Genomic DNA, 56,604 nt, shown 5'->3' on the forward strand with positions numbered 1-56,604 from the left:
ATCGAGGAGCGGGTCGACGAGATGATCGAGCGGAAGAAGGCGCTGGCACAGAGCGTCGTCGGCACCGGCGAGGAGTGGCTCACCGAGCTGTCCACCGAGGAGCTGCGCGACCTGTTCGCGCTCGATCCGAAGGCGGTGGGCTGATGCCGATCGGTCCGGACGGCTGGTTCGAGGGCGGCAAGGCGATCAAGGTCGAGGGCGGCATCAAGGCCCGCTCCAAGCGCGGCACGATCGGCGAGCAGTGGTGGTCACGCCGGTTCATCGACATCCTGGAAGGCATCTGCGACAAGGGCCGGCTCGACCGCGGTCGCCGCTACGCGCGCGCCGGCCAGGTGCTCAACCTCGACCTCGAGCCGGGTCAGGTGCGCGCGCGGGTGCAGGGCTCGCGCACGGAGCCCTACGAGATCGAGATCAAAATTCCGCCGTACGACGAGGAAGCCTGGACCCGGGTCGAACGAGCGCTCGCCGACCAGGCGGTGTTCCGGGCCAAGCTGCTCGCCGGCGAGATGCCGACCCAGATCGTGGCCGTCTTCGACGAACTCGGCCTGCCGCTGTTCCCGGCCGAGTTCGACATGCGCTGCTCCTGCCCCGACTGGGGCTTCCCGTGCAAGCACCTGTCGGCGGTGCTCTACCTGCTCGCCGAGGCGTTCGACGACGACCCGTTCCTGGTGCTGGCCTGGCGCGGCCGCGAGCGCGACGACCTGCTCGGCGCACTGCGCGGCCCGGTCGTCGACGACCAGCCGGTGGACCCGCTCGACGTGCCGGACGCACCGCTGACGGTGGCCGACTTCTACACCGCGGGCACCTCGCTGGCGCGGCTCAAGGAGCTGCCGGGCGGGACGGCCGCGCCGCCGGAACTGCTGTTGCGGGTGCTCGACCCGCCGCCGGTGCGGGTGCGGCATATCCCGCTGGTCGACCTGCTCCGGCCGGTCTACCGGCAACTGGCCGAGCCGGCGAACGACGAGCCGGCCGGCGAACCCGGCGATCAGCCGTCGTAGTCGACGACCAGCTTGTCGGTGACCGGGCTCGACTGGCAGGTCAACACGTAGCCGCGGGCGACCTCGTCGGGCTCGAGCGCGTAGTTGCGGGCCATCGTGACCTCACCCTCGACGATCCGGGCCCGGCAGGTCGAGCAGACCCCGCCCTTGCAGGCGAACGGCAGCTCGGAGCGGACCCGCAGCGCGGCGTCGAGGACCCGTTCGTCACGGCGCATCCGCAGCGTGGACACCCGGCCGTCGAGCAGCACCGAGACCTCGACCGGGGCGGCGTCGTCGGCCGTGCTGGCGCGGCGCGGCGGTTCGGGCACGTCGTCGACGTGGAACAGCTCGGTGTGCACGGTCGTGACACCGCGGCCGGCGAGCACGTTGCGGGCGTCGGTGACCAGGCCGTAGGGGCCGCAGAGAAACCACTCGTCGACCTGCTCGGCCGGAACGAGCGAGTCGAGCAGCCGGGCCAGCCGGTCGGCGTCGATCCGACCGGAGAGCAGCTCGGACTCGCCGGGCTCCTGGGAGAGCACGTGCACCACGTGCAGCCGCGCGGCGTATCGGTCCTTGAGGTCGCCGAGCTCGTCGACGAACATCACGCTGCGCGCGAAGCGGTTGCTGTACACCAGGGTGAACTGGCTCTGTTCCTCGACGGCGAGGGCGGTGGCGATCAGCGACAGCACCGGGGTGATGCCCGAGCCGGCGGCGATCGCGCCGTAGTGCCGGCGCCGGCCGGGCTCGAACGGCGAGGTGAACTTGCCGAGCGGCGGCATCACGTCGATGGCGTCGCCGCTGCGCAGCGCGCTCGCCGCGTAGCTGGAGAAGACGCCGCCGGGTATCTCCTTGACACCGATCCGGAGCAGCCCGTCGCGTTCCAGGGCCGACGGCGTCGAGCAGATGGAGTACGAGCGGCGGGCGTCGTCGTCGACCTTGCGCACGGTCAGGTGCTGGCCGGCCCGGAAGGCGAACTGGTCGCGCAGCTCGGCCGGCACAGCGAAGGTGATCGCGACGGCGTCGTCGGTCAGCCGGTCGATCGCCGCCACGGGCAGCGGGTGGAACACCGGGCGCCGGCGGGTCGGCCGGCTGATCGTCACGCTCATCGTCAGTAGGCCTTCATCGCGTCGAACGGCTCGCCGCAGGCCCGGCACCGCCACAGCGCCTTGCAGGCGGTCGAGCCGAAGCGGCTGAGCTGCTCGGTCTCGGGCGAGCCGCAGTGCGTGCAGCGCACGGCGATGGTCAGGGCCACCGGCGGAGCCGGTGCGGTCGGCCCGGCGGCTCGGGTCGGGGCGGGTGGTGCGATGCCGGCGGCGGCCAGCTTGGCCCGCCCGTCCGGCGAGATCCAGTCGGTCGACCAGGCTGGCGCGAAGACTGTGCGCACGTCGTGGTCGGCGTGCCCGGCGGCGCGCAGCGCGGCGCCGATGTCGGCCCGGATCACCTCCATCGCCGGGCAGCCGGTGTAGGTCGGCGTGATCGTCACGGTGACGTGCCCGCTGTCGTCGGTCTCGACGTCGCGCAGGATGCCCAGCTCGGCGATGGTGACGACGCGCAGCTCCGGGTCGACGACCGTGGCCACCGCCTCGCGCGCCGTCACCAGCGGGCTCCCGGATGGGCCCGGTGCAGCTCCTGCATCTCGGCCAGCAGCTCGACCAGGTGCTTGCGCTCGCCGGTCGGCTCGGCGACGGTGGCGGGCACGGTCAGCGTGGCCCGGCCGAGCACGTCTTCCACGGTGGACGACCAGGGTGCCCGCAGGTCGGCGAACGCGACCGGGCCGCCCTCGCCGGCGAACAGGCCGGGTGTGTAGGGCCACAGGCCGTCGATGGCGGCCTGCATGCGCTGGTGCGACTCGTCGGTGCCGTCGCCCAACCGCAGTGTCCACAGGGTGCTGTGGTCGAGGTGGTAGGCCGACTCCTTGCGGGCCTTGCCGGCGATCGCGGCCAGCCGCTCGTCACCGGCGCCGGCCAGGGCGTCGTAGAGCGGCAGCTGGAACGCGGAGAGCAGCAGCAGCTTGGCGATCACCACGCCGAAGTCGGGCTCGGGCTGCTCGACCAGCCGGCAGTTGCGGAACGCGGCGGCATCGCGGGTGTAGGCCAGCGCGTCTTCGTCGCGGCCCGCGCCCTCCAGCTCGCCTGCGTAGGTGAGCAGCAGCCGCGCGGCGCCGAGCTGGTCGAGCGCGATGTTGGCCAGCGCGACGTCTTCTTCCATCTCCGGGCCGGCGGCATACCAGGCACCGAAGCGCTGGGCGGTGACGAGTGCGTCATCGCCGAGTCGGAGGACGTAGTCGACCGTGGTCACAGGTGCTTCGCTCCGTCGGGGACGTCGTAGAAGGTGGGGTGCCGGTAGACCTTGTCGGCGGCCGGGTCGAAGAACGCGTCCTTCTCGTCGGGGCTGGACGCGGTGATCGCGGTGGCCGGGACCACCCAGATCGACACGCCCTCTTCCCGCCGGGTGTAGAGGTCGCGGGCGTTGCGCAGGGCCAACTCGGCGTCGGGCGCATGCAGGCTGCCCACGTGGGTGTGTGACAACCCGCGCCGGGGACGCACGAACACCTCGAACAACGGTTCACCGGTCATACCGCCACCGCCTCCTGTCGCTTGGCGGCGTAGGCCGCGGCCGCCTCGCGTACCCAGGCGCCTTCGGAATGGGCCCGGCGGCGATGGGCCATCCGTTCGGTGTTGCAGGGGCCGTCGCCCTTGATCACCCGCATCAGCTCGTCGAAGTCGGGCGCGCTGAAGTCGTGTGCCTGCCGCTCGTCGTTCCAGCGCAGGTCGGGGTCGGGAATCCGCAGGCCGAGCACGCCGGCCTGCTGGACGCACATGTCGACGAAGCGTTGCCGCAACTCGTCGTTGGAGAACCGCTTGATCTTCCAGGCCATCGACTGCTCGGAGTGGGTCGAGTCGGTGTCGGGCGGCCCGAACATGGCCAGCGACGGGTACCACCAGCGGTCGATCGCGTCCTGGGCCATCTCGTGCTGGGCCGGGGTGCCGTGCGAGAGCGTGTGCAGGATCTCGTAGCCCTGCCGCTGGTGGAAGGACTCCTCCTTGCAGATCCTGATCATCGCGCGCGCGTAGGGCCCGTAGGAGCAGCGGCACAGCGGCACCTGGTTGACGATCGCGGCGCCGTCGACGAGCCAGCCGATCGCGCCGATGTCGGCCCAGGTCAGCGTCGGGTAGTTGAAGATCGAGCTGTATTTCTGGCGGCCGTCGAGAAGCAGGCCGACCAGTTCTTCGCGGGTGACTCCGAGGGTCTCGGCGGCCGCGTAGAGGTAAAGGCCGTGGCCGGCCTCGTCTTGCACCTTGGCCAGCAGGATCGCCTTGCGCTTGAGCGAGGGCGCCCGGGTGATCCAGCTGCCCTCGGGCTGCATTCCGATGATCTCGGAGTGGGCGTGCTGGGCGATCTGCCGGACCAGGCCGCGCCGGTAGGCGTCGGGCATCCAGTCGCGGGGCTCGATCTTCTGGTCGGCCGCGATCACCGCGTCGAAGTAGTCCTGAAGTGCCGCCGGGTCGCCTTCGACCCGACCATGGTGCGCGGCGGCGCGCAGCGCCGCTTCGGCGGCCTCGACCTGCCCGAGGAGACCACCGTCGGACCCGGCATCCGGGCCGGCGAAGTCATTCCCGTACACCCCACCAGTGTTACAGCTTCCCGACACACAAGCCAGCATCTGTAACAAACCCGTGGCGTGCACTAACGCTGGGTAACTGAATCTATGCCGTCCGCGCATAAAGACATCCACTTTGGACAATGAGCTGCGTCACCCGCAGACTAAGATTTCCTTAACTGGAAGGCTGAATGCCACCAAAACCGGGCGATCTCGGGCCGCTTACGGAAATTCCACCCGTGCCATCGCGTTACCGAGCGCCGTAGACTTCACCGCGGTAGATCGCCACCCCCGCGATCAATTACCGAGAGCCACCCCCGGCCTGAAAACAACCGGAGATCACCCCTCATGCGTCCTCGCGTGGTTATGGTGCTCGCTCTCGCCGCTATGTTGCTCGGCGGCGTGCTCCTGGTGCCCGCGGCAGTTGCCCAGATCAAAGACGACGGCGGCAGCAGCACCGCGGCGGCAACCGCACCTCCGCCCACGATCGCCCCAAAGGTGGTCGAGCCACCCCAACCGACGCTGGCCCCCGGCCCGGTCTCGGTGAAGGTCGACGGCTTTTACTCCTGGGCGCTGATGGACCTCAAGACCGGCAAGATCTCCGGCTCGAAGAACAGCGCGACGCAGACCAGTTCCACCGAGTCGATGATCAAGACGTGGATCGTCTCCGACTATCTGCGCCAGCTCGACACGAAGGGCGGCACGCTCACCAAGGGCGTCCAGGCCGCGATCCAGGGTGCGATCCGGGACAGCAACGACGACGACGCCGGCCTCATCAACAAACTCGGCGGTGGCACGGCCCAGACCAGGCGGATGATCAGCTGGTGCGGCCTGAAGAACACCCACCTCGGCACCGTCCCCGGATATGTCGGCTGGTGGAGCTTCACCGAGATGTCGGCGCAAGACGTGACCCGGCTCGGCAACTGCATCCAGTCCGGCAAGGCGGCCGGCAAGAAATACACCCCCATGGTGCTCAGCGAGATGAGCAAGGTCCGCGGCAACGTCGCCGACCAGCAGAAATCGCAAGGCGGCGGCCGCTGGGGGATCATCGACGGCCTGCCCAAGGAGATCGTCGCCAAGCAGGGCCCGATCAGCATCAAGAACGGCTGGACCCAGCTCGTCTACGACGGCAACTGGCACATCAGCTGCATGGCCATCAGCAAGTCGTGGGTGCTCGCCGTGCAGACCCGCTACCCGGCCTCGCAGCCGCTGTCCGTCGGCGCCAAGGTGTGCCAGGACACGGCCACGCAGTTGGTCACCCCCAAGGTCGGCGCAGCGCTGCGCGTCCCCTCCTCCAGCAGCACCCAAGGCTGAGCGTTGACTAAATCCTCCAAGCCGCGCCGGGCCCGGCGCGCCACCACCCTCATCGCATTTGTCGTCGTACTCGCCGCCCTTGGCGTCGCCGGGTTGCGGCTCTGGCCCGGGTCGCCGCTGGCCGCCAAGGCGGCCGCGCGCTGGGAGAGTCAGCCCGGCTTCGCCGGCGCCACCGGCGATGCCGAGCCCGACGACGCGTCGCCGACCACCGCGCCGCCGGTCAAGCCGACGCCCGAACTCGAACCGCTGCCGGTCGCGGCGACCGACGTCAAGATCGACCACACCGGCTGGTACTCGTGGGCCCTGCTGGACACCCGTACCGGCAAGATGTCCGGCCCGGCCGACCGCAGCGACCTGAGCACCACCGCGTCGCTGATCAAGTCGTGGATCGGCGCCGACTACCTGCGCCGCTCGGCCGAGCAGGGCACCACGCCCAGCGCCTCGCGGATGGCCCAGGTCGAGACGATGATCAGGGACAGCAACAACGAGGCCGCGCAGTCGCTCTACGAGGCCGACGGCGGCGCTCCGGCGATCAAGCGGTTGATCTCCATGTGCAAGCTGAAGGACAGCAAGGTCGCGGCCGACGGCGGATGGAGCCGCACGCTGCTCTCCCCCGCCGACATCACCCGGCTCGGCGCCTGCATCGCCAACGGCACGGCGGCCGGCCCGAAGTGGACCGACTACCTGCTCGACCAGATGCGCGCGGTGCGCGGCACCGGCGACTTCGGCATGCGCAAGGCGTTCCCGGCGGCCGAGCAGAAGCAGATCGCGATCAAGAACGGCTGGGTCGACCGGACGGCCGAGCAGGAATACCACGTGAGCTGCATGGCGATCGGCGACGGCTGGGTGATCGGCGTGATGGCCAAATACGAGATCAACAAGGGCTACGAGTACGGCGCGAACATCTGCAAGCAGGTCGGCGTGCAACTCCGCGCCGCGGCGTCGAAGGGCTAGATCGAGAAGTCTCGGGCGCTCGGCGTATCGGGTCGATAACCTAGCGTGGTTGATCCTTTGACCGGCGGGGCTGACCTTGAGCACGAGTCACAAGCGCCGCCGGAGCGGCCGCGCCACGACAGTGATTGCCATAGTTGTCGTTCTCGCCGCCTTGTGCGTCGCGGGGCTGCGACTGTGGCCCGGATCGTCGTTCGCCGTGCGGGTCACGGCCCGCTGGCGGAGCGCGCCGGTGGTCGGGGGTGCGCTGGAGAAATCCGGCCTCCTGCCGGCCAGGCCGCAGCCGGAACGTGGGCCGCTGCCGCTGAAGGCGACCGACATCAAGATCATTCAGAGCGGCTGGTTCTCCTGGGCGCTGCTGGACACCCGTACCGGCGCGCTCTCCGGTCCGGACGACCGCGATGTGGTGAGCACCACCGCGTCACTGATCAAGCCGTGGATCGCGGCCGACTTCCTGCGCCGCACGGCCGACCGGGGCCTGACGCCGAGCGAGGAGGATCTGGAGCAGATCGAGTCGATGATCCGCGACAGCGACAACGAGGCAGCCGACGCGCTCTACATCGAAGACGGCCGCGACGATTCCATCCGGCGGTTGATCTCGACGTGCGGGCTGGTGGACAGCCGAGTCGCCGACGACCTCGGCTGGAGCCGCACGCTGATCTCGGCGGCCGACATCACCCGGCTCGGGGCCTGCATCGCGGACGGGCGGGCGGCCGGTCCGAGATGGACCAGCTATCTGCTCGACCAGATGCGCGCGGTCACCGGCACCGGCGACTTCGGCGTCCGCAAGGCGTTCCCGGCGGACCAGCAATCGAAGATCGCCATCAAGAACGGCTGGGTCGACCGCGACGAGGAGCAGGAGTACCACGTCAGTTGCCTGGCGATCGGCGACGGCTGGGTGGTCGGCGTGGTGACCAGATATCAGATCGACAAAGGCTACGAGTACGGCGCCAGGATCTGTGAGCTGGTCGGCCAGCAGCTACGCCAGGCCGCCGGCGGATAAATCGATTCTCGGCCGGGCGCGCGCGGTGGTAGACAGCCGCCGTGAACTTTTCCGACCACTTGCGCTTGATCGACGAGCGATCGGTCGCGTTCTGCGCCGCCGTCGCCGCCGCACCGAGCCTTGACGTGTGGGTGCCGACCTGTCCCGAGTGGACGCTGTTCGATCTCGCCCGGCACATCGGCGAGGGGCGTTGGGCCTGGGCGGCCACCGTCGCCGCCGGGCCGGACGCGACGGGCAAGGCCACCGCGTCGGACGCTCCGGCCGCGCCCGACGATCGAGCGGCCCTGCTCGACTGGCTGGCCGCGGCGACGCACGCCCTCGTTTCCGCGCTTTCGGAAGCTGGCCCGGACCGGGGTTGCTGGACCTGGTGGGGCACCTCCCAGTCGCCGCAGAACTGTGCCGCCGTGGCCCGGCACCAGCTGCAGCAGATGGCGGTGCACACCTACGACGCCCAGCTCGCCATCGGGGCAGTTGCGTCGATTCCGGACGATGTGGCTCTCGACGGCGTCGAGGAGTTCGTCTTCACCTGCTGCACCGGGGATTCCTGGCCGCACAAGCCCGCGACGATCGACTATCACGTCACCGACGGGGGCTCCTGGCGCCTCTGGCTGCTGGCCGAGGGCGCGCGGGCGGCCCGCCTCCCCGCATCCGGCGCCACGGTCACCGACCCGGCCGACGCGTCCGCCGCTGGCACAGCGACTGAGCTGGTGCTGTTCCTGCATGGCCGCGCCCCGCTCGACTCGCTCGAGGTCGAGGGCGACCGGGGTGTGTTCGACCTGCTGGTGGCCTGGGAACCGGCTTAGGTCGGGTCCTGTCGATCATCGTGAGCCGAGACGGAGTCCAGATGTCGTGTGGTGGCGGCTCGGGATTGCCGGGATACCAGTGTTGTATCTCGGTGATCCCGAGACGCCGCCAGGCGGCATCTGGGCCCGTCGCAGGCCGCGAGGATCGACCGGACCCGGCCTAGTCGGTGTAGAAGACCGGGCCGTTCGGTGGCAGTTCGGGCGCCTCGCCGGTCGCGGCGGCGCGGCGGGCGAACTCGCGCAGCCCGGCGATCTGGCGCTCGCCGAGGGAGAAGTCGAGCACCCGGAAATACGAGGCGAGGGTTTCGGCGTCGAACGGCTCCCAGCGGGCGGCCGCGGCGGCCGCCTCGTCGAGTTCCGACAGGCACAGTTCGCGCGACCGCAGGAATGCCTCGTGCACCTCTTTGAGCTGCCCGGGGTGGTTGTCGGCGAACTCCCGGCGGGCGGCCCAGACGGCGAAGACCATCGGCAGCCCGGTCCACTCGCGCCAGGCCTGGCCGAGGTCGGTCACGGTCAGGCCGCGCCGCGGCGCCTCGTAGAGCGAGCGGAGCGCGACGTCGCCGATCAGCACCGCCGCGTCTGCCTCCAGCAGCATCTGGGTCAGGTCGGGCGGGCAACGGAAATAGTCGGGTGTGACGCCGTAACGCTGGGCGAGCAGCATCTGGGCCAGCAGCACGCCCGTCCGCGAGGTCGAGCCCAGCGCCACCCGAGCGCCGTCGAGGTCGGCGAGCGGCTTGGTGGAGACGATGTTGACCGACAGCACCGGCCCGTCGCTGCCGACCGCGAGGTCGGGCAGGAGCACCAACTCGTCGGCGTGCCGCAGGTATTCGAGCAGGGAGATCGGGCCGACGTCGAGGTCACCGGCGACCAGGGCGGCGTTGAGCCGCTCCGGCGAGTCCTTGTGCAGGTCGACGTCGAGGAGGGCGCCCGAGCGCATCAGGCCCCAGTAGATCGGAAGACAGTTCAGGAACTGGATGTGACCGACTCGGGGTCTGCGGATCTCGCTCATGGTGTCTTCACCGTATCCCGAGCAGTGGGACGGCGCTCATGCGACGGCCACGGATGTGACGCGTTCCAGCCGGATGGCGCGTGCGACCGGAACCGCGGTCGCGAGCACGACCAGCACCCCGGCCAGGCCGAAGGTGAAGACGAGCGTGCGCGCCGAGAACGGGCCGAGCATGGCACCGGCCAGCACGTATCCGAACATCGCGCCGCCGTTGGCGGCCGCGTTGAGCACCGAGAACGCCCGGCCCCGGTCGGCCTCGCGCACCCGGCGGGCGACCAGGATCGTGCTGAACACGCCGAGACCGCCGTTGAGCAGGCCGCCGACCAGCCAGAGGGCCGCGACCAGCCAGGCACTGGGCACCGCGGCGCTGAGCACGACCGGCACGCAGGTGGCACCGAGCAGGGTGAGCATGCCCCGGACCAGACCGCCGTCGTCGTCGAACCGCCGGACGACCCGGGCGAACACCCAGGCACCGACCGCCATGCCGGCCGTCCAGGCCGCGGTGACCAGGCCGAACGCCGAGGTGGAGGCGCCGAGCGTGTCGCGGATGTAGAAGACCTCGATGACGTTGACGCCGCCGACGCCGGCGACCACCGCGCCGAACGCGAGGAACGTCGTGAGCAGCAGTCCGTCGGTGCGCAGCCGCCACGGTCCGGCCGCCGCCCCGGTGGTCGACGCGGCCGCCTGCGCGCCGCCGCGCCGGGTGCGCAGCAGCAACCCGGCGACCGCGACCGCGAGATACGTGACCGCCGCGATGACCAGCGGCGGGCGGGTGCCGAAGCCCGCGACCAGGAAACCGGCGGCGGCGGGACCGAGCAACGCGCCGATCATCGACGCGGTCTGGCCGATGGCGCTGGCCTTCGGAAGTTCGTCGCGGTCGACCATCGACGGCACCAGCGCGGCGAACGTCGGGTTGGTGATCGCGACCCCGGACGCGAGCACCGCCACCATGGCGACCAGCGCGACCGGCAGAGCGACGAAGGCCATGGCGACGCAGACCGCGGCCTGGGCCAGACCGGTGGTGACCAGCAGCGTCCGGCTGTCGTAGCGGTCGACCAGCCGACCGGTGAGCGGGGCGAGCGCGACCAGCGGCAGGGTGGCGGCGAGCCAGAGCCCGGAGACGGCCAGGCCGCCGGCCCCCCGGTCCTGCAGCGCGAGGGCGAGCGTGGTGGCGACCAGGGCCTCGCCGGCCATCGAGATCGCCCGGGTACCGGCGGTGACGTAGACGTCGCTCCAGCGCGAAGGAGCCGAAGATGTGAAGGACATGCTTCGAAAATAATCCTTCACATCTTCGGTACGCAACCCCTGGCGTCGTCAGTCGTCGGGGAAAGCGGCAAGTTGGACACGCACCGCCCGCGCTCCCTCCAGCGACGCCTCCTTGCGGTTCCGCTGTTTCAGCGAGTCGATCAATGCGTGCACGGTCTCGAAGAAGCTCTTCAACTCGTCGGCGGTCACGAAGATCGTCGACGTCGTCAGCCCGGCGACGTCGTGCCATTCCTTCGGCTCTTCCCGGGCCCGCGCGAGGTAGGCCCGCAGCCGCGCCTGGTCACGCTCGAGGTAGGTGGCGAGCAGGGCCTCCTCGGCGGCCCGGGTCTCCGGGTCGGCGTCGGCCTCCATGTCGAGGCCCCACGAGTGCGCCGGGCTCTGCCAGACCCGTTCCCGCCCGTCGCCCCGGCTCGGCGCCTCTTCGATCATGCCGGCCTTGGCCAACTCGCGAAGGTGGTAGCTGGTCGCACTCGGCGACAACCCGACGATCTCCGCGAACTCGGTGGCCGTCGTCGGTTCCCCGGTCGTGTTGAGATGCTCGAGGATCGCCAGCCGTGCCGGATGCGCCAACGCCCGCATCATCTTCGGATCGGTGATCCGACGCCGCTCCTGCCCGAGATCCGCCATCCACACATCGTCGCACCGGCGGGTGCCGGCGATATTCAGTGGAGTCCCGGACGAACCGGGCGTAGCCTGGAGCGCCGCCGCGCTGATGCGTGGTTACCGGGCACTGCCGGCACCGGCTGGGGCTTCGACCCCGCGGAGTTCCGGGCGGCCCAGGTCTCCCGAGCCACACTCTCGACCGCCGGAAGGCTTCTCGGATGACCCTGCCCGCCGATCATGTCGTCAACACCGACGCCACCGAGCCCGCCACCGATCTGGAAACCGACCTCGGCGCCGAACGCAGCCACCTGACCGCGTCGCGCGCCGCCCTCGGCCGGATGCGCGAACGCGCCGAGTCACTGTTCAGCGCCGGCGGCAATGTCGCCGGTGACTCCTACACCGCCGAAACGCTCGGGCGTACGCTCGCCCGCCGGGTCGCGGAACTGGCCGACGATCCGGACACCCCGCTGTTCTTCGGGCGGCTCGACTTCGGCGCCTCCGCGGAGGCCGAAGACCACGCCGGGCACCGCTACCACGTCGGGCGCCGGCACGTGACCGACGACGCCGGCGAGCCGATGGTGCTCGACTGGCGGGCGCCGGTGTCCCGGGCGTTCTACCGGGCCAGCGCCAAAGAGCCGCAGGGCATCGCCGTCCGCCGCCGGTTCGGGTTCAACGGCGGGCTGCTGACCAGCTTCGAAGACGAGCACCTCGACCGCGGCGAGGAACTCGGCACCGCCAGCCGGATCCTGACCGCCGAGATCGAGCGGCCGCGCGTCGGGCCGATGCGCGACATCGTCGCCACCATCCAGCCGGAGCAGGACGAGTTGGTCCGAGCCGACCTGGAGACCTCGATCTGTGTGCAGGGCGCGCCCGGCACCGGCAAGACCGCCGTCGGCCTGCACCGCGCCGCCTTCCTGCTCTACCTGCACCGCGAGCGGCTGCGCCGGTCCGGCGTGCTGGTGGTCGGCCCCAACCGGGCGTTCCTGTCCTACATCTCGGCGGTGCTGCCCGCGCTCGGCGAGATCGAGGTCGAGCAGGCCACGGTCGACGACCTGATCGCGCGCGCCCCGGTCCGGGCCGAGGAAGACCCGGCGGTCGCGGTGATCAAGCACGACGCCCGGATGGCCGCGGTGCTCGCCGCCGCCCTCGACGCGCACATCGGCACGCCCGAGGAGCCGATGACCGTGCCCGACGCCTCCTACCGGTGGCGGATCGGCGCCGAGGTGCTGCGCCGGATGGTCGACGACGTGCGCCAGGAGAACCTCCCCTACGGCACCGCCCGCGAACGGGTCCGGGCCCGGGTGGTCAGCCTGCTGCAACGCCAGTCCGAGGCGCGCCGGGGCGACTCGCCGAACGACGCCTGGCTGCGCCGGATGGGCAAGGCCAAGCCCGTCACCGACTTCCTCGACCAGGTCTGGCCGGCGATGACGCCGGAGGCGCTGGTCGCGGAGATCCTCACCGACCCGCCGGCGGGCGTGCTCACCGATGCCGAGCGCGAGCTGATCAGGTGGCCGAGCCAGCCGCGGTCGCTCAAGTCGGCCAAGTGGACGGCCGCCGACCTGGTGCTGCTCGACGAGGCCGCCGGCCTGATCGAGCGCGCGGCCAGCTTTGGCCACGTGGTCGTCGACGAGGCCCAGGACCTGTCGGCGATGCAGGCCCGCGCGATCGCCCGACGCAGCGAGCACGGCTCGATCACCCTGCTCGGCGACCTCGCCCAGGGCACCGCGCCGTGGGCCGCCGCCGACTGGCGCGAGACCCTGCGCCACCTGGGCAAGCCCGACGCGGCGGTGGTGCCGCTGACGATCGGCTTCCGGGTGCCGGCCGCGGTGGTCGCGTTCGCCAACCGGCTGCTCCCGGCGCTGGCGGTCGACGTGCCGCCGGCCCGATCGCTGCGCAACGACGGCTGGCTGACCATCGACGAGGTGATCGACCTCGACGCCGCGACGGTGGCCGAGGTCCGCGCCGCGCTCGAGCACGACGGCTCGGTCGGCGTGATCGCCGCCGACCGAGCCGTCGAGCGGATCCGCGCGGCACTGACGGCGGCCGGCATCAAGAGCGCGACCGCCGACGACGTCGAGTCCGCGGAGCGGGTCACGGTCGTGCCGGCGTCGGTCGTCAAGGGCCTCGAGTACGACCACGTGGTGGTCGTCGAGCCGGCCGCGATCGTGGCCGCCGAACCCCGTGGCCTGCACCGCCTCTACGTCGTGCTGACCCGGGCCGTCAGCCGCCTGGCCGTGCTGCACACGACCCCGCTCCCGGAGCCGCTAGGCAGCTAGAGCGTGCCGCCCCGGGCCGATTCGGCCGCGGCTCCGGGGAGGGTCTCGGCGGTGCGGACGGTCACCAGCGCAATCTCGCGATGCGGCCCTGCTCGCCCGACGCGTAGCAGACCGCGAGGCCGGCGCACTCGACCGCGTCGAAGCTGCCCGAGTCGAAGAGCGACCAGTGCCGCCCGCCGTCGTAGCTGATGTCGCTGCCGGTCGGCCCGACGGCGAGCACCGGCCCGAGGCGGGTCATCCAGGCCGCGCCGGAGCGGTATTCGCCGGGCTCGCGGGCGGCCGCCCGCCAGGTGCGGCCGCCGTCGCCGGTGACCGCGGCGCCGGACGGTGCCGCATCGGGGACTTCGTAGTCGCCGCCGACTGCCACGCCATGGTCGCGGTCGCGGAACGCCAGCGAATAGATGCCCGCCGACGGGCCGCTCGGGATCGGGGCGTCAGTGACCGTCCAGCTGCGGCCGAGGTCGTCGCTGCGGAACACCCGCGCCGCGGACCCACCGCCGGTGGCGAAGTAGGCCCGGCCACCGGCGCCGACCAAGCAGGTGCCGCTGGCCGCGAACGCGAACTCACCCGGCAGCGCGGCCGGCATGCCGGCGGGCGACACGACCGACCAGGAGCGGCCGGCGTCGCTGGTGGCCAGGATGCGGAATTTGCCGTCGACCGGGTCGGAGAGGGCCAGGCCGTGCCGTTCGTCGAGGAACGTCAGGCAGTCGTAGAACGCGGCCGGGTCGGTGTTGCGGAACGCCTCTGTCCAGGTGCGACCGCCGTCGGCGGTGCGGTAGACGCGGGAGTCTTCGCCGGTGCCGATGGACAGCGCCACCGCGCGGCGGGCGTCGAACGCCTCGATGTCGCGGAACTCCAGGGTCGCCGTGTCGGGCGGGCCGACCGACTGCCACGTGCGGCCGCCGTTGACGGTGCGCAGCACGGTGCCCTGGCTGCCGCTGGCCCAGACCGTGCCGGCGCTGACCACCGACAGGCCGCGCAAGCGGGCCGTGCTGCCGGTGGGTGACAGATCCCAGGACGGCGAGGGGGTGGCGGTGAAGCCGGCCGAGACGGCGAGCACGCCGATCGAGACCGCGGCCATCGACGCTTTTCGCATCCACATGTCGATCGAACTTACTCCGGATCAGCGATGCTGGATATCCCGAACCGGCACCACCAGCGGCCCGTCGACGCCGTCGACGACGCGAACCCGGGCCTTGTAGAAGCGCGACAGGGTCTCCTCGGTCAGTACTTCGCGGGCGGTGCCGGCGGCGACCACCACACCGTCGGCCAGCAGCACCAACCGGTCGGCGTAGCCGCCCGCGATCGACAGGTCGTGCATCGTGGCCAGCACGGTGAGCCCCTGGTCACGGCGCAGCGTGTCGACCAACTCCAGCACCTCCTGCTGGTGACCGATGTCCAGGGCGCTGGTCGGCTCGTCGAGCAGCAGCAACGAGGGCTCCTGCGCGAGCGCCCGGGCCAGGAACACCCGCTGCCGCTCACCGCCCGAGAGGGTGTCGAGTTCGCGGTCGCCGAAACCGGCCAGGTCGAGGCGGTCGAGCAGCGCGGTCACCGCGGCGAGGTCGGTGGCCGACTCACGACCGAGCAACGAGACGAAGGGGGTACGACCAAGCAGCACGTAGTCGAACACTGACATACCGGGCGGCACCACCGGCGACTGGGCGACGGTGGCGACCGTGCGGGCCCGGGCGCGGCGGCGCAGCCGCTCGATCGGCGTACCCAGCAGGGAAACCGCGCCCCCGGCGGGCAGCAGGCCGCCGATCGCGCGCAGCAGCGTCGACTTACCGGCGCCGTTCGGGCCGATCACCGCGACCCACGAGCCCGCCTCGACGGTGAGGTCGACGCCGCGCAGGATGGCCGCCTTCCCGAGCGTGACGTGCAGGTCCCGCACCGAAATGGCCGGCGTCATGTGACCACCCGCTTCGCCGTGCGCAACACCAGCACGAAGAACGGGCCGCCGACGAACGCCGTGACCACCCCGATCGGGATCTCGGCCGGCGCCGCGAACGTGCGGCCGGCGAGGTCGGCCAGGGCCAGGAAGGCCGCGCCGAACAGCATCGACAGCGGCAGGATGGCCCGGTAGCTGGTGCCGACCAGCATCCGCACGATGTGTGGCACCACGATCCCGACGAAGCCGATCAGGCCGGAGACCGAGACCGCGGCCGCGGTGCCCAGCGAGGCGGCGGCGATCAGGAAGTAGCGGGACCGTTGCGGGTGCAGGCCCAGGCCCCTCGCCTCGTCGTCACCGACCGACAGCACGTCGAGTTCGCGCCGCAGGGCGAGCACGACCACGGTGGTGACGATGGCGTACGGCAGCAGCAGCCGCACCTCGTGCCAGCCGTTGGTGGCCAGCCGGCCGAGCAACCACGAGTAGATCGCCCGGATGTCGTCGGCGTTGCGCTGCATCAGATAGGTCTGCCCGGCAGCCAGGAAGGCCGACACCGCGACCCCGGCCAGGATCAGCGACGCCGGCGTCCGGTCGCGGCCGGCGACCCCGAGCAGGTAGGTCAGCGCGACCGCGACGAGGGCACCACCGAACGCCGCCAGGGGTACGCTCGGCGGCAACGCGCCGATGTCCATTTCGGACCCGCGCAGCGCCACGACCGCGGTCACCGCGAGCCCGGCCCCGGCCGCCGCGCCCAGCAGGTAGGGGTCGGCCAGTGGGTTGCGGAACGCGCCCTGGTAGCAGCCACCGGCCAGCGCCAGCATCGCGCCCGCGAGCAGACCGAGGACCACCCGGGGCAGCCGGAGCTGGAGCAGTATCGCCGCGTCCTGCTCCGAGAGCCCACTGTGGACATGCACGCCCGGGATCAGGTCGACCAGCTCGGCCGCGACACCGCCGAGCGGCAGCGAGACCGGGCCGAAGGCGAGCCCGGCGATGGCCGCGACCACCACGGCGACGACGCCGCCGAGCAGCCACGGCCACCGTACGCCGGGAAGCTTCCGGGTTTTCAGGCCGGCACCTTCGCCACCGCGTCGACGATCTGGCGCAGCAGGTCGACGGTGCGCGGACCCCAACGCGACGCGACGTCGTCGTTGAGGCCGACGATCTGCCCGGTCTTCACGGCGGTGATGCCGGACCAGCCGGGCCGGGCCTTGACCGTGTCGGCGTTCTGCTGGCAGCACACCGTGTCGGCCAGGAAGATCAGGTCAGGGTCGGCCTTGACCAGCGACTCGGCCGAGAGCTGCGGATAGCCGCCCTTGCTGCCGTCGGCGTCCGCCGGGTCGGCGATGTTCTCCAGGCCCAGTTGGGCGAAGAGCGAGCCGACGAAGGTCTTCGAGGTCAGCGAGTAGAGCTCGGGGCCGAGCTCGTAGTAGTAGGTGAGCTTCGTGCTCCGCTGCGGCACGTCCTTGACCAGCTTGTCGATGTCGGTCCGCATCTGCTTCGCGAGGTCTTCGGCCGCCGGCCGATTGCCGGTCAGCGCACCGATGTCGGTGATCTGCCGGTAGGTGTCGTCGACCGTCTTGCCGGCCGGCGCGACGTACACCGGGATCTTCAGCTGGCGCAGTTGGGCGACGACGTTGTTCATGTCGTTGGAGAGCACGACCAGATCGGGTGATTTCCCGGCGATGGCCTCGGCGTTGGGCTGGAAGGCCGACAGGTCGCTCTTCGGTGCGTTGGCCGGGAAGTTGGACTGGTCGTCGACGGCCACCACCTGCGGTCCGGCGCCGATCGCGAAGAGCACCTCGGTCGCGGTCGGCGACAGGGCGACGATCTTCTTGGGCTTGGCGGCGACGGTCAGGTCGCCGACGGTGACCGGAAAGTCGGCGGTGGCGCTGACGTCGGTGTCGGGGGGCGTGCCGCCGTTCTCGGTGCTGCCGCCGTCGCCGCAGCCGGCGAGCAGCAGGGCCGCGCCAAGGGCGGCGGCGAGGAACTTGGCCGGATATCGCATGGGTAGCCTCCTGTCGGTCGAGGTCTGGTGCTTCGCCGACAGGGGTTGCGCCCGCCCGCGAGGCGCCCTTCCTCGAGAGCGCTGGTTCGCGACCTGGGCAGGCGACCTGGCTCGTCCCCGCACGGGCGGGGCATCGCAGTTGCGGGACAGCGCCGGAGTCACACCGGCTTCGCTGCGGTCGGTCGCGAGCACGGTAACCCACTGGTCACCATGGTCGGGAGGGCGATATCGCCGCCGTTAACTGCGACACCGGCGTCCCGCGGTTACCCACGGGACGCCGGTGCCGGCAAATGCCTCAGCTCTGGGTGATCCGGACGTCGTCGACGCCCGCCTCGACCAGGCTGGCGGTCGACGCGTCGGCCGCCTCGATCAGGAGCCGCACCGACTGACCGGCGTACGCCGACAGATTGGCGCTGGCCGTCGCCCAGGCGCCGTCGCGGTTGGTTGCCGCGCCGGCCTGGCTGAACAGGGCCGTCGTGCCGCCGTTGTGCACGACGCTGACCCGGAAGAAGTCGGCCGACGACGCGTTCGAGCCGTGCGCGAGATACCACGACAGGTTCAGCGTCAGCGTGCCGCTGGCCGGCAGCGTGATGGCCGGCGAGCGGATGCTGGTCGTGCCGCCGTCGACGTCGAAGTCGCCCGCGGCGGTGCCGGCCGAAGCCCCGGTGACCAGGTCATTGGTGCCGCTGACGGTGGTGCCGAGTTGCTTGGTGCCGCTCGACGTGGTCGCCGCCGGGTCGCCGCGCACCCACTGGCCGTTGGTCGCGGTGTCGGTGCCGGACGGGTTGGTGGTCCACCCGGTCGCCGACTCGAAGGTGTCGGAGTAGACGGTGGTGCCGCCGCCTCCGCCGCCGCAGTACTGCGCCTGCTTGTTGATCGCCCGGTAGGGGCAGTCGGCGTATTCGGAGAGGATCAGCACCGCTTCCCGGTTGCGGCTGGTCTGCGCCGGGATCACCTCGTCCGGCGGGTAGAAGCCGCCGCCACCCGACGAACCCGGATACATCTCGAAGGTGTAGGCCCAGATCTTGTGGGTCGCCCACAGCCAGTCGAGGCTGTCACCGTCGGTGATGTAGAGGTCCGACGACTGTTCCGGCGTGTAGCCGTTGGTCGCCGCCATCTGCTGGCCGATGGTGGCGAACGTGCTGTAGTCGTCGGCGGTCATGCCGGTCGCGGTGTTGGCGGTGGTGTAGCCGTAGGGCCACAGCACCAACTGCGAGTAGGTGTGGAAGTCGATGTTGGCCTTGATCTGCTGCACGCCGCCGACCACCCGGCTGTTGACGAAGTCGCGCAGCGCCCGCGTCTCCGGCGCGCTGAACGCCGACGGGCCGCGATAGGTCTCCGAACTGGTGGTGCCGGACGAGCCGCCGCAGCACCCGAAGTTGTAGCCCCAGTTGCGGTTGAGGTCCGTGCCCACATTGGACGACCCGGCGTTGGGCTGCCGGTTCTTCCGCCAACTGCGGTAGGAACCGGTCGCGATGTCGTACTCGCTACCGTCGGGGTTCATCGTCGGTACGACCCAGATCTCCCGGTTGTTGACGAGGTTGGTGATCCGGGAGTCGGTGCCGTAGTTGTCGGTGAACAGGTTGAGCACGTAGATCGCCATCTCGACGGTCAGATGCTCGCGGGCGTGCTGCTGCGCGTTGAAGAGGATCTCCGGCTCGGCCTCGTCGGTGTTGACGTTGTCGGAGATCTTCACCGCCATCAGGTCGCGGCCTTCGTAGGAACTGCCGATCGAGAGCTTGCGCGCGATCGTCGGGTGGTCGGCGACGACCTGGTTGACCACCGCCGTCAGCTCCGCGTAGTCGTGGTAGGCGGAGTCGGCCGGCGGGAACGCCTGCGCCGTCGGGCCGCCGCTGACCGCGGGCGGTGCCGCCTGCTTCTCCAGCGTGAAACCGAGCCGCTGGATCGCCGCGGCCTCGGCGCCGGTGGCGGTGATGTTGAGGACGCCGTGCTCGACGTAATCGATCGAAGCACCGGTGCCGGCGACCGCGTTGCGGTCGGCCAGCGTCTTCGGGCCGAGCACCCGGTATTCGGCCGAGGGCGATGCCGATGCGTCGCCGCCGGGCGGCGGTTTCGCCGCGACCGGGTGGGCCGAGGCGACGAGCAGGCCCACGACCGCGGTGCCGACCAGTGCGGCCAGGGTGCGTCGTCGACCCAGACGAGTGGCCATGCATGACCTCCAGGGGGTTGGTGGAGGAACGTTGGACGAACCTCACCACCGGACCCATGGTCATATCAATATGGGTCTTTGTGCTGCACCATGCCAACGGGATCATCCCGCCGGCAATGAACTTCAGCGAAACGAACTCTGGTGAAACTTCCTTTCGCCAGCGATAGTGACAGCCATGAACGCATCAGCGCGGGCGGCCGTCGCGGTTTTCGGCGCGGTTGCCTTGATTGCCGGGTTCGCGGCACCGGCCGGGGCCGTCGCCTCGACGCCCGTCCATGACGAGCAGATCACGTACCAGGGCTGGTCGACGTATCGCGACTGGCGCACCGGCACGCACCAGGGCACTCTGGCATTGCCGGGCATTCCGGGCGTTCCGGGCCTGCAGGGTGGCGTGACCATCCTGCGTCCACAGGGGACGACCGACTACACCGATCCGCACACCGGGGTGACCCGCAGCTGGAACTACGCCACCTGGACCTCGCCGAAGCGCGAGGTCGGCTTCGACGCGAGCGAGCTGGTCGCGTCGTGGAACGCCGAGACACCGCGCGGCACCTGGATCCAGATCGAGATGCAGGGCACCTACAACACCGGCAACCTGACGCCCTGGTACGTGATGGGCCGTTGGGCCTCCGGTGACGAGGACATCCGCCGTACGTCGGTGAACCGGCAGGGTGACCCGTACTCGACGATCTGGACGGACACGTTCTCGATCGACGACGTGGCCAACGGCGTGATGTTGAGCGCCTACCAGCTCCGGCTGACCCTCTACCGGGCGCCGGGCCAGCTGGCCTCGCCGCGGGTCTGGGCGCTCGGCGCGATGTCGTCGTACGTGCCCGACCGGTTCACCGTGCCGGCCAGCGCCGGGCACATCGCCTGGGGCAAAGAGCTCAAGGTGCCGGCCTATTCACAGAACGTCCACGAGGGGCACTATCCGGAGTACGACGGCGGCGGTGAGGCCTGGTGCTCGCCGACCTCGACCGAGATGGTCGTCGAATACTGGGGCAAGAAGCCGTCGGCCGAGGACCTGGCGTGGGTCGACCCGACCTACCCGGACCCGTCGGTCAACCACGCCGCCCGGATGACCTACGACTATGCCTACGACGGTGCCGGCAACTGGCCGTTCAACACGGCCTACGCCGCGTCCTTCCCCGGCCTGGAGGCCAAGGTCACCCGGCTGCACTCACTCGACGAGGCCGAGCGGTTCATCGCCGCCGGCATCCCGGTGGTCACCTCGCAGTCGTTCCTGGCCAGCGAGCTCGACGGCGCCAACTACGGCACGTCGGGCCACCTGTTCGTCATCGTCGGCTTCACCAAGGACGGCGACGTCATCATCAACGACCCCGCGTCGTCGTCGAACGACGTGGTCCGCAACGTCTACAAGCGCAGCCAGTTCGAACAGGTCTGGCTCCGCACGAAGCGGATCAACGCGACCGGCGGCGTCTCCGGCGGCAGCGGCGGCATCGTCTACCTGATCAAGCCGTGGTGGAAGCCCTGGCCGAAGGTGGCCGGCTCGACCAACTGGTAGCGGTTATCTCGCGACGGCCGGCGGCTCATCGTCGCCGGCCAACGCGGTGCGCAGCTTGGCCTTCTCGGTGCGGCGCCGGTCGACCGCGTCGGCCAGCTGTTGCGCCATCTGGTCGCGCCAATGACGCAGGAAGAAGAACGAGACCGCGGCCGAGAAGACCAGCGCCAGGATCAGCTTGAGGAACAGGTCGATCGGCACCGGCAGCAGCGCGGCGAAGACGAGCACGGCCAGGCCGATCCGGGCCAGCGTGTATTTGACGGTAGGTGTCACGACATCACGTCCTGGGGGTGGGCGCGCCGGTCGGCGAGCGACTGCGGGCCGTCGTACTCGTGCACGATGTTGTAACGGGTGTCCCGCTCGACCGGCTGGAAGCCGGCGTCCCAGATCAGGTTGAGCAGGTCTTCGCGGTGCATGGTGTTGGGCGTGCCGTAGGAGTCGGCGTCGTGCGTGATCTTGTATTCGACGACCGAGCCGTCGAGGTCGTCGACGCCGAAGTTGAGCGAGAGCTGGGCGACCGACAGGCCGTGCATCACCCAGAAGCACTTCACGTGCGGCACGTTGTCGAACATCAGCCGGGACACCGCGAACGTCTTGAGCGACTCGGCCGGCGAGGCCATCGTGGTGCGCGCCTGGAGCTTGTTGCGGACCTTGCCGTCTTTGGAGTCGACGAAGTCGTGCTGGTAGCGCAGCGGGATGAAGACCGCGAAGCCGCCCGTCTCGTCCTGCAGCTCACGCAGCCGCATGACGTGGTCCACCCGGTGCCGGGGCTCCTCGATGTGCCCGTACAGCATGGTGGCGGGGGTCTTCATGCCCTTGCTGTGTGCCAGCTTGTGGATCCGCGACCAGTCTTCCCAGTGGCACTCGTGGTCGACGATGTGCTGGCGGACCTCCCAGTCGAAGATCTCCGCACCGCCGCCGGTCAGTGACTCGAGGCCGGCGTCCATCAGCTCGTCGAGGATCGCGTCGGCGGTCAGCCCGCTGATCTTCTCGAACCACTGCACCTCGGTGGCCGTGAAGCACTTGAGGTTGACGTTGGGCAGCGCCGCCTTCAGCTCGCGCAACACCTTCGGGTAGTAGCGCCAGGGCAGCGTCGGGTGCAGGCCGTTGACGATGTGCAACTCGGTGAGCTGCTCGCTCTCCATCTCCTTGGCCTTGCGGACGGCCTCGTCGATGCGCATCGTATAGGCGTCTTTTTCGCCCGGCTTGCGCTGGAACGAGCAGTAGGCGCAGCTCGCCGAGCAGACGTTGGTCAGGTTGAGGTGCCGGTTGATGTTGAACATCACCCGGTCGCCGTTGAGCTCGGTGCGCTTGTGGTGCGCCAGCCGACCGAGCCAGGCGAGATCGTCGGACTCGTAGAGGTCCACACCGTCCTGCCGGGAAAGTCGGATGCCGGCGTAGACCTTTTCCTCGAGCTCGTGCTTACGTGCCTCGTCCATGCAGGCGAGCGTACGTCCCGCCGGCCGATGATCACCGCTGGGCCACTACCGTTCACCGTCTCTCAGCGTCTCGTTACCGCTGCTGCCATCGACAGTCGCCACAGTTTTGCGGTAGTAACGACTGTGACGAGTTACACCAGAGGGTCGCTCGGCACCCAGCCGATGCGTAACGTCCCCGCACGGTGATCGGTCGTCACAACGCGACAACCGGGGAGGATCATGACCCGCCGGCAGCCCAACCGCCACGGCGACCCGCAGCGCGACCACTTGCGGGTGCTCAGACCGGTGGCGTGGGCCGCGCTGCTGACGGCGACCGCGTCCGCGGCCGCCGGTTTCGGCAGCCCCGCGTTCGCCGACCTCAAGGCCGCCGACCCCCCGTTGCCCAACACCGTGCCCGACTCCGGCGCCCGCCCGGTCCCGGCCGGCGCGTTGCAACTGCCCGGCCAGGCGCCGGTGACCAGCGTTCCCCAGGTGCCGTCGACGGTCGCGAGCGGTCCGCTGGCCGCGCGGATCAACGCCAGCGCGACCGAGGTCTCGCTCCTCGGCGAGCGCGTGCTCGAGCTGCAGCAGCAGCGCGACCGGGCCGAGAGCGACCTGGAGCTGGCCGACACCAACCTGCGGCAGATGCGCGACGAGCTGGCCGCGGCACAGCGCAACGCCGACAGCGCGGCCGGTGACGCCCTCAAGGCGGCCGCCGCGCTGCCGCCCGGCACCTACGACCGCGACCTGCAGGACCTCGGTTCGCTCAACCGGCTGCTGACCGGCCGCTCGGCCGTGCCACACCCGGAGATCGCCGGCGACGTGGTCGAGCGGGCCCGGGTCGCCGAGCAGAACGCGACCGCCTACTACGCCGCGATGCAGACCAAGCACCAGGACCTGGTCGACCAGGTCAGCGCGCTGGAGAAGAGCCGCAAGACCAAGGAAGACGCGCTGCGCAAGCTGCGGGCCGACAACATCGACGCGGTCGAGGCCTACGAGCGCGACCAGGAGGCCAAGGAGCAGCAGCTCGGCACCCGCTACATCTCCGGCGAGAGCGTCGCCGGGATGAAGGCCAACCCCAAGGCGATGACGGCGGTCCGTTACGCGCTGGCCCAGCTCGGCGACCCCTACGTCTGGGCGGCCGAGGGCCCCAACTCGTTCGACTGCTCGGGCCTGATGTGGGCGTCCTACCGGGCGGCCGGCTACAACGGGCTGCCCCGGGTGGCCCGTGATCAATATTATGCGACCCGCATGCAGAGCGTGCCGCAGTCCGCGCTGCTGCCCGGCGACCTGATCTTCTTCGCCTCCGGGTCGAGCTGGCAGACCGTCCACCACGTCGGGATGTACCTCGGCAACGGCAAGATGGTGCACGCCCCGACCACCGGCGACGTGGTGAAGGTGTCGACCGTCTGGTGGTCGCGGTTCTACGCGGCGACCCGGGTGTTCCCCGCCGTGCCGACAGGTCCGACCGCGCCGCCGACTACCCAGCCGCCGAAACCGCCGGTCGAGACGACGAAGCCGCCGACCAAGCCGCCGACACAAGAGCCGACGAATCCGCCGACGAAGCCGCCGACCGGAGAGCCGACGGACCCGCCGACCGATCCGCCACCAACCACGAAACCGACGACCGAGCCGCCGGCGCCGACGAAGGACCCGGAGCCCACCGACCCGCCGGCCGACGACGAGGAGGAGCCGACGTCGACACCGGAGGCGCCAGCGACCCGCGACAGCGTGCCGCCGACCAACACCGCCGCGGCCAACTCTGTCGCCACGCCGACCGGCACGTCAGAGGGCTGACGGCCGCTTACCGACATACCGGGGTGTGCGGTTGTGCCACGATGTGACATTGGCACGCCGCGCCGGGCGGGCACGCGCGACCCGGGGTCGGCCAGGGAGGGCAGCGATGGACGAGAAGCCGCAGCAGTCCGACGACGCACGACTCGGCGAGCTGCCTGAGGCCTACGAGCCCCCGCCGCCGCCAGCGGGTGACGGCGCGCTCTGGCCGGCCTCGCCCGCTTGGACCCGGCCCACCCCGGTTTCGGAGATCTCGCACATCCCGACCGCGCCGCCCGGCAGCACGCCCACGTCGGTGGTCGGCCGGGCGTCGGTGCGCAACGGCACCGCCGCGCCCGACGGCGAGCACGTGGCCGCGCCGGCCGTGCCCGGCACCTACCGGGCCGCCGGCGAGCTCGCCGAGCCGCCAGCCCCGGCCGTCCCGGGCACCGACCGCGCCGCCGAACCCGGCGAGCCGCCAGTCGCGGCCGTTCCGGGCACCGACCGCGCCGCCGCCGAGCCGCCAGCCCTGGCCGTTCCCGGCACCGACCGCGCCGCCGCCGATCCCGCTGAGCCGCCAGCCCTGGCCGTTCCCGGCACCGACCGGGCCGCCGGCAGGTCCGCCGAGCCGCCAGCGCCCGCCGCTCCGGGTGTGCCTGGCACCTACGGGGCCGCCGGCGAAGAGCCCGTGGAGCCGCCGGCTCCCACGCCGCCGGCTGTGGCCGCCCCGGCTGCCTCACCGATCAAGCCCGTGCCGGCGAAGGGGCCGGTGCCGCCGCTCGACCGGCGGGTGCCGAAGGTGCCGCTCGCCGAGGAGTCGCCCTGGTCGGGCTTCGCGGTGCCGTTCCACAAGGAGACGGCCGACGACCCGCCGGCGTACGTGCGCCCCGAGCCCGTGCCCGAGCCCGACGAGCCGGCCGCGTCGGCGATCCCGGCACAGCGGGCCACCTGGTCGGCCGCGACGCCGGCCTCGATCGCGGCGCTCACCGAGGGCAGCGAGCCGGCTGAGGCGCCGGCGGTCGCCAAGGCCCGAGCGAGCGTGCCGGGGGTGCGCCGCCCATCGGCCGCCGAACTCGCGGTCGGTGTGCCGGCCGCGGCCAGCGGCAGCGCCAAGATCTACGGCCGCACCGCGACCGAGCCGACGGAGCCGAAGCCGCCCTTGCCGCCCGACGAGCCCGAGCCGGAGCGACCGCGGCGGCCGGAGCCAGATCGGCCGGAGCCGGGTCGACCGGAGCCAGACCGGCCCGAGCCGGGTCGACCGGAGCCAGATCGGCCCGAGCCGGGTCGACCCGAGCCGGACCGGCCGGAGCCCGAGCGGCCGGAACCCGAGCCTGAGCGGCCTCGGCCGCAGCCGCGGCCCGACCAGCCGAGGCCCAGAGAACCCCAGCCGGAGCCGCCGCTGCGCCCGCAGCCGCCGTTCCCGGGTCCGGAGCCCGCGCCGTCGCCGTTCCCCGGCCCGAGCCCGGCACCAGGGCCGGGTCCAGGGCCAGGTCCGGGCCCGATGCCGCCTGGGCCGCCGCCGGTGCCGCCGTCGCCCGTGCCGCAGCCGCCGCCTTCTCCGGTGCCGCCGATTCCCGAGCCGCAGCCGCCGGCGCCGCCCGGGCCGCCGGTCCCGCCCCCGGGGCCGCCGCCGGGCCCGTCGCCCGTGCCGCCGTTCCCGCCGCCGCCCGCGGTCGGGCAGCAGGGTGGGTCGGCGCCGGCGCCCGCGTTGCCGAGTTGGCCGGAGTCGGTCAACCCGACCGCGCCCGGGTCCACGGGTGCCGCGACCGACTATCACCGGTGGGCGCAGGGGCAGCGCTCCGGCCGGCTCTACGGGAACCAGGAGGAGCCCGCCCCGATGACCACGGCCTTCCCGGCCGCCACGATGGAAAACTCGGGATCGCTGACCGGTCACATCCTGGCCCAGGGGCACACCGACTCGATGCCGGTGAAGCGTGGTTATGCCAAGGTCGGGCTGTTGCTGGCCGTTGGCCTCGGCATCCTCGTGGGCATCGGCGTGCTCGTCGTGCTCTTCGTCAGCAACTCGATCACCGGGTTGCTCTAACTCCTGCGCGTGACGCCGCACACGCGGGAGCGCCTCGATGCGGCATCGGGCGGCCACGCACCGTACACTCGCTAAGTTCATCGACCGGCGCGTTTCCGCGCCCCATGGGCGATCTTGCGAAGCGTGCTGCACCCCGAGGTTCTTGACGCGCGAGATGGCCCGCCCACGAGAGGCCCCACTTGACCGCGTTTGCTGATCCCAGCACGTTCCCGTCCATTTTCGAAGCGCCGGCCGACGCCGGCGACGCCACGCCCACCGAGGGCTTCGACGCCCTCGGCCTGCCCAACAAGCTCGTCCGGGCGCTGGCCCGCGAGGGCATCGTCACCCCGTTCGAGATCCAGAAGGCCACCGTCCCCGACGCGCTGGTCGGCCGGGACGTCCTCGGCCGCGGCCAGACCGGCTCGGGCAAGACCCTCGCGTTCGGCCTGCCGCTGCTGGCCCGGATCGCGCAGGGTGGCAAGGCCCGCCCGCGCCACCCGCGCGCGCTGGTCCTCGTGCCCACCCGCGAGCTGGCCATGCAGGTCAACGACGCGCTGCTGCCGCTGGGCAAGTCGGTCGGCGTCTACCTGAAGACCGCCGTCGGCGGCGTTCCCTACGACCGGCAGATCGAGGCGCTCGACCGCGGCGTCGAGGTCATCGTCGCGACGCCGGGCCGGTTGAAGGACCTCATCGAGCGCCGGGTCTGCGTGCTCGACGAAATCGAGATCACCGTCCTGGACGAGGCCGACCAGATGGCCGACCTGGGCTTCCTGCCCGAGGTCACCGAACTGCTGGCCAAGACCCCGGCCGGCAGCCAGCGGCTGCTCTTCTCGGCCACCCTCGACGGCGACGTCGACGCGCTGGTCAAGCGCTTCATGAACGACCCGGTCACGCACGCCACCGAGCCGGCCCAGGCGACCGTCACGACGATGGACCACCACATGCTGCTGATCCCGCCGCACGACAAGTTCGGCGTCGCGGCCTCGATCGCCGCCCGGGAAGGGCGCACGATGATGTTCGCGCGCACCCAGATGGGCGTCGACCGGCTGGTCGAGCAGCTCGCGGCGGTCGGCGTGCGGGCCGGCGGCCTGCACGGCGGCAAGACCCAGCGGGCCCGCACCCGCACGTTGGCCGAGTTCAAGGAAGGCCGCACGACGGTGCTGGTGGCGACCGACGTGGCCGCCCGCGGCATCCACGTCGACAACGTCTCGCTGGTCGTCCACATCGACCCGCCGCGCGACGCCAAGGACTACCTGCACCGCGCCGGGCGCACCGCCCGGGCCGGTGAGTCCGGCTCGGTGGCCACGCTGGTGCTGCCCAAGCAGCGCCGCAGCACGCTGGCCATGCTCGGCAAGGCCGGCGTCGAGCCAGCCGAGACCCGGGTCCGGGTCGGCGACGCCGCCCTGGCCGAGCTGACCGGCGCCCGCGAGCCCAGCGGCGTTCCGGTGGTCATGGTTCCCGAGGAGCCGCGCCGCCCGCACCGCCCGGCCAACGGCCACCGGCAGAGCGGCCCCCGCGGGCCGCGCAGCGGACCGCGCCGCACGCACTAACCAACGGATCACCGGTAACGTTGATCGCATGGCGACGTTGCCGAAGGTTCTGTTGTGGACCCGCACCGATGTGCCCGGTGCGGAGACCGTGGTCTTCGACGACCGGCGAGGGCTCGTGGCGCGCGGCACCCAGCAGGCGGTGGACCCGATCCCCTACCTGGCGCGTTACGAGCTGATCGTCGACGACAACTGGCAGACCGCGCGGCTCGACGTGAGCGCGGAGGGCGCCGGCTGGATGCGCACGATTCGGATGCAGCGGGCCACCGGGCGGTGGCGGGCCACCACGGGCGAGCAGGGTGACCTCGACGCCGCGCTGGTCGCGGCCGGACAGCGCCGGGTCGGCTTTCCGGGGATCGAAGACGCCGCACGGCTCGAACGCGCCCTCGATGTCGACCTCGGCGGCTCGCCGCTGACCAACACGCTGGTGATCCGCCGCCTCGGGCTGCTCAACGCGACACCCGACCGGCCGACCACGGTGATGGCGGCCTGGGTGCTGCTGCCCAGCCTGGAAATCATCGCGGCCGAACACACCTACACGCCGCTGGGCGGCAACCGGATCCGCTACGAGAGCGACACCTTCCGCGCCGACATCACCGTCGACGACAACGGTTTCGTGCTCGACTACCCGGGGCTGGCGAAGCGCGGCTAACCGCGCCAGTCGCCGGTGCGCAGGAAACGGTCGAGCACCGCGCGGTGCGGCGCCAGGTCGAGACCGGCGTCGCGGACCCAGCCGTCGGCGTAATAGGTGTCGGCATAGCGTTCGCCGCCGTCGCAGAGCAGGGTCACCACCGATCCGCGTACGCCGGCCGCACGCATCTCCGCGATCAGGGCGAAAGCGCCCCAGACGTTCGTACCCGTGGAGCCCCCGACCCGGCGGCCGAGCACCGCGGAGGCGGCGCGCATCGCGGCCAGTGACGCGGCGTCGGGCACGGCGACCATCCGGTCGACGACGTGCGGCTGGAACGACGCCTCGACCAGCGGCCGGCCGATCCCCTCGATCCGCGAGCCCCGGCCGGTGGTGTGGCCCCAGTCGCCGGCCGCGTAGGCCGGGTAGAACGCCGAGTTCTCCGGGTCGACCACGCAGATCTTGGTGGGATGCCGCTGATAGCGGACGTAGCGCCCGATCGTCGCGCTGGTGCCGCCGGTGCCGGCGCCGACGACCACCCAGGTGGGCACGGGGTGCCGTTCGCGGGACATCTGGCTGAAGATCGACTCGGCGATGTTGTTGTTGCCGCGCCAGTCGGTGGCCCGTTCGGCGTAGGTGAACTGGTCCATGAAATGCCCGTCGAGGTCGGCGGCCAGGGACCGGGCGGTGTCGACAACGGCGGACGGATCGTCGACCAGATGGCACTTGCCGCCCTGGAACTCGATCAGGGCGATCTTCTCGGCCGACGTCGAAGCCGGCATGACCGCGATGAACGGCAGGCCCAGCATCCGGGCGAAATACGCCTCGGAGACCGCCGTCGACCCGGACGACGCCTCGACGACGGTGGTGCGCGGGCCGATCCAGCCGTTGCACAGCCCGTAGAGGAACAGTGAGCGGGCCAGCCGGTGCTTGAGCGAACCGGTCGGGTGCACCGACTCGTCCTTGAGATAAAGGTCGACGCCCCACTCCCGGGGCAGCGGGAAGGGCAGCAGGTGGGTGTCGGCGGAGCGGTTCAGGTCGGCTTCGACCGCGGCGACCGCTTCGGTCACCCACGCCCGTTCGCTGTCGCTACATCGGTCAAGCTGTTCCATGGGATGCAGGCTATGCCGAGGGTGGCTGAATCGGTCGCGGACGGTTCTCCCATTTGGCCGACAGGGCGATCGCGGTGCGGGTCGATGCGACACCGGGCGTCCGGTTCAGCCGCACGATCAGCCGTTCCAACTCGGCGATCGTGCCGACCCGGACGGTCAGCAGGAACGACTCGACGCCGGCCATGAAGTAACAGGATTCGATTTCCGGCAGCGCCCGAAGCTGTTCGAGAAGGTCGTCGGCATCGGTGGTCGACTCCTCGACGACACCGATCAGCGCGGTCACGCCGAGACCGATCGCCTCCTGGTCGACCTCGGCCCGATAGCCACGGACCACACCGGACGATTCGAGCTTTCCCACCCGCTCGTGCACCGCCGGCGCGGACAGACCGACCTGCCGGGCGAGTTCAGCGAAGGACAGCCGTGCGTTGGTACGCAACAACTCCACGAGGCGCAGGTCGATGGCATCCACGGCCTGTAGACCCTAACCGGGGCCGGGAGTGGACGATTCGCCGGTCCGCGTGAAACATGGTCAAAGGAGAGTACGGCTCGCAATTTTACCGGGGATCTGCCCACACAGTGCGTTTTCCCCGATTCCAGGACAGTGCACTCGCACGGTGCTCTAATGGCCGTACGTCCCTATGAAAGCCTCTCGCGCACTGCCGGGGCGCACATCTGAGACCAGTTCGAGAGGCTTTCGCTGACGCGAGGAGGGGACCGTGGACACTGGAGATCGTCTGCTGACGCCGGGCGAGGTGGCTGCGCTCTTCCGGGTCGACCCCAAGACCGTGACGCGATGGGCGGCAGCGGGTCGGATCGGTAGCATCCGGACACCAGGTGGGCACCGACGTTTCCGCGAGTCTGAGGTCCGCGCCCTGCTCGAGGGCGAAGGCGTGCTGGACGACCTCGACGGTGGCGACGCCAACCGTCCACGCAACAACGGGCCGACCCAGAGCGGCAACCACGGGCCGACGAACGCGGGTCTGCACTAACCTCACTCGTCTGCCGGGGGGCCGCTGAGCGGGCCCCCGCCCGCACCGATTCCACCGACCCAGCGTGGCGAGAGATCGTGCGTGACACCGATCGCGTCGAGGATCTTGCCGGCGACGAAGTCGACCAACTGGGCCGCGGTCGCCGCGGCGCCGGCACCGTAGAAGCCCGGACTCGCCGGCAGCACCACCGCACCGGCGGCGTCGAGTTCCAGTAGATGCTGGAGGTGGCTGCGGGTCACCGGGGTCTCCCGGGGCACGAGCACGGTCGGGCGGCGCTCCTTCAGGTTGACCTCGGCGGCGCGCTGCAACAGGTCTTTCGACAGGCCCAGGGCGATCCCGGCGCAGGCGGCGGTGCTGGCCGGCACCACGACCATGCCGCGGGCCGGGTAGGAGCCGCTGCTCGGCCCGGCGGCAAGGTCACCGGCCGGCCAGAAGACCAGGTCGGCTTTCGCGAGATCGCGGCCGAGCCAGCGCGCCAGGTCGTCCTTCCAGTGCCCGTCGCGCAGCGGCGACCCGGTCTCATCGAGGATCGTCAGCCGTGCGGCCCGGGAAACCACGAGATCAACCGACTCGCCGGCATCGAGCAAGCCCCGCAGCACCGAAGCCGCATATGGCGTACCAGATGCTCCCGAGACTCCAACCACCCACGGCGTTCGCATACGGTCAAGCCTATGAGCCGGGACTGCCCGCCCAGCCAGCGCACACGCGAGGCCGCTGGATGGTGACGCCGGGCCTGTTCTGCCCCATCCCACCGCGCATCTCCCCACATGCCGACGACACCCAGGATTGGCTGACCGGCTGGCTCGTCGAGCGTGGTGTCCCCGCCGGCACGGCCTCGCTGTTGCGGGGCAGCGGCTTCGCCCGCTACGCCAGCCGCCTCTACCCCGACGCGAGCGAGGCCGACCTGCGCCTGCTGACCGCGCTGTTCACCTGGTTCTTCCTGCTCGACGACACGGTCGACAGCAGCGCCAGCCCGCCGCTCTCGCAGGTCCGGGCGACGGTCGACGGGGTCTACGCCACGATCGACAGCGACGGCCGCGAGCCGGCGCCGGGTTTGAGCCCGCCGATGCGCGCGATGCTGCTCGACTCGTGGCGGGCGATCACCGGCGGGCTGTCGGAGATGTCGGTCGACCGCATCAACGACGCGCTCCGCCACCATCTCGACGGGATCCTGGTCGAGGCCAGCAACAAGTGGGTCGGCCGCAAGCCCGGGATCGTCGAATACATCCAGCTTCGGCGGGCGACCTCGGCCGCTTACGTGTCCTACGCCTTGATCGAGTTCGCCGGCGGGGGCCGGATGCGCATCCCGGAAGCGGTCTATCACCACCCGGTCCTGCGCGAGATCAGCGCGGCCGGCAACGACCTCCTGTCCTGGTTCAACGACCTGCTCTCGCTGGAGCGCGACGAAAACACCGCCGCGGGCCACAACCTGGTGCTGGCCACGGCACGGGAGCGCGGCCTGTCCCGCGATCGCGCGATCCACGAGGTGATCGGGCGCTGGCAGGACAGGATGACCCATTTCGTCGAGTTGCGCGCGGCCGTGCCGGCATTCGGCGCCCGCATCGACGCGGCCGTCCGCCGCTACGTCGAGGGCGTGGCCGACTCCGTCCGCGGCACGATCGACTGGTCCCTGGAGTCACCGCGCTACCCCATGCCCGACGTGGTCGAGTCCTGGGTAGCTGGCCGCACCGCCTGAGCGGTGTCTCGTTGTCTCGATAATCGAGACAAATATTGGGTATGATGTCTCGATGACCGGGACAACAGGACACCCGCCTCCCATTTACACACCGCCGCCACTGACCTCCGAGGATCTCGCCGTGATGGGAGAGATCCACAACATGCGCCGGGAACTGGCGATCTCGCTGCGCGTGCCGAGGCGATGGAACGGCGGGCTGCGCCGCACCATGCTCGCCCGCGCGATCCGCGGATCAAACAGCATCGAGGGCTACCTGGTGGAGGAGGATGACGCCGCCGCCGCCCTCGATGACGAAGCGCCACTATCGGCCGACGAGCGCACCTTCGCGGAAATCCGCGGCTACCGGCAGGCGCTTGGCTACGTGCTCCAGATGGCTGGTGACTCCCACTTCACCTACGACAGCACCGCGCTGCGCGGGATGCATTTCATGATGCTGCAACATGACTTGAGTAAGAGTCCGGGTCAATACCGGACGGGCACGATCTATGTGCAGGACGAACACACCGGCCGCAACGTTTACGAGGGTCCCGACGCCGCCGAGGTGCCACGACTTGTCGAAGCACTGACCGAGAGTCTCCGGACCGGATTGAGCCAAGATCCGCTAATCCAAGCGGCGATGGCCCACCTGAACCTCGTGATGATCCACCCGTTTCGGGACGGCAACGGGCGCATGTCCCGTGCCCTGCAAACGCTCGTGCTGTCCCGGCAGGCGATCGCGGAGCCGGCATTCTCGAGCATCGAAGAGTGGCTGGGACAAAACACCGAGGATTACTACCGGGTTCTCGCCATCACCGGCCAGGGTTCATGGCAGCCTCGCCCGGACGCGCACCTGTGGGTGGCGTTCAACTTGCGCGCGCACCACATGCAGGCGCAGACAATCCAGCGCCGGCTGGAGGAGGCCATAGCGATCTGGGCGGAACTCGACGAACTGGTCGCACGAACCGCTCTTCCCGATCGTGTGACGGCCCAGCTGTATGACGCCGTCCTGGGCTACCGACTGCGCCGCGCCACCTACGCGCACGCGACGGAAAGTGAAGAACGCACCGCCAGTCGAGATCTGGGCCGACTGGTCGACCTTGGGATTCTCCTGCCACGCGGTGAGGCGCGAGGCCGTCATTACGTCGCCGGGGAAGTCTTGACTGATCTTCGACGCCGGTGCCAGGAGCGTCGTCGCCCACTCATTGATCCATTCCCATGGATGAGGGAGCGCCTTGCGCGAGAGCAGGTCGGCTAGGCTCGTAGTCCCTGGAGGGCGACGAGGTCGAGGAGGGCGAAGACGAACAGCACGATGCCGATCACGCCGTTGGCGGTGAAGAACGCGCGGTTGACCCGGGACATGTCAGACGGCTTGACGATGGCGTGTTCGTAGATCAGCACGGCCGCCGTGACCGCGACCCCGGCCGTCCAGAGCCAGCCCAGGTCCGCCAGCACGCCGAACCAGAGGTAGAAGGCGACCGTCACCACGTGGGTGACCGCCGAGATGATCAGTGCGCCGCGGACCCCGTGCTTGACCGGGACCGAACCGATGCCGATGCGGCGGTCGGCCTCCAGGTCCTGCACCGCGTAGATGCAGTCGAAGCCACCGATCCAGGTGCCGACCGCGACACCGAGCACGAACGCCGGCCAGGACCACGAACCGGTCACGCCCACCCAGGCGCCGACCGGGGCAACCGCCTGCGCCGCGGCCAGGAAGAGCTGCGGATAGTTCGTGAAGCGCTTCGCGTACGAGTAGATCACCAGCAGGAACAGCGCGACCGGCGAGAGCACCAGGCAAAGCGGGTTCAGCGCGGCCGCGGCCGCCTCGAAGACGACCAGCGAGACCGACAAACCGACCCACGCCGTACGCAGCGACACCGCGCCGGTGACGAGTTCGCGCGACGCGGTGCGGGGGTTCTCACCGTCGATCCGCCGGTCGATGATCCGGTTGGCGGCCATCGCGACCGTCCGCGCCGCCACCATCGCCACGGTGATCAGGGCCAGCGTGCCCCACTGCACGCGGCCGCCGTCGAGTCGCATCGCGGCCAGCGCGGCGACGTAGGCGAACGGCAGGGCGAAGATCGAATGCTCGATCACCACCAACCGAAGGAAGGCCTGAACCCGGTTCGGTGCCGGTGCCGCGACGGCGACCATCAGATGCCGTACTCCTTCCACCGCTTGTCGACCAACGCCGTGATCTCCGGCGACATGGTCATCTCGTCCGGCCAACCGCGGGTGTAGCCCTCGGTCGGCAGCTTGCGGGTGGCGTCGACGCCCGCCTTGCCACCCCAGAACTGCTGGTAGGACGCGTGGTCCAGGTGATCGACCGGACCCTGCGTGAGCAGCAGGTCGTGCGCGTAGTCGACGTTGCCGAACGCCCGGAACGCTACCTGCGCGTAGTCGTGCACGTCACAGTCGTCGTCGACGACCACGATCAGCTTGCTGAGCGAGAGCAGGTGGGCGCCCCAGATCGCGTTCATCACCTTCTGCGCGTGCTTCGGGTAACGCTTGTTGATCGAGACGATCACGCAGTTGTGGAACACCCCGGCGGACGGCAGGTCGTAGTCGACGATGTCCGGGATCAGCAGCTTGAGCAGCGGCAGGAAGATCCGCTCGGTGGCCTTGCCGAGCCCGTGGTCCTCCTGCGGCGGCTTCGACGTGATGATCGAGTGGTAGACCGGTTCGCGCTGCATGGTCATGCACTCGACGTGGAGCACCGGGAACGGCTCGACCGGCGTGTAGAAGCCCGTGTGGTCGCCGAACGGGCCCTCCGGCAGCCGCTCGCCCGGCTCGATGTAGCCCTCCAGCACGATCTGCGCCTGCGCCGGCACCTGCAGCGGCACGGTCAGGCAGTCGACCATCTCCACCCGCTCGCCGCGCAGGAACCCGGCGAACAGGTATTCGTCGATGTCGCCGGGCAACGGCGCGCTGGCCGCGTAGCTGACCACCGGGTCGGCCCCGATCGCGATGGCCACCGGCAGCCGCTCGCCGCGCCGCTCGGCCACCGCGTGGTGCGCGGTCGAATCCTTGTGGATCTGCCAGTGCATGCCGAGGGTGTTGTGCGAGTGCTGCTGGAGGCGGTAGAGGCCGAGGTTGCGCTTGCCGGTCTCCGGGTGCTTGGTGTGGGTCAGCCCGAAGTTGTGGAAGATGCCGCCGTCACCGGGCCAGACCTGGAGCCCGGGCAGCCGGTTCAGGTCGACGTCGGCGCCCTTGAAGACCACCTGCTGGCAGGGCGCCGTCTTGACCTTTTTCGGGGGTACGGACTTGAGCTGCATGACCTTGCCGAGCCCGTCGCGGATCCCGGACCAGCCGACCGGCAGATCGGGCTTGACCAGCGCCCCGATCCGGTCGCCGATCTCGTCGAGCGAGTCGACGCCGAGGGCCATCGCCATCCGCCGCTCGGTGCCGAACAGGTTGACCGCCACCGGCATCTCGCCGCGGGTCGGTCGCTCGAACAGCAGCGCCGGCCCGCCGGCTCGGACCGTGCGGGTGACCACCTCGCTGATCTCCAGCGTCGGATCCACCGGCACGCCGACCCGGCGCAGCTCACCGGCGCTTTCCAACGCGGCGATGAAGTCCTTGAGATCCGGGTACGGGAAGGCACGCGCCATAGGTAGCAGTCTCGCCTATGGCGCGTGCCCGGCCGCCGTGGCCCCCGGATCAGAAGGTCAGCCGGTCGGCCGAGCGCGGCAGTCCGGCGGCCGGGCCGATGAAGACCTCACCCCCGATGAAGCCGTCTGGCCAGGCCATCCGTCTGGTCACTGCCCCGGTCAGGTCGACCACCTGGAGCTGCCGGGCCTTGCGGGTGCCATACGTGTCCACCACCAGGTGCCCCTCGTCGGCCCAACCGACGACGATGGCGGGCTCGGCCAGCGCGATCCGTGCGCGAACCGCGCCGGTGTCCGGGTCGACGACGACGATCGACAAGTTCTGGCCGCCGGAGAAGGGCCCGCTGAGGGCCAGTTGGCCGCCCGGTGAGAAGACCGGTCGGGCGCTCAGGTCGGGGTCCGGCATCGCAAGGGTGCGCCGCGCCCGCCCGTCCAGCCCGAAGAACTGGACCCCGCGCGCCGTGTACGCGCTTGCCTCGGTGGGCGAGTCGGCGAGCGTCACCGCGAAGCCGTTGCTGTCCGGTGTCCACGCCATGCCGATGTCGGCGACGGACAGATACGGCAGTTGCACGACCTTGCCGCTCAGGGTCTCCGTGTCGACCAGCACCGCGCCGGACGGTCCGGTGTCCTGCAGGAACCTGAACAGGATCTGCCGACCGTCCGGTGACCACGCGCCGTCGTTGGCGTCGCCCGGGAAACCGGCCACCGGCCCGTCCGGCATCCACCGGACGACGCCGGTCGCCCGGTCCATGATGCCCAGCCGGGTCGGGTGGTCGGCGCTGTTGTCGCCGATGCCGACCAGCACCCGTTCACCGTCGGGCGACGGGATCACGGTCCGGAAGGGAACCCTGCGGTAGGTGCCGGTCTTCTGGTCGAGCAGCATCGAGTAGTTGAACGCCGGGCTGCCGTCCTCGACCTCAACGTCGCGGATGCCGCTGTAGGCCACGACGACCGAGTCGCCGGGCCCACTCGCGACCGGCGCGCCCCGATCGCCGCCGACGGCGAGCCCCGCCGCCAGGACGGCGCAGAGGGCCAGGCCGACGGAAGCGCCCACCTGGGCGCGGCGCCGGCGCCGGGCACCGGCCAACGCTGCCCGCGCCAGCCCCGACGGCGGGCCGCCGTCGTCGGCGAGTTGCTCGAACGTCTGGCGCAGCGCGCCGGTGAGACGGTCGTTCATCGCGGTGCTTCCTCCTTCGCGTGCAGTTCCGGGGCGAGCTGGCGCAGTCGGGCGAGAGCCCGCGCGGCCTGGCTGCGGACGGTCGACTCGGTGCAGCCGAGGATCTCGGCGATCTGCGCGTCGGGCCGGTCCTCGAAATACCGCAGCACCAGCACCGCCCGGTGTTTGGGCGCGAGTTGGCCCAGCGCCTCCCGCAGAGCCAGGTGCAGGTCGACGGTCCGGGTCGGATCGCCCGCCGCCGCGGTGTCCGGCAGCACGTCGGAGCTCACCCCGCGCTGCCGCCGCAGGCTGCGCCACCAGCTGGTCCGCTGGCGGTAGAGCGCGGTGCGCAGGTAGGCCTCGGGTGCGCCGGACCGGATCCGCGGCCAGTGCCGGGCGCCCTTGATGAGCACCGTCTGGAGCAGGTCTTCGGCCTGCTGGCGGTGCCCGGTCAGGGCGAGGGCGGTGCGGAACAGCGCGTGCGACCGGGCCGCGACGAACTCGCTGAACTCCGCCTCGAGATCAGCGTCCATGCTTGTCCCTCATACCCCTGACAACGCCGGGCACCGGGCCGGCTGCTGCTTGCCGAAGCGGGGAAAGTTCAGCGGGGGCCTTCGTACGAGGCCGGGACGCCTTCCGGATGGTCGCCGCGACGTCGTCGGCCCGGGTGTGCCGGCCGCGCCAGTTGGCCAGGTTGGACTTCTGCACGGCCCAGGCGGTGACCGCCTTGCCGTCGCGCGTCTCGATCCGCAGGCCGCCGTAGCCGGTCTTGGCGCCGGCGCGCACCGCGAACACCTCCGCGTAGCCCCGCGCCATCAACCCGCTCACAGTGACCCGGTGCGAGTCACCTTTGATCCCGGCCGTAGCGGCCTGGGCGCCGCTGATTCGGCCGTCGGTGACCGTCACATCGCTGGAGTCCTCGATGACGCCGAACACCGTGGTCCGCTGGCCCGGCCAGACCTCGACGGTCTGGCCCGGCTGGGCCGCGCGCACCGCGCTGCCCGCATCCCGTACCCCCGTCAGGAAAAGATCATCTGAGGTTGGCGAATGCGGGTTGGGATCAGGGAAGGCCGCCGTACGAGTGGAGGCCCGTGAAGAAGATGTTGACGCCGAACAGGTTCATCAGCATCGTCAGGAAGCCGAGCACCGCGATCCAGGTCGCCGTGGTCTTCTTGACGCTTGGCGTCGCCCGGGCGTGCAGATAACCGGCGTAGACGATCCACGAGATGAACGCCCACACCTCCTTGGGGTCCCAACCCCAGTAGCGGCCCCAGGCCGACTCGGCCCAGATCGGGCCGGCGATCAGCGCGCCGAAGGTCCAGATGGGAAACGCGAACGCGTGCAGCCGGAACGAGAGGCGCTCGAGCACGTCGGCGGCCGGGAGGCGGTCGCCGAACGGGAACCCGGCGATCTTGCCCTTGTCGTATGCCGATTTGATCAGGAAGAGCCCGGCCGGCACGAAGCCGATCAGGAAGACGCCCGACGAGATGGCCACCGCGGTCACGTGGATCGCCAGCCAGTAGGAGTCGAGCGCCGGCACCAGCGGGCCGACCGGCACGTAGAGCAGCAGGCCGGCGATGCCGAGCAGGACCACCTGGGTCAGCGCCACGTAGAGGCCCAGGTGACGCAGGGCCGGCCGGCGGACCATCACGACGATCCAGGCCACCGCCGCGACCGAGGTGGCCGCGAGGACGTACTCGTACATGTTGCCCCAGGGCAGCCGGTGGCCGGCCACGCCGCGGAAGATCAGCGAACCGATCTGGGCGGCGGCTGCGAGCACCAGGAAGCCGGCGGCAATCCACCCGGCCAAGGCTCCGCGACCGCGCACGGGCGCGACCGGCTCGGGCGAGCCGATGAACTCGACGACCGGCGGGCCACCGGCACCCACCAGCTCGCGGCCACGCTCACGTTCGGCCACGCGGGCGACCACACCCTTGTCGCCGAAGGCGTACACGGCGGCGTAGCAGATCATCGAGGCCAGGTAGCCGAGCATGGCCACCACCAGCAGGGCGTCCGACAAGGCGGCCATCAGGTCTTCTCTCTCACGGCGGCGACGGTCGAAGCGAACTCCTCGGCGAAGCCGGGGTAGTCGGTGCGCGGTAGGCCACCGGCCTCGAGCAATCTACTACTGGATGTCGGAGACGGGGAAGCCAGCCGGAAGAAGATCCGCCGGCGCTTGCCGAACAGCGAGCCCATCAGACCGACCAGCGCGCACACCGCCGCGATCAGGGCGATGCGCTGGCCGGGGTCGTGCCGCACGGACAGCGTCACGTATTTCTTCGTCCCGACGAACTGGACGGACGAACCGTCATCGAGTGTCCAGGTATCGCCGGGCTTGAGCAGCTTGCCCTCGCCGACCTGCTTGAGCCGGCCCGCGTCGATCTGCCCCTGGTCGAGGTGGTAGACCGAACTCGGGATCCCCGCGTCCAGGCCGAGGTTGCCGCGATAGGCGGTGAGCAGCAGGCCGGGGTTGTTCTCCGCGGGGAACTCCGACCGCAGGAACGGCGCCTGGGCGGGCGCGGTCGGCATGTAGATGCCGTCGAAGCCCATCTGCAGCGAGGAGTCGCGCTTGCCTGTCTTCGGGTCGACGTTGGCGTCCGGGAACGAAATCGCGCCGGAGCCGGTCTGCATCCCGTCCATCGACAGGAACGGACCCTCCTTGGTCTGCGTCTTCCCGAACCGGTCGGTGTAGCGCAGGATCGGCGCGTAGCCGTGGCCGAGCAGGTAGATCGACGCCCCGTCGAGCCGCAGCGGGTCGTTGACCGAGAAGTTCGCGGTGCGGGTCGGCCCGTCGCCCTCGACCGTCACGGTCGCCTTGAACTGCTTGGGCTGCCCGCTGCTCTGGAACGTCGCCTCGAACTGGTCGAGCGTCACGCAGAACGGTGGCAGCTTGCCCTCGTCGACCCGCGGGCCGAGCTTGGACTCGTCGTACTGCTGGAGGCTGTTGCAGAAGCCCGAGTCCGCGCCGGTGACCAGGATCCGGTTGCCGTGCCAGCCGTACCAGGAGCCCAGCGCGACCGCGACCAGCACCGCCATCAGCGCCAAGTGGAAGACCAGGTTGCCGGTCTCCTTGAGGTAGCCCTTCTCCGCCGACACCGTGTCGCCGCGCACGACGACCCGCCAGCGCCGCTTGCGCAGCGCCGCGGCGATGGCCTCGACATCGCCGTCGTGGTCGTCGACCGACGCGTGTTGCGGCAACCGGTCAAGGCGGGCCGGAACATTCGGGGGTACGGACCGGATGGCGCGGAAGTGGTCGCGCAGCCGCGGTATCACGCAGCCGATCAGCGAGGTGAACAGCAGCAGGTAGATCGCGGCGAACCAGGGCGAGCCGAAGACGTTGAACCCGTCGACCTTCGCGATCCACGGCGCCAGCGTCGGGTGCGCCCGGTAGTAGTCCTGGACCTTCTCGATGCCGACGTTCGTCTGCGGGATGATCGAGCCGGGAATCGACGCGACGGCGAGCAGGAAGAGCAACACCAGCGCCGTACGCATGCTGGTGAGCTGTCGCCACGCCGAGCGGCCGAGGCTGACGAGCCAGTTGGCCCAGCCGGGCGGGCGCGGCGGCGGGGCGGCGGCCGGCGCAGGTCGGGTGTCGGTGGCGGTCATCAGATGCCGATGCTTCCCGGGCCGATGCTGCTCTGCAGCCAGATCAGGAAGCTGTTCCAGCCGCCGGTGACCAGGGCCAGGCCCATCAGCATGAGCAGCCCGGCACCGACCCGGGTCACCCACTTGCTGTTGCGCCGGATCGCCTTGAAGAGCCCGAGCAGCCGGGTGAAGAACAACCCGAAGATCACGAACGGGATGCCCAACCCGAGGCAGTACGCGACAGCGAGCACCACCGCCCGGTCGGCCTCGCCGGACGTGCTGGCCAGCAGCAGCACCGAGCCCATCGTCGGGCCGACGCAGGGCACCCAGGACAGCGCGAACACGGCACCGAAGACCGGCGCGGCGAACAGGCCGGCCCTGGGCAGCGCCTGGATCCGGACCTCGCGCTGCAGGCCGGGTACGACGCCGAGGAACGCGAGCGCGAGCACGATGATCAGCGAGCCGACCACGATCTCCAGCAGCCGGCGGTGCTCGACCATCACCCAGCCGACCCGCGACACCAGCACCGCGACCAGCACGAACACCGTGGTGAAACCGACAACGAAGAGCATCGTGCCGGCGAACACCCGGCTCCGCTCGCGAACCTTGCGCTCGAGTTCCGAGCCGGCCAGGCCGGTGACGTAGGACAGGTAGCCGGGCACCAGCGGCAGCACGCACGGCGACAGGAAGCTCACCAGGCCGGCCAGCGCGGCACCGCCGATCGCGAACGCCAGCGGGCCGCTGGTCGCGAGGTCGCCGAACGTGTCGCCCATCAGGATGCCTCGGCCGCGACCCGCTCGACGATGGGTTGCAGTTGCTCCTGGGTGACACCGCGGCGGATCACGTACGCGATGTCACCGGCCCGGTCGACGATGACCGTCGCGGGAATGGAGTTCGGCGGGATCTCGAAGCCCAGCGCCAGCTTGCTCGACGGGTCGAAAACGCTCGGGTAGGCGACCAGTTGGTTGTGGAACGCCAGCGCCGCGTCGCGGCTGTCGCGGATGTTGATGCCCAAAAAGTCGACGCCCTTGGCCTTGGTGGCCTCGTAGGTCTTCTCCAGGTCGTCGATCTCGGCCCGGCACGGCGCGCACCACGAGCCCCAGAAGTTGACCACGAGGACCTTGCCGGCGTCGGACGCCGAGTCGTAGCGGCCGCCCTCGAGCAGGTCGCCGGCGAGGTCCGGAGCGGCCGGCCGGTTGCCGGCGGCACACTCGATGAAGCCCTCGCTCGAGGTCTTGCAGAGGTCTTTCCAGCTGTCGCCGCCGCGCCCGGTCACCGCGTAGACGATCGCGGCGACCGCCACCACGACGATCGCTATCCCGACGAGCAGACCACGGCGGCGCACGTCAGGCGCCCTTGGCGTTCCGGGCGTTGGGTGAGAGCGCGACCAGGTGCGCGGCCGGCTCGGAGTAGCCGATCCCGACCACCTTGGCACCGTCGAAGTGGAACGAGGTCAGGCTGCACAGTCCACATTGGCGCTTGCGGGGGTCGTGCCAGAGCCGCTTGTGCTCGACATACCGGCGCAGGGTCCAGATCGGGAGTTGGTGCGAGATGCAGACCGCCTCGTGCCCCTCGGCGGCGACCCGGGCGGCGTGCACGGCGGCGAACATGCGCTCGGCGATCGCCCGGTAGGCCTCGCCCCACGACGGGGTCAGCGGGTCGCGCAGCACCCACCAGTTGCGCGGGTCGCGGAACGATCCGTCGCCGGGCGAGACCCGCTTGCCCTCGAACCAGTTGGCGCTCTCGATCAGCCGCTCGTCGACACCGACCGGAAGACCGAACTGGGCCGCGATCGGCTCGGCGGTCTGCTGCGCGCGTTCGAGCGGGCTGGCCACGACGTGGGTGACGTCGCGCTCGGCGAGCGCCTGCGCGGCCGCCTTGGCCATCTGGGTGCCGAGTTCGCTGAGCTTGAAGCCGGGGAGGCGCCCGTACAACACCTTGTCCGGGTTGTGCACCTCGCCGTGCCGCAGCACGTGCACCACCGTCGTCGTCACCTCGCGCCCCCCGCAGCCGCCGCCGCCCGCGCCGCGCCCGGCAGGGCCGCGGCCAACACCTCGAGGGCGGCGTCGTCGATCGCCGCCGACACGAACCAGGCCTCGAACGCGCTCGGCGGCAGGTAGACACCGGCGTCGAGCATCGCGTGGAAGAACGCCTTGAACGCGGCCACGTTCTGACCTCGGGCGCCGTCGAAGTCGACCACGTCGGCGTCGGTGAAGAAGATCGAGAACATGTTGCCGGCGTACGAGAGCCGGTGCGCGACCCCAGCGGCGGCCAGCGCCCCGGCGGCCATCTTGCCCACCGTGGTCGAGGTCTCGTCGAGCCGCCGGTAGACCGCCTCGTCGGCGAGCCGCAGCGACGCGAGGCCGGCGGCGCAGGCCAGCGGGTTTCCGGAGAGCGTGCCGGCCTGGTAGACCGGGCCGGCCGGTGCGAGCCTGCCCATGATCTCGGCCGAGCCGCCGAACGCCGCGGCCGGCAGCCCGCCGCCCATCACCTTGCCGTAGGTGTAGAGGTCGGCGCCGGTGTCTTCGATGCCGGCCCAACCGGAGCGCGACACCCGGAAGCCGGTCATCACCTCGTCGACGATGAACAGCGCGCCGTTGGCGTGTGCGATCCGGGCGACGCCGGCGTTGAACCCGTCACGCGGCGCGACCACTCCCATGTTGCCGGGCGCGGCCTCGGTGATCACGGCCGCGATCTCGGCGCCGTCGGCCGCGAAGACCGCCTCGACGGCCGCGAGGTCGTTGTAGGGCAACACGATCGTGTCGCCCGCCGCCGCGCCGGTGACGCCGGGCGAGTCGGGCAGGCCGAACGTGATGACACCGGAACCGGCCGACGCCAGCAACGAGTCGACGTGGCCGTGGTAGCACCCGGCGAACTTCACGATCTTCGACCGGCCGGTGTAGCCGCGGGCCAGCCGGATCGCCGACATCGTCGCCTCGGTGCCGGAGTTGACCAGGCGGACCTGCTCGATCGGGGTGCGCGCGACCATCTCGGCGGCCAGGTCGACCTCGCCGGGGGTGGGCGTGCCGAAACTCGTGCCGCGGGTGGCGGCCGCCGTGACCGCCTCGACGATGGCCGGGTGCGCGTGCCCGTGGATCAGCGGACCCCACGAGCAGACCAGGTCGAGATAGCGCCGGTCGTCGGCGTCGAACAGCCACGGGCCTTGGCCCCGGACCATGAAGCGCGGGGTGCCGCCGACCGCCCGGAACGCGCGCACCGGCGAGTTGACCCCGCCCGGCGTGAGCTCACGGGCGCGGCTGAACAAGGCCTCGGATGCCGGCGCGTCGGACGGGTACCGACCGGGGCCGGCCGAATTTGTTTCGGTCACGGTGCAGCCATTCTGACAGCGTGTAGGAGATGGCAGGCAGGCACCCCTGGGCCCACGCCGGCGGGCGACGCTCGACGGGCCGGGCCGAGGAGATCGCGATAGGCTGCTCGCGTGGAGCGTCCGGAACTGTCGATCGCCGTGCGGCGCACGCCCGAAGAGGTCGTGCTGAGTCTCGCCGGCGAGATTGACATGCTCACCGGCACCCGGCTCGCCAACGCGGTGACCGAGGTGCTGGCCGAGCCGCCGCCGCGCGTCACCCTCGATCTCGCCGGCGTCACGTTCTGTGACTCCACAGGGCTCGGCACGCTCGTCGTGCTCAGTCGCAAGGTCAGCCATGCACAGAGCGTTCTGGTGCTGACCAACGTCGGTGACTTTCTCATGCGGGTGCTCGACATCACCGGCCTCCGCTCCGCGCTGATGGTCAAGAACAGCGAGCCGTCGTCCTAACCCCAGCGGGCCTGTTCCAACAGCGCGACCGCCCGTTCCCGGGCGCCTTCCTCGTCTGAGCGCAGCAGCGTGGTAGCCGCGTCGACGGCCTCACTGAGCGAACGCCAGCGCGCGTCGCGTTCGCGCACGTCTTCACTGTGTGCAGCCAGTTGGCGACTCTTCGTCCACAAGTCGACGAAGACAGAGACCTTGGCCCGCAACACCCACGGGTCGAACGGCTTCGTTAGGTAGTCGACCGCACCCGCCGCGTAACCGCGGAGCGCGAGTTGGGCGTCGCGGTCGGCGGCCGTCAGGAAGATGATCGGGACGTGCCTGGTGCGCTCGCGGCGTTTGATGTGGTTGGCAGTCTCGAACCCGTCCATATCAGGCATTTGAGCGTCAAGCAAGATGACCGCGAAGTCGTCGACGAGGAGCTGCTTGAGTGCCGCTTCCCCGCTTTCGACCGCGACGGATTTCACCGGCAGCCCTTGGAGGATCGCCTCCAGCGCGAGGAGGTTTTCCTTACGGTCGTCGACCAGCAGTGCCTTCGCCGTCCCACTCACCGTCCCACCCTAACGGTCAAACCCCGCCGCCTTCCTGGGTCGGCTGGCCGACGGTGCCGTGCACCCAGCGCGCCATCAGGTCGATCAGCTCGTCGAGGTCGACCGGTTTGGTGATGTAGTCGGTCGCTCCGGCCGCGATCGCCGACTCCCGGTCGCCGGGCATCGCCTTCGCGGTGAGGAAGACCACGGGCAGGTCGACGTTGTGGTGGTTGCGGCGGATCGCCCGGGTGGTCTCGTACCCGTCCTGGTCGGGCATCATCGCGTCCATCAGCACGATGTCGACCTCGGGGTGCTCGGCCAGCGCCCGCACGCCGTCGCCGCCGTTGTCGGCGTAGAGCACCGACATGCCGTGCAGTTCGAGCGCGCTGGTCAGGGCGAACACGTTGCGCACGTCGTCGTCGATGATCAGCACCGTGGCGCCGTCGAGCGCCCGGCTGGCCGCGCTGAGCTGGCGCACCTGGTCGGTGGACGGGCGCAGCAGCGGCGGCGTCGCGATCCGCGGCGCCACCGGCGCGGGCATCGGCGCGACCACGGCGTCGGGTGCCAGCACATCGGGGACCAGCAGGGTGAACGTCGAGCCGACGTCGGGCTCCGAGACCACCGTGATCGTGCCGCCGAGCAGCCGGGCCAGGTCGCGGCTGATCGACAGGCCGAGGCCGGTGCCGCCGTACCGCCGGCTGGTCGTGCCGTCAGCCTGCTGGAACGCCTCGAAGATCAGGCTCAGCTTGTCGTCGGGCACCCCGATGCCGGTGTCGGTGACCGAGAAGGCGAACACCGTGCGGGCCGCCTGCAACGCCGGCAGGTCCAGGTCGGGGCTCGGCTCCGCGGTCTGGATGCGCAACGTCACTTCGCCGCTGTCGGTGAACTTGACCGCGTTGGAGAGCAGGTTGCGCAGGATCTGCTGGAGCCGCTGGGCGTCGGTGATCAGCATCTCGGGCAGGTCGGACCCGATCATCACCTCGAACCGCAGCCCCTTCTCCTCGGCCTGCGGCGCGAACGCCTGCTCGACGTAGCCGCGGATCTCGTCGAAAGCCAACTCGGTCGGCTCGACGTCCATCCGGCCGACCTCGATCTTCGACAGGTCGAGGATGTCGTCGATCAGCGAGAGCAGGTCGGAGCCGGCACTGTGGATGGTGCGGGCGAACTCGATCTGCTTCGCGGTCAGGTTCTCCTCCGGGTTGTCGGCCAGCAGCCTGGCTAGTAGGAGCAGGGAGTTGAGCGGCGTACGCAGCTCGTGGCTCATGTTGGCCAGGAACTCGGTCTTGTAGGCGCTCGCGGCCGACAGCTGCCGGGCCTTCTCCTCGAGGCCGATCCGGGCCAGCTCGATCTCCCGGTTCTTCGTCTCGATGTTGATGTTCTGGTCGGAGAGCAGCTTGGCCTTCTCCTCCAGCTCGTTGTTGGTGCGCTGTAGCTCGGCCGACTGCTCCTGCAGCTCGTGGGCGAGCCGCTGCGACTGGGCCAGCAGCTCCTCGGTGCGCCGGTTGGCCTGAATGGTGTTGAGCGCGATGCCGATGGTCGCGACCAGCCGCTCCAGGAACGTCAGGTGCAGGTCGGAGAACGCGTCGATGCAGGCGAACTCGATGACGCCGAGCACCTCGCCCTCGAACAGCACCGGCAGCACGACCAGGTCGCGCGGCTTGGCGTCGAGCATCCCGGAGCGCAGCGTGAGCGTGCCGGTGGGCTCGGCGCCGACCCGGATCGGCCGGCGCGACAGGGCCGCCTGGCCGACCAGACCCTCGCCCGGGCCGAAGACGACGTGGTGGTCGCGGGCGACGTAGCCGTAGGAGGCGGTCAGCCGCAGCCGGACCACGCCCTCGTCGGTGTCGGCCAGGAAGAACGCGCCGAGCTGGGCGTCGACCAGCGGTGTGACCTCCGTCATGATCATGCGGCAGACCTCGCCGAGGTCGCGCTGGCCTTGCAGCAGGCCGCCGATCCGGGCCACGTTGGAGTCCAGCCAGCCCTGCTCGGCGTTCTTCTTCGTGGTCTCGCGCAGGGTGACGATCATCTGGTTGATGTTGTCCTTGAGGTCGGCGACCTCGCCCTGAGCCTCGACCGTGATCCGCTGGGTCAGGTCGCCCCGGGTGACGCTGGTGCTCACTTCGGCGATCGCGCGCAGCTGGGTGGTCAGCGTCGACGCGAGCTGGTTGACGTTGTCGGTCAGGTCGCGCCAGGTGCCGGACACGCCCTTCACCTGTGCCTGGCCGCCGAGCTTGCCCTCGATGCCGACCTCGCGGCCGACCCGGGTGACCTCGTCGGCGAAGCTACTGAGCTGGTCGACCATCGTGTTGACGGTGTTCTTCAGCTCCAGGATCTCGCCCTGCGCGTCGACCGTGATCTTCTGGCCGAGGTCGCCCCGGGCCACCGCCGTGGTGACGGACGCGATGTTGCGGACCTGGCTGGTCAGGTTGCTCGCCATCGAGTTGACGTTGTCGGTCAGGTCGCGCCAGGTGCCACTCACGCCCTTCACCTGTGCCTGGCCGCCGAGCTGACCCTCGATGCCGACCTCGCGGGCGACGCGGGTGACCTCGTCGGCGAAGCTCGACAGCTGGTCGACCATCGTGTTGACCGTGCTCTTCAGCTCGAGGATCTCGCCCTGCGCGTCGACCGTGATCTTCTGGCTGAGGTCACCCCGGGCCACCGCGGTGGAGACCTGGGCGATGTTGCGGACCTGGCTGGTCAGGTTGGACGCCATGAAGTTGACGTTGTCGGTCAGGTCACGCCAGGTGCCGGCGATGCCGCGGACCTGGGCCTGACCGCCCAGCTTGCCCTCGGTGCCGACCTCGCGGGCGACCCGGGTGACCTCGTCGGCGAAGCTGCTGAGCTGATCCACCATCGTGTTGACCGTGTTCTTCAGCTCCAGGATCTCGCCGCGGGCGTCGACCGTGATCTTCTGACCGAGATCGCCCTTCGCGACGGCCGTCGTGACACTCGCGATGTTGCGGACCTGACTGGTGAGGTTGGACGCCATCGAGTTGACGTTGTCGGTCAGGTCACGCCACGTGCCGCTCACGCCCTTGACCTGGGCCTGACCGCCCAGCTTGCCCTCGGTGCCGACCTCGCGAGCAACGCGGGTGACCTCGTCGGCGAAGCTGCTGAGCTGGTCGACCATCGTGTTGACGGTGTTCTTCAGCTCCAGCATCTCGCCGCGGGCGTCGACCGTGATCTTCTGGCTCAGGTCACCCTTCGCGACGGCGGTGGAGACCTGGGAGATGTTGCGGACCTGACTGGTCAGGTTGCCGGCCAGCTGGTTGACGTTCTCGGTCAGGTCACGCCAGGTGCCGGAGACGCCGCGGACCTGGGCCTGGCCGCCGAGCTTGCCCTCGGTGCCGACCTCGCGGGCAACGCGGGTGACCTCGTCGGCGAAGCTGCTGAGCTGATCCACCATCGTGTTGACGGTGTCCTTCAGCTCCAGGATCTCACCCTGGGCGGCCACGGTGATCTTCTGAGAGAGGTCGCCGTTGGCCACCGCGGTCGAGACCTGGGCGATGTTGCGAACCTGGGCGGTCAGGTTGCTCGCCATCGAGTTCACCGAGTCGGTGAGGTCTTTCCAGGTGCCGGCGACGTTGGGCACGGCCGCCTGGCCGCCGAGCTTGCCTTCGGTGCCCACCTCGCGGGCGACGCGGGTGACCTGCTCGGCGAACAGCCGCAGGGTGTCGGTGAGCGAGTTCATCGTGTCGGCGAGGGCGGCGACCTCGCCGCGGGCGGACACGGTGATCTTCTGGCTGAGGTCACCGCGGGCCACGGCCGTCGCGACGGCCGAGATCGACCGCACCTGGTGGGTCAGGTTGGACGCCATGGTGTTGACCGAGTCGGTGAGGTCTTTCCAGGTGCCGGCGACGCCACGGACGTCGGCCTGGCCGCCCAGCTCGCCTTCGGTGCCCACCTCGCGGGCCACCCGGGTGACCTCGTTGGAGAAGCTGGAGAGCTGGTCGACCATCGTGTTGACCGTGCGCCCGATGCGGAGGAACTCACCGCGCAGCGGTCGACCGTCCATCTGCAGCGCCATGTGCTGCGAGAGGTCACCATCGGCGACGGCGACGATGACCCGGGCGATCTCGGTGGTCGGCCGGCCGAGGTCGTCGATCAGCGAGTTGATCGCGCGCTGGCTCTCCGCCCACGACCCGTCGTAGCCCTCTTCGTCGAGCCGCTCGGTCAACCGTCCGTCCCGACCGACGATCCGGGCGATCCGGCGTACGTCGAGATGTTGGCGCTCCTGCATGGCGACGACGTCGTTGAAGGCGTCGGCGACTTCGCCGGCGTGCCCCGCCCGACGCGGCAGCCGCACCTTGAGGTCACCCCGGGCAACCCGCCGGAGGGCTTCGGCCAACTCCCGAAGCTGAAGGGACTCGTCAGCGGCGGACTGGTCCGCGGCGGTGATCGTTTTCGCCGTGGTCATGGTTCCTCGCTCGGTCTGCTTATGAGGTTTCGGCGGGGGGAGGCCGCCGGCAGCCCTCCCATCATGGCCTTTGCCGCGCGACAAGCGCGAGGGCCAGCGCCGCGGATCGCCCTCGTCTTGTCGATGAGCGGTGGTTTCCGGAGATATCCGGACCTGAGCGGCGGCCAACCTGAGACCGGTGCCACATTCCGGCGGTCACTCCGGATCATTCGGCTTCGTCCCGCATCGACCCGGTCTGCCGCCGGGGGCGGCCCGGCCTGGTGACTTGCGACATGATCCGTGAGACATGCCCGAGCGCTGCCAGACCGGGCGGCTTGGAACATTCCGCCCCGGCGGGGCAGGATGCTAAGCGTGTCAGGGGAGGTCGTCGCGGGCCAGGTCGAGCACATCCGTCATGTGCGGCTGCCCGCCGACCGGCGCACGCCGGCCGCGGCCCGGGCGTTGGTGCGGGCCGTGCTGGCCGAGGCCGGGCTTGATGATCTCAGCAACGAGGCGCTGCTGCTGACCACGGAGCTGTCCACCAACGCCGTCGTGCACGCCGGCACCGAGCTCGACATCGAGGTCGCCGCCGACGGCGTCGGGCTCACCGTGACGGTGACCGACTTCGCCGGTGGGCCGATCGAGACGGTGCTGGCCCGGCCGCGGCCCGACACCGCCGACCTTTCCGAAATTTCTGAAATATCGGAAAGAGGGCGTGGGCTACTGCTCGTCGACCACTTCGCGGCCCGGTGGGGAACGATCCACGAAGGCGCCCGCAAGGGTGTCTGGTTCCGGCTCGACCGGCCCGCCGCCGCGGCGCCGCCCGCGCAGGCGGTGGTGCCCCGGCAGCTCGCCACCGGAGCCGTGCTCGGCAGCGCGCCGGCCGGACCCACGCCGCTGCCCGGGCCGACGCCTACCGCGACCGAGATGGCCGCACTCAGCCAGACCGCGCCGGATCCCTACTCCGACGATCCGCTGCCCGACTTCGCCGCCCACCTGCTGCACCGGGTGGCCGAGATGGTCGGTGCGGCCGGCGGCATGGTCCGGCTCGACCGCGGCGACGGCGCGGGCCCGCGGGCGTTGGCCCGCTACGGTCGGCCGCCGCGGCCCGACGACGAGCTGGTGCGGGTCGCGCTGGCGGTGAACCGGCCCTACAGCGGCGAGCTCGAGTTGGACGCCGCGCCGTCGGCGTACGCACGGCCCCTCGCCGCGCTGGTTGCCGAGCGGCTCTCGCTCTACGTCGAGAACGACCGGTTGCGCCGGGTCGACCTGCGCCGGCAGAGCTGGCTGACGTTCCTGGCCGAGGCGAGCGAGTTGCTGGCGCAGTCGCTCGACGTACACCTGACGATGGCTCTGATCCCGCAGCTCGTGGTGCCGCGCCTCGGCCAGTGGTGCGCGGTGCACACCACCGACGAGTGGGGGCGGCTCGACCTGGCCGCGGCCAGCCACGCCGACGAGTCGGTGTTGCCGCGGCTGCATGCCGTGCTCGCCGAGACCGGGCCCGAGTCGATGCTGGCGCGGCTGCGCGAGGCGTCGCGGACCGAGTCGCAGGTGCCGCTCGGGCCGCCGATGGAAGGCTTCGCCGTGCCGTTGGTCGCGCGCGGGCAGCGGCTCGGCACCCTCGCCGTCGGCCGGCCCCAGCGGCACCGGCACGACCCCGACGAGGTCGCGGTGATCGAAGACGTGGCCCGCCGGGCCGCGCTCGCGATCGAGAACGCGCGGATCCACGAAGAGCGCCGCAAGGTCGCGCACACGCTGCAACAGTCACTGCTGCCGCCGGTGCTGCCGGTGGTCAAGGGCATCGGCTTCGCTGCCGAATACGTGCCGACCGGCGACGCCGCCGAGGTCGGCGGTGACTTCTACGACGTGGTGCCGCTGCCCGACGACCGCTGGCTGGTGGTCGTCGGCGACGTGTCCGGCAAGGGTGTGCCGGCGGCGGCGGTCACCGGCCTGGTCCGCGACGTGATCCGAGTGCTGGTGCACGACGGCCGGCCGCTGCCCGAGGCGCTCCAGCGGCTCAACGAGACGCTGGTCGAACGCGGCGCCGGGCGCTATTGCACGCTGGCCCTGGCCGCGGTCGGCCCGGCCGCCGCCGGCGAGGGCGCCCTCGCCGTCTCGCTCCACCTGGCCGGGCACGACCGGCCGGTCGCGGTCCGTGCCGACGGCAGAGCCACCTTCGTGGGTACGGGCGGCACCGCGCTCGGTCTCCTCGACGAGGTCGCGACGCCGGTCGCCGAGTTGACCCTGCGCCCCGGCGACGCGCTGGTGTTCTACACCGACGGGGTCACCGAGCGGCGGCGCGGGCGCGACCTGTTCGGCCCGGAGCGGCTGCGCGACGCCGCCGCGCCGCTGGCCGGCTACTCCGCCGAGGTCGTCGCGGCGCGGCTGAAGACGACAGTGCTCGGCTTCTCGGCCGACACTCCGCGCGACGACATCGCGATCCTGGTGCTGCGCAACGACTTCCTACCCGGATAGGCCCGCCTCGTGTGTCGTGCCCGGACGGGCTCTGGGGGTTGATCGTGGATCGGATCCGCTGGTCGGTGGATCGGGTCGATCCGGCGCCGGGTGAGCGCATCTTGGAGATCGGCTGCGGTGGCGGCACGGCGGTGGAGTTGGTCTGTGCCCGGCTCAGCACCGGGTCGGTCACGGCGATCGACCGGTCCGCGACGGCGGTGAAGAAGACGCTAGCCCGCAATGCCTCGTGCGTCGCCGCGGGACGGGCGACGGTCTTCCAGGCCCCGTTCACGTTCGACGGCCTGGCGCGACTGGCCGACCACTCGTTCGACAAGGTGTTCTCCAACAACGTCAACCTGTTCTGGACCAGCCCGGCGCAGGAGGAACTCGCGCTGCTGCGCCGGTTGCTGGTGCCGGGCGGCACGATGTTCGCCTGCTGGGGGCGGGGCCCGACGGCCGGGCGCTCGGACCAGATCGCCGCGCGGGCGGCCGCCCGCTTCGTCGCCGCCGGCTTCCGCACCCGGGTGACCTCGTTCGAGGGAATGCAGTGCGTAGCCGCCACGCCGAATCCGACACGCTGAGGTCTATGTCCGTTTAGCGTTGTTCAATGGCCACCCCCACCACCGCGCCCGGGTCGAACAAGTACACCGCGCTCGCGGCGATGGTGTTCGCCGTCGCGATGACGTTCATCGACCAGACGATCGTGTCGATCGCGGTGCCGGACATCTCCGGTGAGCTGGACATCTCGGCGTCGGCCATCCAGTGGGTGATCAACGGGTACCTGCTGTCCCTGTCCGCCTTCTTCGCGTTCGGCGGCCGGCTCGCGGACATCCTCGGCCACCGCCGGATGGTGCTGATCGGCGTCACGATCTTCGCGGTCTCGTCGGCCCTGTGCGGCGCGACGCCCTCCGGCGACGGCGCCGAGGCCTGGCTGATCATCTTCCGGGTCATCCAGGGCTTCGGCGCGGCGCTGCTGTTCCCCGCTGCCCTGGCCATCGTGGTGGCGGCCTTCCCACTTCAGCAGCGCGGCCGGGCGCTGGCGATCTTCTTCGGCGTCAGCGGCGGCCTGACCGCGATCGGCCCGATCCTGGGCGGCTGGCTCACCCAGTACACGTGGCGGGCCATCTTCTGGGTGAACGTACCCGTGGCGATCATCGCGGTTGTCTTGACCTTGATCGCCAAGGTCAACCCGGCGCACCGCCGCGAGAAGCTCGACTGGCGCGGTGCGTGCCTGATCGTCGCGGGCATGGCGCTGAGCGTGCTCGGTCTGCAGCAGGCGAGCACGTGGGGCTGGGACAGTTGGCGCACCTGGCTGAGCATCGTCGCGGGCGTCGTACTTCTCGTGATCTTCGTGTTCGTCGAGTCGCGCACCGAGGTCCCGCTGATCAAGGTCCGGATCTTCCGGGACCGGGCGTTCACGATCGACAACGCGGTGCTGTTCTTCGGCCTGATGGCGTTCGTGCCGATGTTCTTCTTCGCCAGCGTCTACGCGCAGCTCTCGCTGGGCCAGTCCGCCAACGGCGCCGGCCTCTATCTGCTGATCTTCTTCGGCGGCTTCGTGGTGGCCGCGCAGATCGGTGGCCGGATGCTCGACAAGGGCGGTGCCCGGCGCCCGATGATCGGTGGTTGCGTGCTCGGCACGATCGGTTTCGCGTTCTGGGCCAACAGCCTGACCACGCTCCAGCAGGACCACCAGTGGTACTGGATCGTCCTCTCCGGCGCCGGCATCGGCTTCTTCCTGGGCCCGGCCAGCACGGACGCGGTCAACCGGGCCATCAACGCGTCGTACGGCGAGGTCACCGGCATCACCCAGACGCTGCGAAACTTCGGGTCGAGCCTGAGCCTGGCCATCCTCGGCACGATCCTCATCCAGGTCGGCCGCGGCAAAATCACGGATTCGCTGACCGGCCTGGGCGTGCCGCGCGCCGACGCGACGGCGGCGGCCAACTCGCTGATGTCGTCGACCGCGGGCGCCAGCACGTCGGCCGACTCCCTGCCACCCTCGATCCGCGGCGCCGCGTTCGCGGCCATCCAGCGCGACTACGCCGAAGCCTCCCGCGTCGTCTTCTACGGCATGGCGGTAGCCCTCTTCGTGGCGCTGTGTTTCGCGCTGTTCCACCCCGGCGGCAAGGTCACGGCCGAGAAGACGGAGCCGGTCGGTCCCGTGCCGGCGCGGGCGCCGGCGCCATCGTAGGCCGGCCGGTATTCGCCGGCGTCGGCGTAGCCCGGCCCGTGTTCGCCGGCGCCGGCGGGGGGGCGGCTGGTGTCCGCCGGCGCCGCCGTAGCCCGGCCGGTGTGCCGGCGCCGCCGGGGGCGGCCGGTGTGCCGGCGCCGCCGCAGCCCGGCCGGTGTTCGCCGGCGCCGCCGTAGGCCGGCCGGTGTTCGCCGGCCGCGAACGGACGAGCCCCGACCTCCCGGCGGGTATACGGTCGGCTGTAGGGCCGACCTCTCGGTTGAACCCGCGCGGCCTGGCGCCTGGGCCCGTGTCCCGTCGATCATCGCGAGCCGAACGGTCTCTTCTCGGTTACCCCGAGACGCCGCCAACCGCATTTGGCCCGCCGCAGGCCTCGGGACACGGCCTTTGAGCCGCGTGACGCTGCGCTGTCGACTGTGGAGGATGGTGTCGGCGATCGGTAGCCGGTTCCAGTTCAGGTTCGGTGACGACGGAGGGACTGACGAGGATGCCGCTCGACGACCGGCCACGCCGGTGGAACATCACGCCCGGGAGCCCGCAGTGGTCCGACCAGCCGCCGCCGGCCCTTGACAGCGGGCCGTCGCTATCCCCGTGGCTCGAGGAGAAGCTCTTCGACCGGCGCATCGTCATCCTGCAGGGCTCGGTGACCGGCGCGGCCGCCACCCGGACGGTGGCCGCGCTGATGACCCTCGACGTGCAGGGCGGCGACCCGGTCGAGCTGCACCTGCGCAGCCCCGACGGCGACCTCGACGCCGTCTTCGCCGTCATCGACGCGGTTGACGTCATGCACGCGCCGGTACACGCACTGGCCTCAGCCGAGATCGGCGGCGCCGCGGTCGGGCTGTATGCCGTCGCGCCGCACCGCAAGGCCTTCCCACACAGCCGCTTCCGCCTCCGCGAGCCCCGCGCCGCCGGCGTCGCCGGGACCGCCGAAGATGTCGCCCACGCCGCGGGCCAACACCTCCGCGCCCTCGACGACCTGATCGTGCGGATCGCCGAGGCCACCGGCCAGCCCCGCAGCCGCGTCGAAGACGACATGTCGCGCGGCCGCCAACTCACCGCCGAAGAGGCGCGCGAGTATGGCCTGGTCCATGAGATCGTCGCCCCCGGCAAGAAGAGCAGCCCGGCCTGACACGGTGCCGTCGGCGCCACAATCGAGCTCAGCGCCGAGGCCACCTTGGGCGCCACTGAAAACCTAAGTCGTCGGCTTGGCGCCGGCGGTGCCCCGGGCACATCGCTGGCCGTCCAACGGCGCGCCAAAGGCAGGACCGTCAAGCCCTCGGCGCGGCCTCCGCCGGCCCCAGGCGGGTCCCGGGGCGGCCAACCGGCGCCATCGCCGAAGGCGAGACCATTCTGAATGGCCCCTGGCGACCCCAGGCACATCCCTTGAGCGGCCAACGGCGCCGCAACAGCACGACGACCACGGCTCCGCCTTGCCTCTTCAGGCCCTAGGTTGCCGGGCTTGCCCGGCCCAGCCTGGCCTAGCCGGGTTGCCGGCCCAGCCTGGCCCAGCCGGGTTGCCGAGCGCGTCCGGCCCAACCGGATCGCCGGCGTCCCCGGCCCAACCGGATCGCCGGCGTCCCCCGCCCAACCGGATCGCCGGCGTCCCCCGCCCAACCGAATCGCCGGCGTCCCCCGCCCGACCGGATCGCCGGCGTACCCGGCCCAACCCGACCCAGACCGGCCCAAGCCAGACCGGCCCGGCGGCGCCATCGCGGGCGACCAGCACCGAGGATCAGGGGCTCTCGAGCGGACAAGCCCGGCGCCCCGAGTTCAGAGGCCGCCGATGTAGCGGCCAGGCGCCATGCGCCGGTGTGGGTCGAATCGTTGCTTCACCTCCCGCAGCGTCGGGAGGGCGGCCACCGGCCCCCACAGGTCGATCGACTGGCGGACCACCGGTGGCGCCGAGGTGACCACGCACGTGCCGCCACGGAAGAGCAGGACGCCGCGGACGGCGGTCAGGATCGCCGACACGCGGTCGACGCCCAGGCTGGCAGGGAGCGCCGCGTGGACGACGCCCGTGCCGGCGGCGCCGCGGACCGGGACCGGGCCGCCGACCGCGTCGCGTAGCGCGTAGATCGCGGCGTGCAGGTCGCTGATCGGCACCTGCAACCGCAGCGCCACCTCGCCCGGCTCGAACGGGTAGCGATGCCACCAGCGCGGCGGGGTCTCGAAAGCGCGGGCGTCGCCGCTCAACAGTGTGATCAGTTGCTCGGCGCGGTCGAGGACTTCGGCCCGCCCGCCCTCTAGGAGCAGGGCGACCGTGCCAGGGCCCTGGCGGCTGCGTTGGCGCGGGATCAGCGCCGCGCGGTGGGCCGGCAGGTCGACCTCGATCGCCGACGGGGCGACCGCGCCGGCCAGCGCCTGG

52 protein-coding genes (2 of these 52 running past the window's edge) are annotated in these 56,604 nt (G+C 70.8%); 20 read left to right on the plus strand and 32 right to left on the minus strand.

From position 1 onward, the window contains the following. Both AB0J74_RS20045 and AB0J74_RS20050 read left to right on the plus strand, forming a co-directional pair. Positions 1–144, plus strand: partial view of a DEAD/DEAH box helicase gene (locus AB0J74_RS20045; protein ID WP_363450249.1) — the 3' end only. It extends 2,718 nt beyond the left edge of the window; only the last 144 of its 2,862 coding nucleotides appear in the window; its start codon lies beyond the left edge, outside the window; its stop codon occupies positions 142–144. Next, a complete protein-coding gene (locus AB0J74_RS20050) occupies positions 144–998 on the plus strand; it encodes an SWIM zinc finger family protein (protein WP_363449910.1) in 855 nt (284 codons plus the stop codon). Before AB0J74_RS20045 ends, AB0J74_RS20050 begins: the two co-directional genes overlap by 1 nt. On the opposite strand, the gene paaE is transcribed toward AB0J74_RS20050, so the two are convergent. The 5 genes from paaE to paaA are packed head-to-tail and all read right to left on the minus strand — an operon-like array spanning position 986 to position 4,602. After that, the gene (paaE, locus tag AB0J74_RS20055; RefSeq protein ID WP_363449912.1) at positions 986–2,083 is read right to left on the minus strand and encodes a 1,2-phenylacetyl-CoA epoxidase subunit PaaE; all 1,098 of its coding nucleotides are present in this window, start codon (positions 2,081–2,083) and stop codon (positions 986–988) included. The genes AB0J74_RS20050 and paaE overlap by 13 nt on opposite strands. 2 nt (positions 2,084–2,085) lie before the next feature. Then, entirely contained in the window at positions 2,086–2,577 is a 492-nt protein-coding gene (gene paaD / locus AB0J74_RS20060) for a 1,2-phenylacetyl-CoA epoxidase subunit PaaD (protein WP_363450251.1), read from the minus strand. Beyond that, entirely contained in the window at positions 2,571–3,275 is a 705-nt protein-coding gene (paaC, locus tag AB0J74_RS20065) for a 1,2-phenylacetyl-CoA epoxidase subunit PaaC (RefSeq protein ID WP_363449914.1), read from the minus strand. Before paaC ends, paaD begins: the two co-directional genes overlap by 7 nt. Then, positions 3,272–3,553, minus strand: a complete 282-nt coding sequence (gene paaB, locus AB0J74_RS20070) for a 1,2-phenylacetyl-CoA epoxidase subunit PaaB (protein WP_363449916.1) — start codon at positions 3,551–3,553, stop codon at positions 3,272–3,274. Before paaB ends, paaC begins: the two co-directional genes overlap by 4 nt. Beyond that, positions 3,550–4,602 (minus strand): 1,2-phenylacetyl-CoA epoxidase subunit PaaA, encoded by a 1,053-nt coding sequence (gene paaA / locus AB0J74_RS20075; RefSeq protein ID WP_363449918.1) that lies wholly within the window; start codon positions 4,600–4,602, stop codon positions 3,550–3,552. Before paaA ends, paaB begins: the two co-directional genes overlap by 4 nt. Positions 4,603–4,926: 324 nt before the next feature. On the opposite strand from paaA, the gene AB0J74_RS20080 reads away from it, so the two are divergent. The 4 genes from AB0J74_RS20080 to AB0J74_RS20095 all read left to right on the plus strand — a co-directional run bounded on the left by AB0J74_RS20080 (position 4,927) and on the right by AB0J74_RS20095 (position 8,649). After that, positions 4,927–5,892 carry a hypothetical protein gene (locus AB0J74_RS20080; RefSeq protein ID WP_363449920.1) on the plus strand — a complete coding sequence of 322 codons (966 nt, stop codon included), beginning with the start codon at positions 4,927–4,929 and terminating at the stop codon, positions 5,890–5,892. A gap of 3 nt (positions 5,893–5,895) precedes the next feature. Next, a complete protein-coding gene (locus tag AB0J74_RS20085) occupies positions 5,896–6,846 on the plus strand; it encodes a hypothetical protein (protein ID WP_363449922.1) in 951 nt (316 codons plus the stop codon). A gap of 196 nt (positions 6,847–7,042) precedes the next feature. Further along, positions 7,043–7,846 (plus strand): serine hydrolase, encoded by an 804-nt coding sequence (locus AB0J74_RS20090; RefSeq protein WP_363449924.1) that lies wholly within the window; start codon positions 7,043–7,045, stop codon positions 7,844–7,846. Positions 7,847–7,887: 41 nt separating this feature from the next. Then, positions 7,888–8,649, plus strand: a complete 762-nt coding sequence (locus AB0J74_RS20095; protein WP_363449926.1) for a maleylpyruvate isomerase family mycothiol-dependent enzyme — start codon at positions 7,888–7,890, stop codon at positions 8,647–8,649. A gap of 160 nt (positions 8,650–8,809) precedes the next feature. On the opposite strand, the gene AB0J74_RS20100 is transcribed toward AB0J74_RS20095, so the two are convergent. Genes AB0J74_RS20100 through AB0J74_RS20110 form a run of 3 tightly spaced genes read right to left on the minus strand, consistent with a single transcriptional unit; the run spans position 8,810 to position 11,548 of the window. Beyond that, complete coding sequence (locus tag AB0J74_RS20100; protein ID WP_363449928.1) at positions 8,810–9,658, minus strand: menaquinone biosynthesis protein; 849 nt, start codon at positions 9,656–9,658, stop codon at positions 8,810–8,812. A 36-nt stretch (positions 9,659–9,694) separates the two neighbouring features. After that, positions 9,695–10,921, minus strand: coding sequence for an MFS transporter (locus AB0J74_RS20105; RefSeq protein ID WP_363449930.1), 1,227 nt, complete (start codon positions 10,919–10,921; stop codon positions 9,695–9,697). Between the two features lie 48 nt (positions 10,922–10,969). Next, positions 10,970–11,548 (minus strand): metalloregulator ArsR/SmtB family transcription factor, encoded by a 579-nt coding sequence (locus AB0J74_RS20110; protein ID WP_363449933.1) that lies wholly within the window; start codon positions 11,546–11,548, stop codon positions 10,970–10,972. Positions 11,549–11,742: 194 nt separating this feature from the next. Between AB0J74_RS20110 and AB0J74_RS20115 the strand changes: the two genes are divergently transcribed. Continuing rightward, complete coding sequence (locus AB0J74_RS20115; RefSeq protein ID WP_363449935.1) at positions 11,743–13,800, plus strand: AAA family ATPase; 2,058 nt, start codon at positions 11,743–11,745, stop codon at positions 13,798–13,800. Between the two features lie 61 nt (positions 13,801–13,861). Here the strand turns inward: AB0J74_RS20115 and AB0J74_RS20120 are convergent, their stop codons facing one another. The 5 genes from AB0J74_RS20120 to AB0J74_RS20140 all read right to left on the minus strand — a co-directional run bounded on the left by AB0J74_RS20120 (position 13,862) and on the right by AB0J74_RS20140 (position 19,863). Beyond that, the gene (locus tag AB0J74_RS20120) at positions 13,862–14,902 is read right to left on the minus strand and encodes an oxidoreductase (protein WP_363449937.1); all 1,041 of its coding nucleotides are present in this window, start codon (positions 14,900–14,902) and stop codon (positions 13,862–13,864) included. A gap of 21 nt (positions 14,903–14,923) precedes the next feature. Next, positions 14,924–15,709, minus strand: coding sequence for an ABC transporter ATP-binding protein (locus AB0J74_RS20125; RefSeq protein ID WP_363449939.1), 786 nt, complete (start codon positions 15,707–15,709; stop codon positions 14,924–14,926). Beyond that, positions 15,706–16,755: an iron ABC transporter permease gene (locus AB0J74_RS20130; protein ID WP_363450253.1), complete on the minus strand. Its 1,050-nt coding sequence runs from the start codon at positions 16,753–16,755 to the stop codon at positions 15,706–15,708. The genes AB0J74_RS20125 and AB0J74_RS20130 overlap by 4 nt, the downstream gene beginning before the upstream one ends. Further along, positions 16,752–17,693 carry an ABC transporter substrate-binding protein gene (locus AB0J74_RS20135; protein ID WP_363449941.1) on the minus strand — a complete coding sequence of 314 codons (942 nt, stop codon included), beginning with the start codon at positions 17,691–17,693 and terminating at the stop codon, positions 16,752–16,754. The genes AB0J74_RS20130 and AB0J74_RS20135 overlap by 4 nt, the downstream gene beginning before the upstream one ends. A 295-nt stretch (positions 17,694–17,988) precedes the next feature. Beyond that, positions 17,989–19,863 carry a M14 family zinc carboxypeptidase gene (locus tag AB0J74_RS20140; protein ID WP_363449943.1) on the minus strand — a complete coding sequence of 625 codons (1,875 nt, stop codon included), beginning with the start codon at positions 19,861–19,863 and terminating at the stop codon, positions 17,989–17,991. 175 nt (positions 19,864–20,038) lie between these two features. Here AB0J74_RS20140 and AB0J74_RS20145 point away from each other — a divergent pair, with 175 nt between their 5' ends. Further along, positions 20,039–21,388 (plus strand): C39 family peptidase, encoded by a 1,350-nt coding sequence (locus AB0J74_RS20145; protein WP_363449945.1) that lies wholly within the window; start codon positions 20,039–20,041, stop codon positions 21,386–21,388. A gap of 3 nt (positions 21,389–21,391) precedes the next feature. Here AB0J74_RS20145 and AB0J74_RS20150 read toward each other — a convergent pair whose 3' ends face one another. Both AB0J74_RS20150 and mqnE read right to left on the minus strand, forming a co-directional pair. Then, on the minus strand, positions 21,392–21,658 hold the full coding sequence (locus AB0J74_RS20150) for a DUF4229 domain-containing protein (RefSeq protein ID WP_363449947.1): 267 nt from the start codon (positions 21,656–21,658) through the stop codon (positions 21,392–21,394). Then, a complete protein-coding gene (mqnE, locus tag AB0J74_RS20155) occupies positions 21,655–22,824 on the minus strand; it encodes an aminofutalosine synthase MqnE (RefSeq protein WP_363449949.1) in 1,170 nt (389 codons plus the stop codon). Before mqnE ends, AB0J74_RS20150 begins: the two co-directional genes overlap by 4 nt. Before the next feature lie 219 nt (positions 22,825–23,043). Here mqnE and AB0J74_RS20160 point away from each other — a divergent pair, with 219 nt between their 5' ends. From AB0J74_RS20160 to AB0J74_RS20175, 4 genes are all read left to right on the plus strand, one after another. Continuing rightward, positions 23,044–24,600 carry a C40 family peptidase gene (locus tag AB0J74_RS20160; RefSeq protein ID WP_363449951.1) on the plus strand — a complete coding sequence of 519 codons (1,557 nt, stop codon included), beginning with the start codon at positions 23,044–23,046 and terminating at the stop codon, positions 24,598–24,600. Positions 24,601–24,706: 106 nt separating this feature from the next. Further along, positions 24,707–26,620 carry a hypothetical protein gene (locus AB0J74_RS20165; protein ID WP_363449953.1) on the plus strand — a complete coding sequence of 638 codons (1,914 nt, stop codon included), beginning with the start codon at positions 24,707–24,709 and terminating at the stop codon, positions 26,618–26,620. Between the two features lie 215 nt (positions 26,621–26,835). Beyond that, the gene (locus AB0J74_RS20170; protein ID WP_363450255.1) at positions 26,836–28,149 is read left to right on the plus strand and encodes a DEAD/DEAH box helicase; all 1,314 of its coding nucleotides are present in this window, start codon (positions 26,836–26,838) and stop codon (positions 28,147–28,149) included. 28 nt (positions 28,150–28,177) lie between these two features. Further along, entirely contained in the window at positions 28,178–28,798 is a 621-nt protein-coding gene (locus AB0J74_RS20175) for a putative glycolipid-binding domain-containing protein (RefSeq protein WP_363449955.1), read from the plus strand. Here AB0J74_RS20175 and AB0J74_RS20180 read toward each other — a convergent pair. Then, entirely contained in the window at positions 28,795–29,886 is a 1,092-nt protein-coding gene (locus AB0J74_RS20180; protein WP_363449957.1) for a PLP-dependent cysteine synthase family protein, read from the minus strand. The genes AB0J74_RS20175 and AB0J74_RS20180 overlap by 4 nt on opposite strands. Positions 29,887–29,896: 10 nt before the next feature. Next, positions 29,897–30,355 (minus strand): Lrp/AsnC family transcriptional regulator, encoded by a 459-nt coding sequence (locus AB0J74_RS20185; protein WP_363449959.1) that lies wholly within the window; start codon positions 30,353–30,355, stop codon positions 29,897–29,899. 247 nt (positions 30,356–30,602) lie between these two features. Here AB0J74_RS20185 and AB0J74_RS20190 point away from each other — a divergent pair, with 247 nt between their 5' ends. Then, complete coding sequence (locus AB0J74_RS20190; protein WP_363449961.1) at positions 30,603–30,875, plus strand: BldC family transcriptional regulator; 273 nt, start codon at positions 30,603–30,605, stop codon at positions 30,873–30,875. 2 nt (positions 30,876–30,877) lie between these two features. Here AB0J74_RS20190 and AB0J74_RS20195 read toward each other — a convergent pair whose 3' ends face one another. Beyond that, a complete protein-coding gene (locus AB0J74_RS20195; protein ID WP_363449963.1) occupies positions 30,878–31,534 on the minus strand; it encodes a UbiX family flavin prenyltransferase in 657 nt (218 codons plus the stop codon). A gap of 59 nt (positions 31,535–31,593) precedes the next feature. Between AB0J74_RS20195 and AB0J74_RS20200 the strand changes: the two genes are divergently transcribed. Both AB0J74_RS20200 and AB0J74_RS20205 read left to right on the plus strand, forming a co-directional pair. Beyond that, positions 31,594–32,571: a terpene synthase gene (locus AB0J74_RS20200; RefSeq protein WP_363449965.1), complete on the plus strand. Its 978-nt coding sequence runs from the start codon at positions 31,594–31,596 to the stop codon at positions 32,569–32,571. 52 nt (positions 32,572–32,623) lie between these two features. After that, on the plus strand, positions 32,624–33,805 hold the full coding sequence (locus tag AB0J74_RS20205) for a Fic family protein (protein ID WP_363449967.1): 1,182 nt from the start codon (positions 32,624–32,626) through the stop codon (positions 33,803–33,805). On the opposite strand, the gene mqnP is transcribed toward AB0J74_RS20205, so the two are convergent. The 11 genes from mqnP to hemL form a co-directional block, all read right to left on the minus strand. Beyond that, positions 33,802–34,701 (minus strand): menaquinone biosynthesis prenyltransferase MqnP, encoded by a 900-nt coding sequence (gene mqnP, locus AB0J74_RS20210; protein WP_363449969.1) that lies wholly within the window; start codon positions 34,699–34,701, stop codon positions 33,802–33,804. The two genes, AB0J74_RS20205 and mqnP, sit on opposite strands and share 4 nt — an antisense overlap. After that, positions 34,701–36,158 carry a menaquinone biosynthesis decarboxylase gene (locus AB0J74_RS20215; protein ID WP_363449971.1) on the minus strand — a complete coding sequence of 486 codons (1,458 nt, stop codon included), beginning with the start codon at positions 36,156–36,158 and terminating at the stop codon, positions 34,701–34,703. Before AB0J74_RS20215 ends, mqnP begins: the two co-directional genes overlap by 1 nt. A 49-nt stretch (positions 36,159–36,207) precedes the next feature. Beyond that, on the minus strand, positions 36,208–37,332 hold the full coding sequence (locus AB0J74_RS20220; RefSeq protein WP_363449973.1) for a hypothetical protein: 1,125 nt from the start codon (positions 37,330–37,332) through the stop codon (positions 36,208–36,210). Further along, positions 37,329–37,844, minus strand: coding sequence for a SigE family RNA polymerase sigma factor (locus tag AB0J74_RS20225; RefSeq protein WP_363449975.1), 516 nt, complete (start codon positions 37,842–37,844; stop codon positions 37,329–37,331). Before AB0J74_RS20225 ends, AB0J74_RS20220 begins: the two co-directional genes overlap by 4 nt. Continuing rightward, positions 37,834–38,304 carry a hypothetical protein gene (locus AB0J74_RS20230; RefSeq protein ID WP_363449977.1) on the minus strand — a complete coding sequence of 157 codons (471 nt, stop codon included), beginning with the start codon at positions 38,302–38,304 and terminating at the stop codon, positions 37,834–37,836. The genes AB0J74_RS20225 and AB0J74_RS20230 overlap by 11 nt, the downstream gene beginning before the upstream one ends. A gap of 67 nt (positions 38,305–38,371) precedes the next feature. Beyond that, positions 38,372–39,340 carry a c-type cytochrome biogenesis protein CcsB gene (gene ccsB, locus AB0J74_RS20235; RefSeq protein WP_363449979.1) on the minus strand — a complete coding sequence of 323 codons (969 nt, stop codon included), beginning with the start codon at positions 39,338–39,340 and terminating at the stop codon, positions 38,372–38,374. Then, positions 39,340–40,917 carry a cytochrome c biogenesis protein ResB gene (locus AB0J74_RS20240; RefSeq protein WP_363449981.1) on the minus strand — a complete coding sequence of 526 codons (1,578 nt, stop codon included), beginning with the start codon at positions 40,915–40,917 and terminating at the stop codon, positions 39,340–39,342. The genes ccsB and AB0J74_RS20240 overlap by 1 nt, the downstream gene beginning before the upstream one ends. After that, positions 40,917–41,669 carry a cytochrome c biogenesis protein CcdA gene (locus AB0J74_RS20245; RefSeq protein ID WP_363449983.1) on the minus strand — a complete coding sequence of 251 codons (753 nt, stop codon included), beginning with the start codon at positions 41,667–41,669 and terminating at the stop codon, positions 40,917–40,919. The genes AB0J74_RS20240 and AB0J74_RS20245 overlap by 1 nt, the downstream gene beginning before the upstream one ends. After that, positions 41,669–42,184, minus strand: a complete 516-nt coding sequence (locus tag AB0J74_RS20250) for a TlpA disulfide reductase family protein (protein WP_363450257.1) — start codon at positions 42,182–42,184, stop codon at positions 41,669–41,671. Before AB0J74_RS20250 ends, AB0J74_RS20245 begins: the two co-directional genes overlap by 1 nt. Positions 42,185–42,242: 58 nt before the next feature. After that, positions 42,243–42,890, minus strand: coding sequence for a histidine phosphatase family protein (locus AB0J74_RS20255; RefSeq protein ID WP_363449985.1), 648 nt, complete (start codon positions 42,888–42,890; stop codon positions 42,243–42,245). After that, positions 42,887–44,224, minus strand: coding sequence for a glutamate-1-semialdehyde 2,1-aminomutase (hemL, locus tag AB0J74_RS20260; protein ID WP_363449987.1), 1,338 nt, complete (start codon positions 44,222–44,224; stop codon positions 42,887–42,889). The genes AB0J74_RS20255 and hemL overlap by 4 nt, the downstream gene beginning before the upstream one ends. Before the next feature lie 111 nt (positions 44,225–44,335). On the opposite strand from hemL, the gene AB0J74_RS20265 reads away from it, so the two are divergent. Next, a complete protein-coding gene (locus AB0J74_RS20265; RefSeq protein WP_363449989.1) occupies positions 44,336–44,671 on the plus strand; it encodes an STAS domain-containing protein in 336 nt (111 codons plus the stop codon). Here the strand turns inward: AB0J74_RS20265 and AB0J74_RS20270 are convergent. Next, complete coding sequence (locus AB0J74_RS20270) at positions 44,668–45,213, minus strand: response regulator (RefSeq protein WP_363449991.1); 546 nt, start codon at positions 45,211–45,213, stop codon at positions 44,668–44,670. The two genes, AB0J74_RS20265 and AB0J74_RS20270, sit on opposite strands and share 4 nt — an antisense overlap. A 16-nt stretch (positions 45,214–45,229) precedes the next feature. Further along, positions 45,230–49,609 carry a HAMP domain-containing protein gene (locus AB0J74_RS20275; protein ID WP_363449993.1) on the minus strand — a complete coding sequence of 1,460 codons (4,380 nt, stop codon included), beginning with the start codon at positions 49,607–49,609 and terminating at the stop codon, positions 45,230–45,232. 342 nt (positions 49,610–49,951) lie between these two features. Between AB0J74_RS20275 and AB0J74_RS20280 the strand changes: the two genes are divergently transcribed. The 4 genes from AB0J74_RS20280 (at position 49,952) to AB0J74_RS20295 (ending at position 55,368) form a co-directional block, all read left to right on the plus strand. Then, positions 49,952–52,063 carry a SpoIIE family protein phosphatase gene (locus AB0J74_RS20280; RefSeq protein ID WP_363449995.1) on the plus strand — a complete coding sequence of 704 codons (2,112 nt, stop codon included), beginning with the start codon at positions 49,952–49,954 and terminating at the stop codon, positions 52,061–52,063. Positions 52,064–52,107: 44 nt separating this feature from the next. Then, positions 52,108–52,623 (plus strand): class I SAM-dependent methyltransferase, encoded by a 516-nt coding sequence (locus AB0J74_RS20285; protein ID WP_363449997.1) that lies wholly within the window; start codon positions 52,108–52,110, stop codon positions 52,621–52,623. 26 nt (positions 52,624–52,649) lie between these two features. Continuing rightward, a complete protein-coding gene (locus AB0J74_RS20290) occupies positions 52,650–54,236 on the plus strand; it encodes an MFS transporter (RefSeq protein ID WP_363449999.1) in 1,587 nt (528 codons plus the stop codon). Between the two features lie 487 nt (positions 54,237–54,723). Next, positions 54,724–55,368, plus strand: a complete 645-nt coding sequence (locus AB0J74_RS20295) for an ATP-dependent Clp protease proteolytic subunit (protein WP_363450001.1) — start codon at positions 54,724–54,726, stop codon at positions 55,366–55,368. Positions 55,369–56,009: 641 nt separating this feature from the next. Here the strand turns inward: AB0J74_RS20295 and AB0J74_RS20300 are convergent. Further along, positions 56,010–56,604, minus strand: partial view of an FAD-binding oxidoreductase gene (locus AB0J74_RS20300; RefSeq protein ID WP_363450003.1) — the end only. It continues 695 nt past the right edge of the window; only the last 595 of its 1,290 coding nucleotides appear in the window; its start codon lies beyond the right edge, outside the window; the stop codon is at positions 56,010–56,012.

It is taken from the genome of Asanoa sp. NPDC049573 (assembly GCF_040676615.1).
Classification (GTDB): Bacteria; Actinomycetota; Actinomycetes; order Mycobacteriales; family Micromonosporaceae; genus Asanoa.

Coding starts and splice junctions, on each gene's coding strand:
- AB0J74_RS20050 (WP_363449910.1), top strand. CDS start 144: ATGCCGATCGGTCCGGACGGCTGGTTCGAGGGCGGCAAGGCGATCAAG.
- paaE (WP_363449912.1), bottom strand. CDS start 2,083: ATGAGCGTGACGATCAGCCGGCCGACCCGCCGGCGCCCGGTGTTCCAC.
- paaB (WP_363449916.1), bottom strand. CDS start 3,553: ATGACCGGTGAACCGTTGTTCGAGGTGTTCGTGCGTCCCCGGCGCGGG.
- AB0J74_RS20080 (WP_363449920.1), top strand. CDS start 4,927: ATGCGTCCTCGCGTGGTTATGGTGCTCGCTCTCGCCGCTATGTTGCTC.
- AB0J74_RS20100 (WP_363449928.1), bottom strand. CDS start 9,658: ATGAGCGAGATCCGCAGACCCCGAGTCGGTCACATCCAGTTCCTGAAC.
- AB0J74_RS20105 (WP_363449930.1), bottom strand. CDS start 10,921: ATGTCCTTCACATCTTCGGCTCCTTCGCGCTGGAGCGACGTCTACGTC.
- AB0J74_RS20110 (WP_363449933.1), bottom strand. CDS start 11,548: ATGGCGGATCTCGGGCAGGAGCGGCGTCGGATCACCGATCCGAAGATG.
- AB0J74_RS20115 (WP_363449935.1), top strand. CDS start 11,743: ATGACCCTGCCCGCCGATCATGTCGTCAACACCGACGCCACCGAGCCC.
- AB0J74_RS20120 (WP_363449937.1), bottom strand. CDS start 14,902: ATGTGGATGCGAAAAGCGTCGATGGCCGCGGTCTCGATCGGCGTGCTC.
- AB0J74_RS20125 (WP_363449939.1), bottom strand. CDS start 15,709: ATGACGCCGGCCATTTCGGTGCGGGACCTGCACGTCACGCTCGGGAAG.
- AB0J74_RS20135 (WP_363449941.1), bottom strand. CDS start 17,693: ATGCGATATCCGGCCAAGTTCCTCGCCGCCGCCCTTGGCGCGGCCCTG.
- AB0J74_RS20140 (WP_363449943.1), bottom strand. CDS start 19,863: ATGGCCACTCGTCTGGGTCGACGACGCACCCTGGCCGCACTGGTCGGC.
- AB0J74_RS20145 (WP_363449945.1), top strand. CDS start 20,039: ATGAACGCATCAGCGCGGGCGGCCGTCGCGGTTTTCGGCGCGGTTGCC.
- mqnE (WP_363449949.1), bottom strand. CDS start 22,824: ATGGACGAGGCACGTAAGCACGAGCTCGAGGAAAAGGTCTACGCCGGC.
- AB0J74_RS20160 (WP_363449951.1), top strand. CDS start 23,044: ATGACCCGCCGGCAGCCCAACCGCCACGGCGACCCGCAGCGCGACCAC.
- AB0J74_RS20165 (WP_363449953.1), top strand. CDS start 24,707: ATGGACGAGAAGCCGCAGCAGTCCGACGACGCACGACTCGGCGAGCTG.
- AB0J74_RS20175 (WP_363449955.1), top strand. CDS start 28,178: ATGGCGACGTTGCCGAAGGTTCTGTTGTGGACCCGCACCGATGTGCCC.
- AB0J74_RS20180 (WP_363449957.1), bottom strand. CDS start 29,886: ATGGAACAGCTTGACCGATGTAGCGACAGCGAACGGGCGTGGGTGACC.
- AB0J74_RS20195 (WP_363449963.1), bottom strand. CDS start 31,534: ATGCGAACGCCGTGGGTGGTTGGAGTCTCGGGAGCATCTGGTACGCCA.
- AB0J74_RS20200 (WP_363449965.1), top strand. CDS start 31,594: ATGGTGACGCCGGGCCTGTTCTGCCCCATCCCACCGCGCATCTCCCCA.
- AB0J74_RS20205 (WP_363449967.1), top strand. CDS start 32,624: ATGACCGGGACAACAGGACACCCGCCTCCCATTTACACACCGCCGCCA.
- mqnP (WP_363449969.1), bottom strand. CDS start 34,701: ATGGTCGCCGTCGCGGCACCGGCACCGAACCGGGTTCAGGCCTTCCTT.
- AB0J74_RS20215 (WP_363449971.1), bottom strand. CDS start 36,158: ATGGCGCGTGCCTTCCCGTACCCGGATCTCAAGGACTTCATCGCCGCG.
- AB0J74_RS20220 (WP_363449973.1), bottom strand. CDS start 37,332: ATGAACGACCGTCTCACCGGCGCGCTGCGCCAGACGTTCGAGCAACTC.
- AB0J74_RS20225 (WP_363449975.1), bottom strand. CDS start 37,844: ATGGACGCTGATCTCGAGGCGGAGTTCAGCGAGTTCGTCGCGGCCCGG.
- ccsB (WP_363449979.1), bottom strand. CDS start 39,340: ATGGCCGCCTTGTCGGACGCCCTGCTGGTGGTGGCCATGCTCGGCTAC.
- AB0J74_RS20240 (WP_363449981.1), bottom strand. CDS start 40,917: ATGACCGCCACCGACACCCGACCTGCGCCGGCCGCCGCCCCGCCGCCG.
- AB0J74_RS20245 (WP_363449983.1), bottom strand. CDS start 41,669: ATGGGCGACACGTTCGGCGACCTCGCGACCAGCGGCCCGCTGGCGTTC.
- AB0J74_RS20275 (WP_363449993.1), bottom strand. CDS start 49,609: ATGACCACGGCGAAAACGATCACCGCCGCGGACCAGTCCGCCGCTGAC.
- AB0J74_RS20280 (WP_363449995.1), top strand. CDS start 49,952: ATGCTAAGCGTGTCAGGGGAGGTCGTCGCGGGCCAGGTCGAGCACATC.
- AB0J74_RS20290 (WP_363449999.1), top strand. CDS start 52,650: ATGGCCACCCCCACCACCGCGCCCGGGTCGAACAAGTACACCGCGCTC.
- AB0J74_RS20295 (WP_363450001.1), top strand. CDS start 54,724: ATGCCGCTCGACGACCGGCCACGCCGGTGGAACATCACGCCCGGGAGC.